This is a genomic window from Caulobacter sp. GW821-FHT10E02 (assembly GCF_059415225.1).
Window position 1 is genome coordinate 226,179 of record NZ_JBWKMV010000003.1, and the last position, 55,815, is coordinate 281,993.

Below are 55,815 nucleotides of genomic sequence, written 5' to 3' on the forward strand. Positions count from 1 at the left end.
GTCGGCGGCGCCGGGCTTGATCGCGCGCTTGCCGTCGGCGTCGACCGTGGCGAAGGCTGCCGCGTCCAGGGTGAAGTCGAGCTTGCGGGTCTCGCCCGTCTTCAGGGTCACCCGCTGGAAGCCCTTCAGCGCCCGGATCGGCGCGCCGGCCTGGCCGGGGCGCGAGACGTAGAGCTGGGCCACCTCGTCGCCGTCGCGGCCGCCGGTGTTGGTGACCTCGACCGAGACCTTCAGCGGCTGGCCGGCCTTCAGCTTGGCCGCGCTGAGCACCGGCTTGCCGTACTTGAAGCTCGTGTAGGACAGGCCGTAGCCGAACGGGTACAGCGCCTCGCCACCGAAGTAGCGGTAGGTGCGGCCGGCCATGGTGTAGTCCTTGAACGCTGGCAGCTGGTCGGCCGAGCGGTAGAAGGTCACCGGCAGGCGGCCGGCCGGGCTGAAGTCGCCGGCCAGCAGACCCGCCACCGCCTTGCCGCCTTCGCCGCCGGGATACCAGGCCTCGACGATGGCCGGCACGGCCTTGTCGGCCCAGTTCACGCTCATCGCCGAGCCGTTGACCAGCACCAGCACCACCGGCTTGCCGGTGGCCTGCAGGCCCTCCAGCAGCTTTTCCTGCGGGGCGGGCAGGTCGAGGCTGGTGCGGTCGCCGCCGGCGAAGCCCGGGGCCTTGACCGGCATCTCCTCGCCCTCGATCCGGGCCGACAGGCCGCCGACGAAGACCACGAGGTCGACGCCCTTGGCCGCGGCGATGGCGGTGTCGTGGTTGTCCGAAGGCTGGCTCCAGGTCAGGCGCTGCTCGCCGCGATCGCCGTCCTGGCGGGCCTCGATGACGATGGCGTGGGCCTTGCCGGCGGTCAGCATCACGGTCTGGGCCTGGGCCGGATCGACGCCGGTGTCCCACGCGTCGGCGACGACCTTGCCGTCGATCAACACCCGCCAGCCGCGCTCGCCGGTCACGGCGAAGCTGTGCGGGCCGCTGTCCTTGGGCGTGACGAAGCCGCTCCAGCGGATCGAGGTCTGGCGGGGGCTGCGGGTCGGGCGGCCCCAGCTGAAGCCGGCGTTGGCCTCGGTGCGGGTGGCGGTCGGGGCGCCGGCGAAGTCCAGGCCCGCATATTCCTCGACCTTCAGGCCCTTGGTGGCGCAGGCGGCGTCCTGGCAGAAGATCGCGTCCGGCGTCGGCTCGCTGGGCGGACCGATCAGGCCCGTGCCCTGGACGTAGGTGACCTTGGCGTCCGGGAAGCGCGCGCGGATCCCGGCCAGCACGGTAATCGGCTTGGACGGGGTGCCGTTGTAGTTGCCGACCAGGGCGTCGACGCTGTCGGCATTGGGCCCGATCACGGCGATCGACTTCGGCGCGGCCTTCAGCGGCAGCAGGCCGTCGTTCTTCAGCAGCACCATGGCGTTCTGGGCGGCCTTCAGCGCCAGGGCCCGGTGGGCGGGCGTGTCGTTGTCGGCGGCGGTGATCTTGCCGTAGGGCCCGGTCCCGGCCGGATCGAACAGGCCAAGCCGCATGCGGGCCTCGAACAGCCGGCGCATGGCCACATCGACCTCGGCTTCGGTGACCAGGCCCGTGCGCACCGCCTCGACGATCGCCGGCGCCTCGACGCCGTTGGCGCCGCCGAAGTCGCAGAGCAGGTCGGTGCCGGCCTTCAGGCTGACCGCGAACGCCTCGGCCGGGGTCTTCCGATAGGCGTGCGAGGTCGGCAGGTAGACGTCGGCGATGGCCGCGCAGTCCGAGACCACGTGGCCGTCGAACTTCCAGGTCCCGCGCAGGCGATCCTTCAGGAGCTCGTCGCTGGCGCAGGCCGGTTGGCCGTCGACCGCGTTGTAGGCGCACATCACCGCCTGGGCCTTGGCCTTGGTGATCAGCGCCTCGAAGGCCGGCAGATAGGTGTCTTCCAGGTCGTGGCGCGAGGGGTGGATGTCGTCGCGATGGCGGTCGGCCTCGGGACCGCTGTGCACGGCGAAGTGCTTGGCGGTGGCCAGGGTCTTGAGGTGGTTGAGGTCGGGCCCTTGCAGCCCCTCGACGAAGGCCGAGCCCAGGGTCGCGGTCAGGAACGGATCCTCGCCCCAGGTCTCCTGGCCCCGGCCCCAGCGCGGGTCGCGGAAGATGTTGATGTTGGGCGACCAGACCGTCAGGCCGCGATACTGCGCCGTCGAGCCGTCGGGCCCGACCTTCTCCAGGTACTTGGCCCGGAATTCGGTGGCGATGGTGTCGGCGACCGCTTGGATGAACGGCGCGTCCCAGGTGGCGGCCATGCCGATGGCCTGCGGGAACACCGTGGCCTCACCGGCTCGCGCCACCCCGTGCAGGCCCTCGTTCCACCAGTTGTAGGCCGGGACCGACAGGCGCGGGATGGCCGGCGCGGCGTGGCGGAGCTGGCCGGCCTTCTCCTCCAGCGTCATGCGGCCGACCAGGTCGGCGGCGCGCTGGGCGGCGGGGAGCTTGGGGTCCTGGTAGGGCAGGGATTGCGCGGAGGCGGCGGACGCCAGGGCGAGTGCGATCAGCGACGGCGCGATGGTCTTGAGCATGGTCGTCTTCTCCCCGCGCCCCGGTTTCGGTCACCGGTGTCGCGCGGCGGAAGCTAGCAGATGAGGTAGCGGTAACAAGAGTGGTGAGGCTGTTAGCGCCGCTTCAGCTTCCGCAGCGCCGCCTGCATCGCCACGGCCTGGGCGGCCGGCGGCTTGTCCGTGTCGCGCACGGCTTCGGCGATCAGCGGCGCGGTGGCGGCGTCCAGGCGGTCGAAGGCTTCATGGATCGCGGCCGGCAGGTGGCGGGGCTTGGCCTCGGGCGTCTTGGGCTGGGGGACCATGGTCGCGATCTTGCGGGCGTCCGAGGCGAGCTGGCCGCAAAGCCGAGCCTTGGCGCGGGCCTTGGCGATGACCACGGGATCGTCGCTGGTCTCGGCCAGGGTCCAGGCCGCGTCGAGGGCGGCCATCAGCTTGGCCTGGATTTCTGCGCACCAGGCGCTGGGCGTGAGGGACTGGCTCATGAGGGATGAGCATGGGGCGATGTGGAGGGGTGGGGACAGGAAACGGGTGTTTTTAGGTAAGGGGTTATCTGGGAAGGGAAATGTTGGTTTCTGGGCGGGGATGGGATGAGCGTTTGAGCGCCCCCTCCGTCACGATGCGTATCCGCATCGCGCTACCTCCCCCGCAGGCGGGGGAGGAGAGGGGGGTATCTCCTCACCCGTGAAACGGGGGAGGTGGATCGCCGCGGATACGCGGCGAGACGGAGGGGGCGCTTGGGTCGTGCCCTGTGGATAACTTTACGCCCCGAACCCCGCCGTCACGACCGCCCGCGCCACGTCGGCCAGCACCGCGTTCCGCACGTCATCATCCGCCGAGCCCTTGTCGTGGAAGGCCGCGATGAACAGCGGCTTGCGTCCCGGCGGCCAGATCACGGCGATGTCGTTGGTGGTGTCCTTGCCGTTGTTGCCGGTCTTGTCGCCGACCTTCCAGCCGCGCGGCAGGCCCGCGCGCAGGCGCTTGCCGCCGGTGCGGTTGGCCACGACCCAGGCGGTCAGCTGCTTGCGGGAGACGGGCGAGAGGGTGTCGGTGGTCAGCAGGGTCTTCCAGGTCTCGAGGATGGCCGTGGGCGTGGTGGTGTCGCGCGGGTCGTCCTCGGCGCCGGTGTTGAGTTCCGGTTCGCGGCGGTCGCAGCGGGTGGTCTGGTCGCCGAGGGCGCGGAGGAAGCGGGTCAGGGCGGCCGGGCCCTCTAGCGCATCGAGCAGCAGGTTGGCGGAGGCGTTGTCGCTCCAGGTGATCGTGGCCTCGCACAGCGCGCCGACGGTCATGCCCTGGCCGAGATGCTTCTCGACTACCGGCGAATTACCCATCAGCACGTCCGGGCCATAGGCGATCTTGCGGTCCAGGCGCTCGCGGCCCTGATCGACGCGGCGCAGGATGGCGGCGGCGAGGGGCATTTTGAACGTGCTGCACATGCGGAAGCGCTGGTCGCCGCGCCAGGCGAACCGGCGACCGTCGTGGGTGTCCAGCACCGCCACGCCCAGGCGGCCGCCGCTACGCTGCTCCAATTCGTTAATACGTGAGCTAAGGGCGGAGGACGGGGCGCTGGTGAACACGGCGGCTTGGCCGAGCACAGGCATGAGGACGGGCGCGGCCGCCAGGGCCGTTAAGAACTTGCGACGATGAAGCATTGGGTCGGTCTCCTTGCCCGCGAAACCTGCCCGGGGCTGGCGTTCACCGCAAACGACGATACCTTGGCGGAGCCCCTAGATAGATTTGGGTCTTCATGAGCCGCGCCCAACTCCCGCTCAACGCCCTGCGCGCCTTCGAGGCCTCGGCCCGGCATCTGTCGTTCACCCGGGCGGCTATCGAGCTGTGCGTGACCCAGGCCGCCGTCAGCCATCAGGTGAAGGGACTGGAGGCCCGGCTGGGCGCAGCTTTGTTCCGCCGGCTGCCGCGCGGCCTGGCCCTGACCGACGAGGGCCTCGCTTTGCTGCCCAGCGTGCGGGACTCGTTCGACAAGCTGGGCGACGTCCTGGCGCGGTTCGAGGGCGGCCGGGTGCTGGAGGTCTTGAGCGTCGGGGTCGTGGGCACCTTCGCGGTCGGCTGGCTGTTGCCGCGCCTGCCGGCCTTTCGCGAGACCCATCCGTTCGTGGATCTGCGGATCTTCACCAACAACAACCGCACCGACCTGGCGGGCGAGGGGCTGGACTGCGCGGTGCGGTTCGGCGACGGGGCCTGGCACGGCACCGAGGCCGCGCCGCTCTTCGAGGCGCCGATGAGCCCGCTGTGCTCGCCGGCGGTGGCCGAGCGTCTGGCCGGGCCCTCCGACCTGTTCGGCGAGACCCTGCTGCGCAGCTACCGCGCCGCCGACTGGCCCGACTGGTTCGCCGCCGCGGGCTTGTCGCCGCCGCCGATCCGTGGCCCGGTGTTCGACAGCTCCTGGGTGATGGTCGAGGCGGCCCTGCAGGGCGCCGGCGTGGCCCTGGCGCCGCCGATGATGTTCGAGCGGCATCTGCAGGAAGGACGGCTGATCCGGCCCTTCGAGACTCAGGTCAGCGCCGGCCGCTACTGGCTGACCTGGCTGAAATCTCGGGCCCCGACTCCGGCCTTGCGGGCCTTCCAGGCGTGGCTTTCGGGTCTCTCCGAAAACTAAATAATCTTCGGAACCAAACTCCGGACACGGCGCTTGCGCGCGGTATAGAAGTCAATGAAAAGAGCTTGAGTATCAATGGTCTAGCTTGACCTAGGAGCGCCGGAATCGCGCCCATCTTTGGTCAAGTTCTGCTGTCCGATTTGCCACTGCGAGCGTTGCAGGACGTCCCGCAACCCCATTCTACGGACGAGACCCAAACAATGATAGCAAGCACGAAGACCATGATGGTCGCCGCCGCCCTGGTGATGGGCGGCCTGTCGGTCAGCGGCTGCGCGACCAAGAAGTTCGTCAACCAGCAGGTTGGCGCCGTCAATGAGCGGGTCAGCGCTCATGACACCCAGATCGGCGAGCTGGACAAGACCTCCAAGGACGCGCTGGAACGCGCCATCGCCGCCGGCAAGCTGGCCGAGGGCAAGTTCCAGTACGCCCTGGTGCTGAGCGACGACTCCGTGAAGTTCCCGGTCAACGCCGCGAACCTCTCGCCGGAAGCCGAACAGCGCCTGTCGGAGTTCACCGAGAAGCTGAAGACCGACAACAAGAACGTGTACCTGGAAATCCAGGGCCACACCGACAACTCGGGCTCCAAGGAATACAACGACGAGCTCGGCGAGAAGCGCGCGGAAACCGTGCGCAAGTTCCTCAGCGTGCACGGCGTCGCCCTGAACCGCATGGCGACGATCTCGTACGGCCAGGACGCCCCGGTCGCCCCCAACGAAACGCGTGAGGGCCGGGCCCAGAACCGCCGCGTCGTGGTGATGGTGCTCAGCTAGTTTCGCGTTCCAGATCGGTTTTCCCGGTGCGCATCAACCCGGGAAAGCCGATCAGGGCGGACTCGCCGGCGCGGGAGTGAGCGCCGCGCCGGCGAGCTTTCCGCTATTTAAGCGGTCTTCAGGCGAGCCGCCGGCTGGCTGCGCGACAGGTTGGGATAGAGCTTGGCCTTGGCGGCCAGGGCGCCTTCCCAGTCGGCCGCGTCGGGCAGCGACGGGATCGTCACCAGCTCGCCCTGGTCGAAGCCGGCGAGCGCCGCGTCGACCATGTCATCGACGCCCATGAGCATGTTCGGGTCCAGCGAATTGACGTCCTGGCCAGAGCGCTCCCAGATCTCGGTGCGCGTGGCGCCCGGCAGCACGGCTTGCAGGCGCACGGCGGAGTCGCCGAACTGCACGCGCAGGCCTTGGGTCAGATAGGTCACGAAGGCCTTGGTCGCGCCGTAGACCGGCATGCCCAGTTCCGGCATCAGCCCGACCACCGAGGCGATGTTGACGATCGCGCCCTTGTTGCGCGGGATGAAGTTGCGCGCCGCCGCGGCGGCCAGGCGGGTCACGGCCGTGACGTTCAGCTGGATCATCTTCTCGAACGCATCGGGATCGGACGCGACGAAGTCGTTGGAGCCCGCGACACCCGCGTTGTTGACCAGCGCGGCGATGTTGGTGTCGGTCGCGAGGCGCTCTTCCAGCTTCAGCAGGGCGGCCTTGTCGGTCAGGTCGGCGAGGATGACCTCGACCTTGACGCCCGCTTCGGCGCGCAGACGGTCGGCCAGGGCGTTCAGGCGGGCTTCGTCGCGGGCGACCAGGATCAGGTCGTAGCCGCGCTTGGCCAGACGGTCGGCATAGGTGGCGCCGATGCCGGTCGAAGCGCCGGTGATCAGGGCGGCGCCCTTGTTCGAAGTGGTCATGGTGTGGTTCCTCAGTGCTCTTGCCGAGGCCCCAACGGTCCGGCGTGACCCCTAGCTATGAGGTAACTTGCAAACCGCAAGTGACTTCCCAAATTATTTGCATGGCCGCTTCGCAAACACCCGTCCTGTCCTCCGCCGCGAGCAGCTCGCGGTACAAGCAGTGCCCTGTCGGGCGAACGCTGGAGCGGGTGGGCGACCCCTGGTCGTTCCTGATCCTGCGCGACGCGTCCCAGGGCTTGAGCCGGTTCGATCAGTTCGAGAAAAGCCTGGGCGTCGCGCCCAACATCCTGACCAAGCGGCTGGCGGGGCTGGTCGAGAGCGGCCTGCTGGAGAAGCGCCGCTACAGCGAGCGGCCGCCGCGCTATGAGTATGTGCTGACCGAGCTCGGGCGCGACTTCCAGCCGGTGCTGACCGCGCTGATGGCGTTCGGCAACCGTCACTTCTTCCCCGACGGCGTGGCCAGCGCTCTTTTCGACGTCGAGACGGGGCTGCCGGCCGAGCCTGTGCTGGTCGACAAGGTCAGCGGCAAGCCGATCGACGGCCGCCACTTCGTCTATGGCGCAGGGCCGGCGGCGGAGCAGGAGGTGCTGGACCGCGTGGCGTTCGTGGCCGAGCAGCGGGAGAGGGGTTAGGCGATCAGGTCCGGGTCGTTCCGCTTCAGCCAGGCGGCCGCGTAGGAGCACAGCGGAGTGATCCGCATGCCCTCGGCGCGCGCCGTCTCGGCGACCTTGGTCATCAGCCGTCCGGCGGCCCCAGTGCCGCGCAGGGCCACGTCGGCCTCCACGTGCGGGATCACCAGCCGGTGCCCGGAGCGCTGATAGTCGGCCACGGCCAGCAGGCCGTCGACCTCCAGCTCGTAGCGGCTGAGTTCGGGGTTGTGGCGGAAGGTGTCGGTCATGGATGTTCCAACGCTTGATGCTCCCCCGCGTTGCGGGAGAGCACCCTAGATGGGACTAGACCAGCTCGATCGCCATCGCGGTGGCTTCACCGCCGCCGATGCAGAGCGACGCCAGGCCCTTGGTCTTGCCCCGCGACTGCAGGGCGTTGATCAGCGTGCACAGGATCCGCGCGCCCGACGCGCCGATCGGGTGGCCCAGCGCGCAGGCGCCGCCGTTGACGTTCAGCTTGTCGCCGTCGAAGCCCAGTTCCTGCTGGGCGATCATCGGCACCACGGCGAAGGCTTCGTTGATCTCGAAGAGATCGACGTCGTCGATCGTCCAGCCGGCCTTCTTCAGCGCCTTGCGCATGGCGGGCACCGGGGCGGTGGTGAACAGGCCCGGCTCGTGGGCGTGGGCGGCGTGGCTGACCACGCGGGCCAGGATCGGCAGGCCCAGTTCCTTGGCGACGCTCTCGCGGGTCATGACCAGGGCGGCGGCGCCGTCGCTGATCGAGGAGCTGTTGGCGGCGGTGACCGAGCCGTCGCGGCTGAAGGCCGGGCGCAGGGTCGGGATCTTGGCCGGGTCGGCCTTGCCGGGCTGCTCGTCGGTGTCGACCACCTCGGTCCCCTTGCGGGTGACGACGGTGACCGGGACGATCTCGGCCTTGAACGCGCCGCTCTCGACGGCGGCCTTGGCCTTCATCAGGCCCTTGGTGGCGTAGTCGTCCATGGCCTCGCGGGTGAACTGGTACTGGTCGGCGGTCTCCTGGGCGAAGGCGCCCATCAGCTTGCCGGTGGTGTAGGCGTCCTCCAGCCCGTCCAGGTACATCGAGTCCCACATCTGGTCGTGGCCGATGCGGGCGCCGCCGCGGTGCTTGGACATCAGGTAGGGCGCGCCGGTCATGCTCTCCATGCCGCCGGCGACCACAAGGTCGACCGAGCCGGCCTTCAGCGCGTCATGGGCCAGGATCGCGGCCTGCATGCCGCTGCCGCACATCTTGTTGACGGTGGTGGCCTCGACCGAGAGCGGCAGGCCCGCGCCCAGCGCCGCCTGGCGAGCGGGGGCTTGGCCGAGACCGGCCGGCAGCACGCAGCCCATGAAGATCTGCTCGACCTTGTCGCCCGCCACGCCGGCCCGCTCGATGGCCGCCTTGACCGCCGTCGCGCCCAGCTCGGTGGCCTTTACCCCGCCCAGAGCGCCCTGGAAGCCGCCCATCGGCGTGCGGGCGTAGGAGACGATGACGACGAGATCGGACGCGGACATGGTTTAGCTCCCTGAAGCGGTATTTTGAGGCGAGATAGGCCCTGATCACCCGCTCATACGCAAGTGGGTTGCGAGGATGTGATGGGAAAGGGGCGAGGCGCTGCGGATCGAGATCGCCGCGCCTCGCCAGTCCTGCAATAACCGAGAGAGTCAATTGCGATAAAAAACCTACTATGGTTCATATTCAAACGCAACGCTCTCTTGCTTTCCCTCGCGGAACGCCGCAACCTCGCCAAATGGGTCGCACAGCTGACTATACGAACGAACGTTGCTCGGTCGCCGCCACGCTGGAAGTCGTGGGCGATCCGTGGACCCTGCTGATCCTGCGCGACGCCTTCGCCGGGGTGAAACGCTTCGAGCAGTGGCAGGAACGGCTGGGCGTGGCCCGCAATGTCCTGGCCGCGCGCCTCAAGACCCTGGTCGCCCATGGCGTCATGGAGACCCGCCGCTATTCCGAGCGTCCGCCGCGTCACGAGTACTGGCTGACCGAGAAGGGCCTGGCCCTGTCGCCGGTGCTGCTGACCATGTCGGAGTGGGGCGACCGCTATGTCTATGGTCGCGACCAGTCGCCGGTGCTGTTCAACCACAAGGGCTGCGGCTGCGCCTTCCACCCCGTGCTGGCCTGCGAGGCCTGCGGCGAGGTCGTCCAGCGCCGCGACCTGGAACGCAGCGCGCCGCCCGAGCGCGGCCTGACCGTCGGCGAGGCCCTGGAAGCGGCCAAGATCGCGGCGGAGTAGGGCCTCTCAAACTCCGCTCATCCCCGCGAAAGCGGGGACCCAAGCTGACTCAGTTGGCTAAGGCGCGGCCCGTTCACTATCCCAAACGCCGCTTGGGTCCCCGCTTTCGCGGGGATGAGCGGTATGGGGGACGTAAAAGCTGCCCTAGGCCCGCAGGATCTTCTCCATCGCCTTGCCCTTGGCCAGCTCGTCGACCAGCTTGTCCAGGTAGCGGATCTCGCGCATCAGCGGGTCGGCGACTTCCTCGACGCGGACGCCGCAAACCACGCCCTTGATCTCGGCGCGGGCGGGGTTCATGGCCGGGGCCTCGGCGAAGAAGGTCTCGAAGTCCTTCTTCTCGGCCAGCTGGGCCGCGAACGCTTCCGGACTGAAACCGGTCAGCCAAAGGATGATCTCATCCACCTCGGCCCGGGTGCGGCCCTTCCTCTCGGCCTTGGCGACATAGGCTGGATACACGCTGGCGAAGGCCATGCCGTAGATGCGATGCCTGGTCGTCTGCGTCATCTCGATCCCTCCGCGCCACATACCGAAACCTTGGTTTTCATCCGCCTGCGGTCATTCACCATTTTTGGAAATGATTAACCGCGAACCTTAGCCATTCCTTGGTTCCTACCTGCGAGAACAGTCACATCAGATTGAAACGCCGCAAGGGGCTGGACCACACATGAAACTCTCGATCGCGCTCGCCGCCGGTATCGCTGGCAGCTTCTTCGTCGCTCAGGCCGCGTCGGCCGCTGGCGGCTTCGAAGACCAGATGGGCCGCTGCCTGCAGCAGTTCGCGAACACCCGTGACGCCGCCCAGGTCATGCTGGAATGCAACGCCGACGCCGGCAAGCTGTCGGACTGCAAGGTCGTCGACAACAGCGCCGCGGGCAAGGGCTTCGACAAGGCCGCCATGTGCATCGCCGAAAAGCTGCCGATGGGCGCCAAGACCGGTTCGGTGAAGGTCCCCTTCCGTTTCCCGGGCGGCGCGTAAGCATCGCTTCGTCAGCTTGACGACAACAAAACCCCCGCCGGTTCGCCGGCGGGGGTTTTTGCTGTTTGGGACCTAGAGCAGCGTCTGCTGGGCCGGCGGTGTCGGCTTCGGCTCGGCGGCTTCGCCCCGGCGGCGCAGCTCGGTCTCGGCGCTGAAGCGGATGTTGACGTCGCGGTCCTGGGCCAGGGCACGCAGGGTCTCGCCGGGCAGGCGGTCCCAGGGCTTGCCGCGCTCGGGACCGGTCGGCACGCGGGGCAGCAGGCCGGGCTCGGCGCTCCAGGTCAGGAGCTGCTCCAGCGAAGCCTCGTTCAGCATGTCGCGCAGATGATGGGCGGTGACATAGGCGTCGGGTAGGGCGCGGTGGGCCGGCAGGCCCAGCTCGCGGACCAGGCCTCCGGGGTTTCGCTGATAGCGCAGCATCTGGTTGGAGAAGCCCTGTAGCTGCGGCCACAGGCGCAAAGCGCACTTCCAGGTGCAGATCCACGCCGCGCCGCCGGTGAGTTTCGGCGTGCAGAAGCGCTGCTCGAACGCCGCGCGATGGGCCGCCAGGGCCTGGACGCCGCCTTCGGGGCGCAGGACGGATGGCGCTATATCCTTCCAGAACGGGGCGCCTGCGACGTCGGCGTCGATGATGTGGTGAATGGCCATGGTCTCGGGCGTGATCGGCCGGCCCGGATTCACCAAGTGCGCGCCGCGTCCCGCATCGTCGACACGCCAGCGGCCGCCCGGATCCTGGACGACGTCCTGCCAGCCGATCTCGCAGACGTCATGCGGGCCGGAGCCGGCGGTCTCGAGATCGATGACGCGGACGCGGGTCATGGAAGATCCAACGCCCGAGATGGCCGTCAGGCCTCGACGAGGTCCATTGTCCGGGTCGTGCCGGCGATGAAGCCGCCGCCCAGCACGCGCTCCGGATCGGCCGGATCGTACAGCACGCAGGCCTGGCCAGGGGCCACGCCCTCCTCGGCGCCGTCGAACACGACCGAGACTTCGCCGTCGCGGATCGACAGGCGGCCGGCGACCGGCTCGCGGGTCGAGCGGACGCGGGCCAGCACAGGCTGACCGTCCTCGGCGGCGGCTTCCAGGCTGTCCTGGCCGCCCAGCCAGCTGCCTTCTTTGAGGGTGAGGGCGGCGGTCAGCAGGGCCTCGCGCGGACCGACGATGACCTGGCGCTTGTCGGCGTCGATCTTCACCACGAACAGCGGGTCGCCGACGGCGATGTTCAGGCCCCGGCGCTGGCCGATGGTGTAGCGGGTCACGCCCTCGTGGCGGCCCAGCACGCGGCCGTCCAGGTGCACGACGTCGCCCGCTTCGGCGCCTTGCGGGCGGATGCGGTCGATCACCGTGGTGTATTTGCCCTCGGGGACGAAGCAGATGTCCTGGCTGTCGGGCTTGTCTGCGATGGCCAGGCCCAGACCAAAGGCGACGGCGCGCACGGTCGGCTTGTCCATGCCGCCCAGCGGGAAGCGCAGGAAGTCCAGCTGGTCGCGCGTGGTGGCGAACAGGAAATAGCTCTGGTCCTTGGCCGGATCGGCCGCGCGGCGCAGCTGCGGACGATTGCCGCCGCCGGCGAAGGCGCGCTGCACATAGTGCCCGGTCGCCATGGCCTCGGCGCCCAGATCGCGGGCCACGTCCAGCAGGTCGCGGAACTTCACGGTTTGATTGCAGCGCACGCAGGGGATCGGCGTCTCGCCGCGCAGATAGGCGTCGGCGAAGTCCTCGATGACCTGCTCGCGGAAGCGGCTTTCGTAGTCCAGCACGTAGTGCGGGATGCCGATGCGCTCGGCGGCCATGCGGGCGTCCAGGATGTCCTGGCCGGCGCAGCAGGCGCCCTTCTTGGTGATCGCCGCGCCGTGGTCGTAGAGCTGCAGGGTCACGCCGACGACGTCATAGCCGGCCTTGGCCAGCAGGGCGGCGGTGACGGTGGAATCCACGCCCCCGGACATGGCCGCGACGATCCGCGTGCCCTCCGGCAGACCGACGGCCGCGCGCACCTGTTCGACCGCGCGCGCGATTAGGGCGTCGGCGTCGTTCTGGGCGGTCGGGATCAGCAGGTCGGCGTTCATCAGCCGCCATATAGCGGTTAGGGCGCGCTTTTGCGAGGTTGGGGGAGGCGACGCTCTGTCGCTCCCCCTACTTCAGCACGTTCAGCAGCGACGAGGCCTGCAGGCTGGTGAACACCTGGGCCGAGGCCTGGACGGCCAGCTTGGCGGCTTCCAGGCGGGTCACGGCGTCGGCCATGTCGACGTCGGTGATGTCGCCGACCATGCCGGTCAGGGTGTCGGCCTGGTTCGACAGGTCCTTGCTGGCGCTCTCGAAGCGCTTCTGGGTGACGCCGTTCTTGCCCTGCAGGTCGACCACGCCCTTCTGGGCCGTATCGAACACGTTCAGCAGACCGGTCAGGAACTGGGTCTGGGTGTCGTCCAACTTGCCGGTGAAGTCGCCGTTGGCGTCGACATAGGCCTGGACCTGCTTGAAGGCGTCGAACACGTCGGTGCCGATCGCGTCGCCCAGCACGCCGGTCTTGGCGTTGGTCTGCTCGTCGATGCGGTTGGTGGTGATGTACTGGTCGTTGTGGAACAGGTCGGACGTGGCCGGCGCGGCGGTCAGGTCGGCCATGGTGGTCGCCGAGGTCGTGGCCGTCTCGGTCTGGGCGCCGGAGAAGACGTAGAGCCCGTTCGACTTGGTGTTCAGCCCCTGGATCACGTCGCTGAAATTGGCCCGCAGCTGCTGCATCAGGGTGCTGGCGTTGCCGGCGGCCAGGGCGTTGGCGATGGCCTCGCGGGCGCTCTGGGTGGCGTCGGAGACGCGGCCCAGGCCCGTATCCTGCATCTCCAGCCGGTTGCTGACCTGCTTGGACTGGTCCAGCAGGCCGTTGATCTTGGTCTGGGTCCCGCGCATGGCGGTCAGGACCTCGGCGTTCTTGGCGTAGCCCTTCAGATCGGTGGCGACCTTCTGGCTGGAGACCTGGGCGCCCACGTCGTTCTGGCGGATCTGGGCCGCCATCAGGTTGGACGTCATGATGTTGTAGTTCTGAACGGTCGAGACGCGGGTCATGGCTTACCCCAGGATTCCGGTGAGCACATCGAACATGTCCTTGGTCGCCTGGATCAGGCGGGCCGAGGCGTTGAAGGCTTGCTGGTAGGTGGTCAGGTTGATCAGCTCTTCGTCGAGGTTCACGCCTTCTTCGGACTGGCGCTGGCTGTCGACTTCGCTGGACACCGCGTCGGCGGCGTCCTTGCGGCTGGCGGCGGTGGAGGACTTGCGGGCGATCGCGCCGCTGAAGTCGGAAGCGTAGCGCGACACCGTCATGGTCATGGCCGAGGCGTCGCCAGCGGCCGAGAAGCCCGTGGTGGTGTCGCCCGACTTGGCCAGGGCCAGGGCCCCGCGGCCGTCGCCGATGGCCAGGGCGGGGTTGCCGCCGACGCCCTGGGTCAGGTCCAGCTGGGCGAAGGGCAGCAGCTTGGGATTCTCGTTCATCGCCTGATTGACGAAGAACTTCTCGCCGCGCGTGCTGCGCTCGGCCGGGCCCAGGCCGAACAGCTGGCTGACCGACGGACCGCCGACGCCGCGCTGGGTGGTGTCGGCCTGGATCGACATCGACACCGGCGTCGTGCCGTTCGACGTGAAGCTGATCTGGCCCTTGGGGTTCAGCGAGAACTGGCCGTAGAGGCCCACGCCCGAGGCGCGCGAGTTCAGCGCGTCCAGCATGTCCTGCATCGTGCCGCCCGGGGGCGGGTCGACGACGATGTCGCGGATGCGGCCGCCTTCGACGTCTGTCAGGCGAATGGTCATCGAGCCCGAGGTGAAGCCGTGCGGGTCGGCCGCCGTCAGGCCCGTCTCGTACGGCGAATAGCCGTTGGTGCGGACGATGTCGTTGAGGCCGAAATAGTGGCTGAAGCCCTTGCCGGCCTTGAGCGACGGGTTGGTCGCGTCGTCCTGGACGGCCACGCCCAGGCCGCCGCTGCCGTTCAGGGTCAGGGCCCCGCCCGAGAAGCCGGCCGTGCCCATGCCGCCCATGGCGGCGTTCAGCTGGGCCGTGAAGTTGGTCGGGTCGAAGGTCGGGCCGCCGCCGCCGTCGACGCTCATCGTGCCGGCGTCGAAGTCGATGTCGATCCGGCGCTGGATGACGCCGCTGCTGTCGGTCAGGGCGATCGTGGTCTTGCCCGAGAAGCCGGTCATGGCCGCCTGCTCGTCCAGGCCGGTGTTGCGGCCGGTCATGGTGGTCGGAGCCGGCACCGAAGAGGCGGCGTTGGCGGCGCGGTTGATCTCTTCCGCCGCGCGCGAGGTGAACTCGCCCAGCTGGTCGGACAGATTGACCAGCTCGACGTTGCGCACGTCCAGCAGGCCCTTGATCTCGCCGCTGGAGATGTTCATCGGCGTGGGCTGGACCGAGCCGTTGGCCAGCTGGACGGTCAGGTAGCCGGTGGCCGTGGCCGAGGTCTGGTAGGTCAGCTTGGCCGCGCCGTCGCCGGCCAGCGGCAGGCCCTCGGTCGAACGCACATAGACCCCGCCCAGCTGACGGGGCGTGATCTGCACGTTCATCATCTTGCTGAGTTCGTCGACCAGGCTGCTCTGGACGTTCTCGGCGCCGGTGGCGTCGGCCCCGGCGACCTTGGCGCGGGTGATGTCGGTGTTCAGGCCGTCGATCTGGCTGAGCAGGTCGTTGACGCGGTCGACATCGGCCGAGATGCGGGTGTCGGCGTCCTTGCCCAGCTTGGACAGCGACGAGGTGATCCGGCTGGACTCGCTCAGGAAGTCGTCGATGCGTGTCAGCGACTGGGTGCGCAGCAGGGACGAGGACGGATCGTCCTGCGCCGACGAGAAGGCGGCGTAGATGTCGTCCAGGGTCGAGAAGAAGCTGTTGTCGCCGCTGGGATCGCCGAACAGCTGCTGGGCGCGGTTCAGGGTGTCGGCCACCACCGAGGTGCGGCCGCTGTCCGAGGCGGCGTTCAGGCTGGCCGACTGCAGGAAGCGGTCGGTCGCGCGCTTGATGGCGTCGATGCTGACGCCGACGCCCATGCCGTTGGACAGCAGGTTCGACTGGGCGATCGTCTTGCGGACGTAGCCCGTGGTGTTGACGTTGGCGATGTTGTCCGAGGTGACGCGCAGACCCGTCTGCGCGGCCATCATGCCGGACGTCGCCGTGTTCATGATCGCATTCAGCGACATGCGGCAGCTCCTTTAAGCTCGGCAAACCGCGCAACGCACAGCGCGTCGTTGCCCGGCGAAACTTGCCGGGTCACGGAGGGAGTGGAGCTCCCGAAATTTGCCAAGCTATTGAATCTCATTGCGAAAGTTTCCGGTGGTCGGAAGTTCGACGAGATGTGATGCGCAAGGACGGCGCCAACTGGCCCCGCGACGGGGCGACGCGGCAACTCCCGTCCTTCAAGACCGGAAGGACTCGGCAAAAAGCGCCGCACGGGGAGCGATTTTTCTTCGTAAACAAGCCATTAAGATGAAATAAAACAAAGGCTTGTGATGGTTTTGGCGAGTTGGCCCGACCGTTGCTCAGAGGAGGTCGACCAAGGCGTGTTCGTCACGGACCGCCAGCAACCGAGCAACGACTGCGAATGACCGCGATCGCCGCACCCACCGCCGCTCTGCCCCCCGCGCCGACCCCGGCCGTGAGCGCCAAGGCGTCGGACAACGGCTTCGACGCCCTGCTGGCCATCGCCGGCAAGAGCGACGAAGCCCCCGCGCCCCGCGCCCCGTCGCGTACGGAGTCGAAGAGCGACGCTCGCGACGACGCCAGGAACGAAGCCCGTGACGCCCGTGACGCTCGTGATACGAAGGCCGCCGACAAGCCGGCCAAGACCGACAGCAAGTCCGACGCCAAGCGCGCCGATCGCGCCGACAAGGCTGATGACGCCCACGAAGCCAAGACCGACAAGGCGGACGCCGCCGACGCCAAGGCCGACGCCAAGGCTTCGGACAAGGCCGACGCGAGCAAGGACGCCAAGAGCGACGCCGCCGACGGCAAGGCCTCGGACAAGGACGCCGACCAGAAGGACGCGGCCAATAAGGATGGGGCGGTCGACGCCGCCGACGCCGCGGCTCAAGCCGCCGCCACCCTGATCGCCGCCATGACCGCGCCGGTCCCGACTCCGGTCCAGGCCGAAGCGGCTACCGACGCCCAGCAGGCCGTGGACGCGACGGCGACCGTCGCCGACCAGGCCACTGACTTCGCCGCCGCCGTGCAGGCCGCCCAGATCCCGCCGGTCGCGGCCCAGCCGGCCGCCGCCCAGACCGCTCAGCCGGCTCAGGCCCAACAACAGCCGGTCGCCGCCCAGGCCCAGACGGCCGCGCCGGTCGCCGCCGCGCCGGAAGGCCAGGCCGTCGACGCTGCCGCCCTCGAGGCCCTGGCCGCCCTGGCCAGCGCCGACGCCGCGCCGGTCTCGACCGACGATCTGACCGCGCCGAAGACCGCCGACGCCAAGACCGCCGAAGCGCCGAAGGCCGCCATCGCTCAACCGACCGCCCCGCAAGCGCCGGTGGCTCAAGCCCCTGTCGCCCCGCTCGCCGCTCCGGTGGTGGACGCGCCGGTCGTCGAGGCTCCGGTCGTCGCCGAAGTCGTCGCCGCTGACGCCGCCGACGTGGCCACGGACGCCGCCGCGACCGAAGCCGCCGCGCCGGAAGCCGCCCAGACCTCGGCCAAGCCGACCGAAACCCAGAAGCCCGGCCTGACGCCGCTGTCGGCCCAGGCCAAGGCCGCCGACGCCGTGGCCGTCGAGACCGCCCAGGCCGTGACCGCCGTCGCCGCGGGCTCCGCTGGCAAGGGTGAGACGACCACCGACTCCAAGGGTTCGGACAAGGCCGCCACGACGATCGCCGCGGTCGACGCCCCGGCCGCCGCCGCCGTCGCCACGGTCGACACCAACGCCATGGCCGTCCAGGCTCCGGCGGCTCAGGCCCCGGCCGCCAGCGCCGCCGCCGCCGCGGCTGCTCCGGCGGGCGCGCGTGGGGCGCCCGAGACCGTCGCGGCCCTGTCGGCCGAGATCATCAAGAAGGCCGGCGACAAGGCCACCCGCTTCGACGTCACCCTGACCCCGGACAACCTGGGCAAGGTCGATGTGCGCATCGAGATCGGCCGCGACGGCGCGATGACCGCCTCGATGAAGTTCGACACGGTCCACGCCGCCCAGGAGCTGCGCGGCAAGGCCAGCGAACTGCGCCAGGCTCTGGCCGACGCCGGTTTCACCGTCTCGGACAACGGCCTGTCGTTCGACGTCTCCAGCCAGAACAGCGGCCAGAATTCCAACCCCTTCCTCGCCTTCCAGGACTTCGGCGACCAGGGACAGCGCGCCTTCTCGGGCCGCGCGTTCCAGTCGGCCCTGAACGGCGAGGAAGACATCCTGATCACCCCCGAACTGCTGCCCGGTCTGAAGACGACCGCGGACAGCGGTCTCGACATCCGCATCTAGGAAGGACCGAGCCATGGCTGCCGCCGTCTCGTCTCAGAACACCTCTTCGGTCCTCGACAAGATCAACAACTCGCGCACGTCGCTCGCCAACAACGAGCAGACGTTCCTGAAGCTGCTGACGGTCCAGCTGAAGAACCAGGATCCGCTGTCGCCCACCGACACGACCCAGATGACCAGCCAGATCACCCAGATGACGGGCGTCGAGCAGCAGCTGGTCACCAATGACCTGCTGGCCGCCCTGGTCGGCATGAACACCGGCACGGGCCTGTCCGAAGGCGTCAACATGATCGGCAAGCAGGTCACCGCGACCACCGACAACTCGACCCTGAAGGACGGCAAGGCGACCTTCTCGTGGACCCAGCCGGGCGCCTCGACCTCGCTGACCGTCGAAGTGAAGAACGCCGCGGGCAAGGTGATCCGCACGCTGCACCCCGACGACCAGAAGAGCGGCGACCACACCATCACCTGGGACGGCAAGGACGACAGCGGCGCCCAGATGGAGAACGGCGGCGTCTACACCATCGCCGTCACCGCCAAGGGCGCCGACGGCAAGGAACTCAAGGCGACGAACGTCAAGGGCCGCACCGAGGGCGTGGTCACGGCGGTCGACAACTCCACCGGCCAGCCGCAGGTCATCATCGACGGCAAGCCGGTCCCCATCGACAACGTCATCGGCGTCACCGCCGTGGCCGCGAACTCCGACGACAAAACGGACGACAAGACGGACGACAAAGCCGCCTAGGTCCGACCACCACCCTTCGAACGGGCGTCAGAATGACGCCGACGCGGTCCCCGGAAGACGGTCTTCCCCCGGACCCAAACGCAAACAGCGCTGAACCCTTCGAACCCCATTCAGAAGTAGGAATTCAGTCATGAGCATCAACAGCGCCATGCTCGCCGGCGTCTCCGGCCTGATCGCCAATTCGTCGGCCCTGGCCGCGATCTCGGACAACATCGCCAACGTCAACACGGTCGGTTACAAGCGCTCCAGCGCCAACTTCTCGACCCTGGTCACGTCCGGCTCGAAGAACCAGGCCTACAGCGCCGGCGGCGTGAAGGCTCAGACGCACCAATATGTCAGCCAGCAAGGCCTGACGCAGTCGACGACCTCGAACCTCGACCTGTCGATCTCGGGCTCGGGCTTCTTCGTCACCACGGAAAAGCCGGAAAACCTGACGGCGACCGACACCCGCTCGTTCACCCGCGCCGGTTCGTTCCAGCTGGACAACCTGGGCTACCTGCGCAACGACGCCGGCCTGTATCTGCAAGGCTGGCTGGCCGACCCGGTCAGCGGCATGATCACGCCCGATCCGTCGGACCTGATGCAGCTGTCGTCGATCAACGTCGGCAGCGTCGGCGGCACCGCCGAGAAGACGACCCGCGTCGGCGTCAACGCCAACCTGCGCTCGGAGCAGCCGGTCGCGGCCGCCGTGTCGTTCAAGGTCGGCACCGCCGGCTCGCCGTCGAAGACCAACGTCCAGGACGACAACCTGGTCAACCACAACTTCGACGTCGTCTACAGCTCGACGGGCGTGGCCAATCCGGTCGGCGGCAACAACGAATACCTGGTCGACATCAAGGAAAACGGCGTGATCGTCGCCACCGGCAAGGTCGGCTACGACTCGACCGGCGCGCTGGTCAGCTCGTCGATCGACTACAAGGGCGCCACCACCCCGGCCGGCAACACCACCGACACGGCGATCAACGCCGCCGGCGACAAGGTCAACCTGGTCGACCTGGGCATCGCCACCGACGCCGAGGCCAAGATGGGCAAGCTGTACGACCCGGCCTCCTGGTCGATGTCGGACTACGCCCTGGACAACACCAAGGGCGTGAAGCCGGACTTCGAGATCCAGGTCCCGCTGTCGGACTCCAAGGGCGGCCAGCGCACCGTCACCCTGTCGCTGCTGAAGGGCCCCGGCCCGAACCAGTGGTACGCCGAACTGCGCGCCAAGCCGGGCGACCTGGCCAACAACGCCAACGGCCTGATCAGCTCGGGCATCATCGAATTCACCACCGACGGCAAGCTGAAGGACACGGGCAACCTGTTCGGCGGCACCAGCCCGACCTCGATCTCGGTCCAGGCCTCGGGCACGCCGCTGGTGGTCCAGCCGGCCCCGCCGGCCGCGCAACTGCCGCAGCCGCCGATCTGGGCCGACGGCCTGGGCATCGACACCCAGGACGTCCAGATCGACCTGGCCAACGCCGCCGGCGGTCTGACCCAGTACAACAGCCAGTCGGTCGTCCAGTCGGTGAACACCAACGGTACGGCCTTCGGTAACCTGACCAACATCGAAGTGGATGACGACGGCTACGTCTCGGCCATCTTCGACAACGGCGTCACCCGCAGGATCGCCCAGGTCGCCGTCGCCACCTTCTCGAACCCGAACGGTCTGAAGGGCGTCAACGGCAACGCTTACCGCGTCACCAACGAAAGCGGCACGTACAGCCTGAAGGCTCCGGGCCAGGGTGGAGCCGGCGCGCTGGCCCCCTCGACCTTGGAAGCTTCGACGGTCGATCTGTCGACTGAGTTTACGGGCCTGATCACCACGCAACGCGCCTACTCGGCGTCGTCGAAGATCATCACCACTGCCGATCAGATGCTTGAAGAGCTTCTGAATATTAAGCGCTGATCATAGGGATTAACGCTCTTTAATTCTTGTGTTTCACATCGAGACACTACGGACTGCTAAAGGAGCCACTCTGTTCAGGTCTCTTTTACTATTGGGATTAAGCCGCTGTTATTAGGCGGCGCCTATAGTGAGGCCTCAACAGTGATGGTTGTGGGAAAGGCGTAAAGCCATGTTGCAACAGCAGCGCACGAACAGCCGGGGTGAAAAGTACGTTATCGGTCCGACCGGTGCGCCTCTTACCCTGTCGGATCTTCCGCCGCCGGAAACCCAACGTTGGGTGATCCGTCGTAAAGCCGAAGTCGTGGCCGCCGTCCGCGGGGGCCTGCTCTCGCTCGACGAGGCTTGCGATCGCTACAAGCTGACGAACGATGAGTTCCTCAGCTGGCAGCAATCGATCGACCGGCACGGTCTGGCGGGTCTGCGGACCACGCGGATCCAGCAGTACCGTTAAGAGTGGCGAGGGGTGCGTTAATGTGACCACCCCCTACCGCTCCTGAAAACCCCGCGGGCCTTGCGCCACAAGGGTTCGAAGACGTTCAGCGGCCGCTCCCGAAAGGGGGCGGCCGCGACGTTTTGGCGCCACGGGAAGGGCCTCCACGGGCCAAATATAAACGCCTCGTTTACCTTGTACCGGGTAAATCTTGCCTACCGACGGGCGGTTCTCGTTCGCTTGTCGGTCCCTCCTTCGCGGAGGGCTGTGGGATCAAGGGTGAGGCTTCGTGGAAAGCTTTCTGGGTTCAATCAAGCAGTTTGGCGTCGGCCGTCTGGCCGCGATGCTGGGCGTTGGCGCCGGCGTCGTCGCGGTCCTGGTGGCCCTCGTCATGTTCATGGGCAAGGAGCCCAATGAGCTGCTGTATTCCAACCTGGACCTGAAGGAAGCCTCCAGCGTCACCCAGGCGCTGGACCAGGCCGGCATCAAGTACGAGACCAAGGGCGACGGCTCGACGATCATGGTGGCGCGCGACAAGGTCGCCAGCGCCCGTCTGATGGTCGCCGGCAAGGGCCTCGTGAGCTCGGGCTCGATCGGCTACGAAATCTTCGACGGCAACAACGCGCTGGGTCAGACCGACTTCGTCCAGCAACTGAACCGTCAACGCGCCCTGCAGGGCGAGCTGGAACGCACCATCAAGGCCATGCAGGGCGTCAACAGCGTCCGCGTCCACCTGGTGCTGCCCAAGCGCCAGCTGTTCGAGGAAGACGCCGAGCAACCGTCGGCCGCCGTGACCATCGGCGTCGGCGCCCGCGAGCCCGCGTCGGAAATGGTCCGCGCCATCCAGAACCTGGTCTCGTCGTCGGTCCCGAACATGAAGGCCGAGAAGGTCGCGGTCATCGACCAGCACGGCAAGACCCTGTCGGCCCCGTCGGACGACAGCCTGGCCGGCAAGGAAGCCGAGGATCGCCGCACCGAGGCCGAGGCCCGCATCGCCAAGACCGTCAAGGACATGATCGAAGGCGTGCTCGGCCCGGGCAAGGCCCGCGTCAACGTCACCGCCGACCTCGACCTGAACCGCGTCACGACTCAAGAAGAGAAGTTCGACCCGGACGGCCAGGTCGTCCGCTCGGAAAGCACCAACGAAGCCGGCAGCCAGGAAAACAAGAACGACGACACCTCGGGCGTCACCGCCACCTCGAACGTTCCCGGCCAGGGCGGCGCCAATGGCTTCCAGCCGGTGGGCTCGCGCTCGAACCAGAACGAGAGCGTCACCAACTACGAGATCTCCAAGTCGGTCACCACGACCGTCCGCGAGCCGGGCACGATCCGCAAGGTCGCCGTGGCCGTGGCCATCGACGGCATCACCGCCCCTCCGGGCAAGGACGGCAAGCCGGGCGCCTATACCCCGCGCACCGCCCAGGAGATCGCCCAGATCGAGGAACTGGTGAAGACCGCCGTGGGCTTCGACGCCCAGCGCGGCGACCAGGTCAAGGTGACCAACATCAAGTTCCCGCAGCCCGAGGACCAGGGCCTGGAGAAGCAAGGCCTGCTGGCCGGCTTCGACAAGAACGACATCATGCGCTTCGCGGAACTGGGCATCCTGGGCGTCGTGGCCCTGCTGGTCCTGCTGTTCGCGGTCCGCCCGTTCATCAAGAACCTGTCGACCCCCGCGCCGGGCCAGATGGTCCTGGCCGGTCCGGGCGGCGGTCAGCCGGTCACCCGCCTGGTCACCCTGTCGGACGGCACCCAGCAGCAGGTCGTCATCGACCAGTCGGGTGAGCCGATCGCCATCGCCGGCCCGGCCTCGGACATCGACTCGCGTATCGACATCGCCAAGATCGAGGGCCAGGTTAAGGCCTCGTCGATCAAGCGGGTGTCCGAGTTCGTCGAAAAGCATCCGGAAGAATCGGTCGCGATCCTCCGTAACTGGCTGCACGAGTCGACCTGATGGCCATGAAAGTCGCCGTCACCGATATCAAGAACCTCTCGGGGCCGGAAAAGGCCGCGATCGTTCTGCTCGCGCTCGGTGAAGACCACACGAAAATCTGGGAAGCCCTGGACGACGAGGAGATCAAAGAGGTCTCCCAGGCCATGGCCGGCCTCGGCACGGTCTCGGCCAGCGTCGTCGAAGAACTGCTGGTCGAGTTCGTCTCGGGCATGAGCTCGACCGGCGCGATCATGGGTTCGTACGAACAGACCCAGCGCCTGCTGGCCTCGTTCATGCCCCAGGAGAAGGTCGACGCCCTGATGGAAGAGATCCGCGGTCCGGCGGGTCGAACCATGTGGGACAAGCTGGGCAACGTGAACGAAGCCGTTCTCGCCAACTACCTGAAGAACGAATACCCGCAGACCGTCGCGGTGGTGCTGTCCAAGGTTAAGTCCGACCACGCCGCCCGCGTGCTGGCCTGCCTGCCGGAAGACTTCGCCCTGGAATGCGTCACCCGCATGCTGCGGATGGAGCCGGTGCAGCGCGAGATCCTCGACAAGATCGAGATGACCCTGCGCACCGAATTCATGTCGAACCTGGCGCGCACGTCCAAGCGCGACAGCCACGAGATGATGGCCGAAATCTTCAACAACTTCGACCGCCAGACCGAAGCCCGCTTCATCGCGGCCCTGGAAGAGCGCAACCGCGAGGCCGCCGAGCGGATCCGCGCGCTGATGTTCGTCTTCGAGGACCTTTCGAAGCTGGACCCGGGCGGCATCCAGACCCTGCTGCGCGGCACGCCGAAGGAACAGCTGGCCCTGGCCCTGAAGGGCGCCTCGGACAAGCTGCGCGACATGTTCTTCTCGAACATGTCGGAGCGCGCCGCCAAGATCATGCGCGAGGACATGGAGAGCATGGGCCCCGTGCGCCTGAAGGACGTCGACGCCGCCCAGGTGGGCATGGTGCAGGTCGCCAAGGACCTGGCCGCCAAGGGCGAGATCATGCTGGCCGGCAGCGGCGGCGACGACGAGCTGATCTACTGAGGTGGATGGCATGAACGACACCCCTCACCGCAGATTTGGCTTCGACACGGTCTTCGACGACCGTGGCGGCGTCGCCTACACCCCGCCGAAGGTGAAGAAGAGCTTCACCATCGAGGAGGTCGAGGCGGCCAAGGCCCAGGCCTACCAGGACGGCGAGCGCTCGGCCGTGGCCCGCGCCGAGCAGGAAGCCGCCCACGCCCTGAACGACGTGGCCCACGCCATCCGCGAGGCCTTCGGTTCGCTGAACGAGGTGGCCCATGCGCACCGCGAAGGCTCGGCCATGCTGGCCCTGGCCTGCGCCCGCAAGATCGCCGACGCGGCCCTGACCCACTTCCCTGAGGCCCCGATCGCGGCGGCCCTCGAGGGCCTGGCCCGCGAGGTCGAGGCCCAGCCGCGCATCTTCGTCCGGGTCTCGCCGGAGCTTGAAGAGCGCACCCAGCAGGCGCTGGAGAACGTCGCGACCCAGATCGGCTACCAGGGCCAGATCGTCGCGCGCGCCGACGGCGCCATGGCCCCCGCGGCCTTTACTTTCGACTGGGGCGACGGCCGCGCGGCCTTCGATCCAGACGGCGCCGCACAACGCGTCGCCGAAGCGCTGGAGGCGGCCATCGCCGCCGAAGGCCTCCACGCTGAACCCATGTTCTCCTGAAAAGGCTGACCTAAGATGGCCGAAGATAATCTCCCGCTCGACGAATTCGGAGGCAGCATGCTGGCCTCCGAAATGCCGGTCGAGCTCAGCGACAAGACGGCGTCGGATCTCGCGCCCGTCTTCGACGTGCCGGTCAACATCTCGGCCGTGCTGGGCCGCGCCCACATGTCCGTGGCGCAGCTGCTGCAACTGAACCAAGGCTCGATCCTGGAGCTGGACCGCAAGGTCGGCGAGGCGATCGACATCTATGTCAACAACCGCCTGGTCGCCCGGGGCGAGGTCGTCGTCGTCGACGAACGCCTGGGCGTGACCATGACGGAAATCATCAAGGACGGCGACCAGGGCTAAGGCCCTGGTCGAAGGAGTGTAGAAAATGCGTCTTCTGGTCGTCGGAAAACTGAACGGGCAGCTCTCGGTCGCCGTGAAAATGGCGATGAACGCGGGCGCGAAGGTCTCGCACGTCGAAACGACGGAGCAGGCGACCAACGCGCTGCGGGCAGGGCAGGGCGCCGACCTCCTGATGGTCGACTACTCGCTCGACATCGCCAGCTTCATCGCGGCCAACGAGGCCGAGCGGATGCGGGTGCCGGTGGTGGCGTGCGGCGTCGACGCCGACCCGATCCGCGCGGCCGCCGCCATCAAGGCCGGCGCCAAGGAATTTATCCCGCTGCCGCCGGACGCCGAGCTGATCGCCGCCGTCCTGGCCGCCGTCACCGACGACGAAAAGCCGATGGTCGTCCGCGACCCGGCCATGGAGTCGGTGCTGAAGCTGGCCGACCAGGTCGCCCCGTCCGAAGCCTCGATCCTGATCACCGGCGAAAGCGGTTCGGGTAAGGAGGTCATGGCCCGCTACGTCCACGGCAAGTCGCGCCGGGCCAAGGCGCCGTTCATCTCGGTCAACTGCGCGGCCATCCCCGAGAACCTGCTGGAAAGCGAGCTGTTCGGCCACGAGAAGGGCGCCTTCACCGGCGCCATGGCCCGCCGCATCGGCAAGTTCGAGGAAGCCGACGGCGGCACCCTGCTGCTGGACGAAATCAGCGAAATGGACGTGCGCCTGCAGGCCAAGCTGCTGCGCGCCATCCAGGAGCGCGAGATCGACCGCGTCGGCGGCTCCAAGCCGGTGAAGGTCAATATCCGCATCCTGGCCACGTCGAACCGCGACCTGGCCCAGTCGGTAAAGGACGGCGTCTTCCGCGAAGACCTGCTCTACCGCCTGAACGTCGTGAACCTGCGCCTGCCGCCGCTGCGCGAGCGCCCGGGCGACGTGCTCAGCCTGTGCGAGTTCTTCGTGAAGAAGTACTCGGCCGCCAACGCCGTGCCGGAAAAGCCGATCTCGGCCGAGGCCAAGCGCCGCCTGATCGCCCACCGCTGGCCGGGCAACGTCCGCGAGCTGGAGAACGCCATGCACCGCGCGGTGCTGCTGTCGACCGGTCCGGAGATCGAGGAGTTCGCCATCCGCCTGCCGGACGGCCAGCAACTGGCGCCCGCCCCGGACGTCGCGGTCGCCCGCGGCGCCTCGATGGCCGCCGACGCCGTCTCGCGCACCTTCGTCGGCTCGACCGTCGCCGAGGTCGAACAGAAGCTGATCATCGACACGCTGGAGCATTGCTTGGGCAACCGTACGCACGCCGCCAACATCCTCGGCATCTCGATCCGCACGCTGCGCAACAAGCTGAAGGAATATGGCGACGCCGGCGTCCCCGTTCCGCCGCCGCAAGGTGGCGTGGGCGCCGCCGCCTAGGTGCGACTCCATGGCTCGGCGCCGCGACCATCCGTCCGGCGCCGAACATGGCTAATTTTGGTTAAGGAGATGGCGGCGGACCGCAAATCGCTCCAAGCGCTGGTCTAGCTTATCCATCAACGGTTCAAGGTTCAGCATGGCCGACGCCGCCGCCCCGACCGCCGCTCGATCCGTCCCCAGCGCCCGTTCGCTGCTGGATGGTTTCCTGCGCGGCGAAATGGGCCTGGCCCTGGGCGTCGTGGGCATCATCGTCCTGCTGATCCTGCCGGTTCCGCCGGTCCTGCTGGACCTGCTGCTGGCCATTTCGCTGACCGGCTCGGTGCTGATCCTGATGACGGCGGTGCTGATCAAGCGGCCGCTGGAATTCACCTCGTTCCCGACCGTCCTGCTGGTCGCGACCCTGTATCGCCTGGGCCTGAACGTCGCCTCGACCCGCCTGATCCTCGGCCACGGCCAGGAAGGCACCGGCGGGGCCGGCGCGGTCATCGAGGCCTTCGGTCACCTGATGATGCAGGGCAACTTCGTCATCGGGGTGATCATCTTCATCATCCTGGTGGTGGTGAACTTCATGGTCGTCACCAAGGGTTCGGGCCGGATCGCCGAAGTCGCCGCCCGCTTCACCCTGGACTCCATGCCCGGCAAGCAGATGGCCATCGACGCCGACCTGTCGACCGGCCTGATCGACCAGGAGCAGGCCAAGCTGCGCCGCAAGGAGCTGGAACAGGAAAGCACGTTCTTCGGGGCCATGGACGGCGCCAGCAAGTTCGTGAAGGGCGACGCGATCGCCGGTCTGATCATCACCGGCATCAACATCGTCGGCGGCATCATCATCGGTGTCGTGCAGCACAAGATCCCGATCGGCGACGCCGCCGCGTCCTACACCATCATGACCATCGGCGACGGCCTGGTCAGCCAGATCCCGGCCCTGATCATCTCGATCGCCGCCGGTATGGTGGTGTCGAAGGCCGGCGTCGAAGGCTCGGCCGACAAGGCCCTGATGACCCAGCTGGGCATGAACCCGGCGGGCCTGGGCATGGTCTCGGCCTCGGCCGGCATCATCGCCCTGATCCCGGGCATGCCGATCATCCCGTTCGCGGCCCTGTCGCTGGGCGCCGGGGCCCTGGCCTACAAGCGCATCCAGGACGCCAAGAAGCCCAAGCCGATCGATCCATCCCTGCTCGAACAGGCCTCTGGGCCGACCGAAGCCGAGGAAGAGCCGATCAGCGCCTCGCTGGCCATCGACGACGTCAAGATCGAGCTGGGCTACGGCCTGCTGACCCTGATCAACGACCTGGACGGCCGCAAGCTGACCGACCAGATCCGCGCCCTGCGCAAGACCCTGGCCGGCGAGTTCGGCTTCGTCATGCCGCCCGTGCGGATCCTCGACAACATGCGCTTGGCCAACCAGGGCTACGCCATCCGCATCAAGGAAATGGAAGCCGGGGCCGGCGAAGTGCGCCTGGGCAACCTGATGGCCATGGACCCGCGCGGCGGCCAGGTCGAGTTGCCCGGCGAGCACGTGCGTGAGCCCGCCTTCGGCCTGCCGGCCACCTGGATCGCCGACGACCTGCGCGAGGAAGCCACCTTCCGAGGCTATACGGTCGTCGATCCGGCCACGGTGCTGACCACGCACCTGACCGAGATCCTCAAGGAGAACATGGCCGACCTGCTCTCCTACTCCGAGGTCCAGAAGCTCCTGAAGGAGCTGCCGGAAGCGCAGCAGAAACTGGTCGCCGACCTGATCCCGGGCACCGCCACGGCCACCACGGTCCAGCGCGTGCTGCAGTCGCTGCTGCGCGAGCGGGTCTCGATCCGCGACCTGCCGCAGATCCTGGAAGGCATCGGCGAGGCCGCCCCGCACACCAGCTCGGTCACCCAGCTGGTCGAACAGGTCCGCGCCCGCCTGGCCCGTCAGCTGTGCTGGGCCAACCGCGGCGACGACGGCGCCCTGCCGATCATCACCCTGTCGGCCGACTGGGAGCAGGCCTTCGCCGAAGCCCTGATCGGCCCCGGCGACGACAAGCAGCTGGCCCTGCCGCCCTCGCGCCTGCAGGACTTCATCCGCGGCGTCCGCGACGCCTTCGAACGCGCCGCCCTGGCCGGCGAGGCCGCCGTGCTGCTGACCAGCCCGGGCGTGCGCCCCTATGTCCGCTCGATCATCGAGCGCTTCCGCGGTCAGACCGTGGTGATGAGCCAGAACGAGATCCACCCCCGCGCCCGTCTGAAGACGGTGGGGATGGTCTAAAGGTCGCACCGGCTGCGGCAGTCTTAAAATCGTAATCGATTTGTCGCATGGAGAGGGCGCAGGTGCTCTTTCCCATGGTGCTGTTTTGCATCCCAAGATCACGACCCTCGTCGCGCTCGGCGCGGCGGGCGCCTGCCTGCTTGCTTCCCCCGTCTTCGCCCAAGAGACATTAAGCCCCGACGATGTCGCCGCCCTGCGCGCCGAGATCGCGACCCTGCGCGCGCAGCTGCAGCGGATGGAGGGGCGGCTGAACACCGTCTCCGCGCCGCCGCCGCCGACCGCTCCGGCGTCCGCCAAGCCCGCGACCAGCGAGATCACCTGGAAGGGCTCGCCGGTGATCTCGGCCAGCGGCGGGCGCAGCTTCAAGGCCAAGGGCCGCATCCAGACCGACATCGGTCAGATCGACGCGCCGCGCGCTCTGGGCGACCGGGGCCTGGGCTACGCCGCCGAGGTGCGCCGCATCCGCCTGGGCGGTGAGGGGAGCCTGGGCGCGGGCATCGGCTACAAGCTGGAGCTGGAGCTCTCCGACAACGTCGTCGATCTGGTCGACACCTTCGTCACCTACAAGACCGGACCGTGGCTGCTGGCCCTGGGCAACCAGAACCAGTTCCAGTCGCTGGACGAGCTGACCGGCGACACCTCCGGCTCGTTCATGGAGCGGGCCGCCTTCACCGACGCCTTCGCCTTCGAGCGGCGTCTGGGCGTCTCGGCCCAGTACGAGAAGGGCGCGTGGGTGCTGCAGGCGGGCCTGTTCGCCGACGACGTCACCGCCCTGTCCAACGCCAGCGACGGCCCTGCCGGCGGCGACGAGAACAACAGCTACGGTCTCGACGGCCGGGTGGTCTATGCGCCGAAGGTCGGCAAGACCCAGCTGCACTTCGGCGGCTCGGCCCACTGGCGGAACTTGAAGCGCGTGGGCGACACCGCGACGCGCTATCGCCAGCGGCCCTATCTGCACACGACCAACAGCCGCCTGATCGGCACGGCCGCCTTGCCCGTGCGGGAAGAGACCCACTACGGCGTCGAAGCCGCCTTCGTGCGCGGCCGCTGGCACGGCGTGGCCGAGACCCACTGGCTGGAGAGCACGCTGAAGACGGGACCAGGCGCGCGGTTCTTCGGCGGCTATGCGGAGGTCGGCTATTTCCTCACCGACGACACGCGCGGCTACAAGAGCGGCATCTTCGACCGCGCCAAGCCCAAGACGCCCTTGGGCGCGGGCGGCGTCGGGGCGCTGCAGCTGAACATCCGCTACGACTATCTCGACCTCAACGACCGAGGTGTGGTCGGCGGCCAGCAGGACGCCTGGCTGGCGGCGCTGATCTGGCAGCCGGTCGAGTACCTGCGGTTCAACGTCAACGGCGGGGTGTTGGCGTATCGGGACGCCACGCCGCTGCCGAATGGAGATCGGGACTATACGGCGCGGGTCGCCGGGGCGCGGATGGAGCTGGACTTCTAGAGAAACCCGCTCCTCCCAATTCTTGTCATCCCGGAAGCCTCGCAGAGGCTGTCCGGGACCCAGGGGCCAAGCGCAGTGCGGTCCCCCCTGGGTCCCGGCTCTCCGCTTCGCTGCGGCCGGGATGACAAGTTTTGTTGGGTTAGGCCGTCACGGGCCTACCCGCCGGCCGGTACTCCTCTGCATCCGACGTGAACTCCGCATGGCCATATCGCGCGAGCTGCTTCTTCAGCTTTCCCACCAGCCTCCGATCAGCCAGGTCGCTCACCCCCGGCACGTTCCGCGCCAGGCGGTAGGCCATCAGTTGGCTGGTCACCAGCAGGGCCACCAGGCCGAACATCATGAAGTCCCTCGGGCCGATCTCGACGCCCATCTTCCTGGCCGCCGCCACGTCGCCGTTCAGGAAGTTGCGCAGGAAGAACACCTTGGAGAACCGGCGCTCGACCTTGTCGAACAGCTTGTTCTCCGGGCTCTCGTCGGGCGGCAGGTAGGCGTCCAGCGTGGCCCGGACCAGCTCGCCGCAAGTGGCGTCGTCGAAGCCGGCGCGTAGCGTGCCCGAGCGGGCGTTCATGGTGTCCACGACCCCCTGCGGGGTGTCGGCCAGCAGGTCCTCGGGCAGGCCCAGCAGGAAGCAGCGGTAGCGGGCCAGCTCGACCCGGGCGCGCTCGTCGGCGGTGAAGGTCTTCCGGCCCTGGGCGACGATCTTGTAGCTCATCAGGAAGATCGGGATCAGGCCGGCGGGCATCTGGTCGACCTGCGGGATCGGGATCCCATAGACGCCGACGTCCCAGTTGTCCGAGCGCTTGAGAGCGTTGAACCGCACCATCGAGTGCATCAGCCGCACCATGGCCGCGGCCTTGAACCCGGCCCCATGCCGCTCCAGCGAGCCGGGCAGCAGGGTGGTGGTGAAGAAGGTCGCCGTCTCGTTGACCCGTCGGGCGGCGGTGTCGTTCGACAGGGTCCCGGTCAGGGCCATCGGCAGGGCGGCGTACTTGTTCATGAAGGTGGCGATGAACGCGCCCCGGATGGCGAATGGGCCCAGATTGGCGGCGGCGTTGCGATCCAGCCGTTGGCCCTCGCGCACCAGGTCCATGTCGACCCAGGCGGGCGTGGCCTCCATGTCGGCGATGAAGGCGGCCAGCTCCGGCGGCGCGTCGGCCACGGCGGTGATCCCGTCGTCGCAGGCCTTGGTCAGCATCTGGATCAGCGGCCGGAAGCCGTATTTCGGCATCAACGCCGCATAGGCGTCGGCCACCACGTCGCCCAGCATGGTGTAGGCCTTGATCAGCGCGACCTTGTCCCGATCGAGATTGCGCAGGCGCGGGGCGACGCTGACCTTCGGGTCGTCGGTGAAGCGCTCGGGCGTGCTGTCGAAATCGACGTCGCCATAGAGCGCGGGCAGGGCGGTCTTCTGCGACGCGACCTTGGCCCGGACCTTTTCGGGGGCGGCGTTCATGGGAACTCCTGGCGTAGCGGAACCGAGACGGATCCTACTGTTGGGTTCTAGGTTAGGCCCTCACGATCCCGGCGCTACTCGCCTTGCCCGCATCTTGAGAGGCTCAGCCGCAAGTGACTGAAAAGACGAGGCGAACGCCGCGCCAGCCGCGCTCCGAAGCGACCGTGGACGCGATTCTGGAGGCGGCCTTTCAACTTCTCGAGGCCGATGGCGTCGAGGCCCTGACCACCAACCACATCGCCGAGCGAGCCGGGGTCAGCGTCGGCACGCTCTATCAGTACTTCGCCGGCAAGCAGGCGATCCTGGCCGCTCTGGCCCAGCGCCGGGCCGCCGCCGCCCGCGACCGCATCGCCGAAATCGTCATGGCCGGGCCGGAGATCGGCGCGGTGCGCCTGATCGTCCGCACCCTGGCGACGGCCTTCGAAGGCGCGCCCGCCACCCGCCGCGCCCTGCTGGACGCCCTGACCCAGCAAGGCGAGGACGACGTGGTGATGCGCCATCACCTGATCTTCTTCGACACCATCGCCGGCAAGACGGCTTTCGGCTTTCCCCTGTCGCCCGAGGCCGGCTTCGTCCTCACCCACGCGGTCATCGGCCTGCTGCGCGCAGCGACCATCGAGACCGATCTGGCGCTCGACCCGGAGCGGCTGGAGGACGAGCTGGTGCGGCTGATGGAGGCCTATATCGGCGCCCTCCTGATGGCGCACGACGCGCGCCGGTAGAGCGCCACGTCGACTCTCCGACGGAACCGTGTCCGCAAGGTCACGTTGTTTTCGGCAAGGGAGGGGCCCTTCGACGGAGAGTGAACATGACCAACAAGATCGCCCTGCTCGCCGCCGCCGCGACCCTGACGTTCGCCGGCGCCGCTTTTGCCCAGAGCACCACGACCACCACTACCCCGGCCGCGCCGACCACCGGCGCCATGCCGCCGGCCGCTTCGACCGCCGCGCCGACTCAGTCGACGACGACGACCACGCCGACCCAAAGCACGACGACGACCATGACGCCGTCGGCTTCGACCACGACCCAGACCACCACCCCGCCTTCGGCCAATCCGGCTGACGCGGCGGGCACGCCGACCTCGGCCAGCGTGGCCAGCTTCAAGGTCGGTTCGGCCGTGAAGGACGCCGCCGGCGTCTCGGTCGGCCAGATCACCGGCACCAGCACCGGCGCGGACGGTTCGACCAACGTCATCGTCACCAATGGCGGCGTGAAGTTCGCCCTGCCGGGCAACAGCCTGAGCGCGGGCGCGGACGGCAGCGTCTCGACCACGGCCACCAAGGCTCAGATCGACGCCACGGTCGCCGGCGCCAAGCCGCAGTAACCGCTCGGCTTCCAAGGCTGATGACACTGCGAGCCCGCCCGGCATTGCCGAGCGGGCTCGTCACTGATAGCGATGCCTTCACAAAGGGGCGTTTTCCGCCGATTTGGGGTTCCGTATGCCTCCGGCCAAAAAGACCAAGTCCAACTCGCTGCTGTGGGATTTGCTGACGTTCGACCGCCTGGTCACCGGGCCGGTGATTCACTTCATCTACTGGGCTGGCCTGGGCGTCGTGGCCCTGTTCGGCTTTTCGGTCGCCGGCGCCGCCGTCGGCCTGGCCCTGAAGGAGCCGGGCATCAGCTCGCTGCTGCTGGCCTTCCCGGTGCTGATCGCGGGCCTGCTGGTCGCCGGCGCCCTGGTGCTGCTGTGGCGCGCCTTCTGCGAGTTCTACGTCGCCATCTTCCGGATCAGCGAGGACCTGCGGGCCCTGCGCCAGACCAGCGACGCCGACCACGCCGCCATCCGCGCTCGCCAGCAGGCCGCGCAGCCGCCGCGTCCGCCGCAGGCCTAAGCGCTTCTAGCTCGCCACCGTCTTCAGACGATCGCGCAGCGCGCCCATCGTCTCCAGCGGCATGTCCAGCGCGCAGAACAGTTTCTCAGGGATAAGGGCGGCCTGCTCGCGCAGCGCCCGGCCCTTGTCCGTCAGCCCCACGATGACCCGCCGCTCGTCTTCCGGATCGCGGTGACGGGCCACGAGGCCGCCGGCCTCCAGCCGCTTGAGCAGCGGGGTCAGGGTGCTGGAATCGAGATCCAGGGCGTCGCCCAGAGCCCCGACCGTCCGGGGACTGGCCTCCCACAGCACCAGCATGGCCAGATACTGCGGATAGGTCAGCCCCAGGGCGTCCAGCATGGGCCGGTAGAGCCGCGTCATCCGGTTGGCCGCGCCGTAGAGGGCGAAGCACAGCTGGTTGTCGAGACGCAGGGCCTCGATCGGTGAGTCGGGTGACGCGGGCTTCTTCTGGCTCATGATGGTTCGGGTTTAGGCCGCCTTCACGGTGATGGCCACGTCGACATTGCCGCGCGTGGCGTTCGAATAGGGGCAGACTTGGTGGGCGGTCGCAACCAGCGCCTCGGCGTCGGCTTGGCTGAGGCCCTGGGTTTCGACTTCCAGCGCGACTTCCAGGCGGAAGCCGACTTCCTGCGTGGCGAGGCCGACCTGGCCGGTCACGGTCGAGCCGGTGAGGGCGATCTTCTGCGTGCGGGCGACGTGGGCCATGGCGCTTTGGAAGCACGCGGCGTAGCCGGCGGCGAACAGCTGCTCGGGGTTCGTGCCGGTCTCCTTGCCGCCCAGGGCCTTGGGCATCGACAGCTGGACGTCCAGCAGGCCGTCTTCGCTACGAGCGTGGCCGTCACGGCCGCCAACGACGGTGGCGCGGGTGGTGTAGAGCGTGGTCATGGGTGCCTCCTTGGCTTGGAATGATGTGAGCGATTTAATCGTGCACAATTTAATTGCAAGAGGTTTGTGCGAAAAAAGATCGCGCGCGACTTAATGCGATCCTCCCCCGCGATGCGGGGGAGGTGGCCCGGAGGGCCGGAGGGGGCTAGCTGGATCGAGGCCGCGTTGGCCCCCTCAGTCGCTCCGCGACAGCTCCCCCGTGTCACGGGGGAGCATCTTTAAGCCGCCCAGGCTGCGGCGAACCGCTTCAGCAGCGACCGCGCCGGGCTCTCGCCACTCGCTTCAGCCGCCTCCAGGCGCAGGAACAGATCCCCCGCCTTGTGGTTCGCCCGGGCCGGCAGACCCTGACCCGGCAACCGCACCAGCCCGCGCGCGGCCGCCTTGGTCGAGATCCAAGCGGGCCGAGGCCCCAGCGGGGTGTCGGCGTCGACGCGCCCACCTTCGGACAGCACGCGCGGATCGACCTTGCCGGTCAGCCAGATGTCGTCGCCGCGCACCAGGGCGCCGTCCTGGGCCCGCAGGCGGACCTCGAAGGTCACGCCCTCGACCCGGACCTTGTCGCCGTCGCGCAGGCCGGCGGGCAGCTTCAGCCGCAGGCGGCGGCCGTCGATGGCTAGTTCCTCGGCGCCGCCGTTCACGGCCGTGGCGATGTCGATCTCAAGGAACACGCGGTCGGCGATCGGCACGGCCTGCGCCACCGCCGGCGGGAAATTGTGCTGCACGACCGGCGTGTCCTGCAGCAGGCGATAGGCGGCCAGCACGTCACGGAACAGGGCCGCGTCGCCGGTCGGACGGTCGGGGTGGGCCCGCTTGGCCGCCTCGCGATAGGCGGTGCGCAGCTCGCGCTCGTCCGCGTTCGGACCGACGCCGAGCAGGGCGCGGGCAGCCGAAAGCGTCAGGGCGAGCGTACGGGTCGTCATGGTCCGACCCTGGCGCCGGATGGTCAACGACGGGTTAAGTTAAGACTTTAGGGGATCGCCCCGAGTGGCCCCGCGCCCCTGACCAGCCTATATCCCATACCTATGAGCGCCGACCCGACCCTGATCCCCGCCTCGCCCAGCGAGGACGACTATGTCCGCCAGGTGACCGAGGCGGTCCCGCCGACCCTGCTGTCGGAAGAGGACCCGTTCGCCCTGTTCGCCGAGTGGCTGGAAGAGGCAGGCAAGAAGGAGCCCAACGACCCCAACGCCATGACCGTCTCGACCGTCGACGCCGACGGCATGCCGGACTCGCGGATGGTGCTGCTGAAGGACTTCGACGCGCGCGGCTTCGTCTTCTACACCAACACCCACAGCGCCAAGGGCGTGGAGCTGAACGGCCACCCCAAGGCGGCCCTGCTGTTCCACTGGAAGTCCCTGCGCCGCCAGGTGCGGATCCGGGGCACGGTAGAGCCGACCACCGAGGCCGAGGCCGACGCCTATTTCGCCAGCCGCGCCCGCGCCAGCCAGATCGGCGCCTGGGCCAGCGACCAGTCGCGGCCGCTGCCCGACCGCCTGGCCCTGGAGAAGCGGGTCGCCGAGATGGGCCTGAAGTTCGGTCTGGGCAAGGTGCCGCGCCCGCCGCACTGGTCCGGCTACCGCATCGTCCCGGTCACCCTCGAATTCTGGCGCGACCGCCCGTTCCGCCTGCACGAGCGGCTGGTGTTCGACCGCGTCGAAGCCGGCTGGACCACGAAAAGGCTGTTTCCCTAGACTAAAGTCTATGGGTTGAGCGCTCGCGGGACGAACATCCTTGAAGTGCGATTAACCGCCGCGACCTAGGATTTCCGGCGAAATCCGAAGGTTCCTCGATGCGGCTGGGCCCGATCTTCACATTCCTGGCGGCGGCGTTCGTGCTGCTGTTCGCCGCGACCGGCGCGTCGGCGGCCTCGTGCGGCGCGTCGGCGACATCCTCGGGGACGCTCCCCGACCAGTCGCCCAACGCCGTGTTCGGCGACGTGGTCCCCTATGCCAGCATTCCCGGCGGCTTCGGCTGCCCGACGGGCAGCCCGGTCCTGACCGTGTTGGGCTCCAACTTCATCAGGGCGACGATCAGCAATACGACCTACAAGCTGACCCACACCAACTTGACCAACACCGTCGACTTCAAGCTGGCCGCGACCTCGTCCGGCGCGCCGCAGCTGTCGGGAACGACGGCCTACTACGTCAACGGGGCGACGGATGTGCTGGGCCTGGCGGGCACCGCGCCGACCAGTCTTCCGATCTACGTCAAGCCCCGCCTGATCACGCCCACGGTCGCGCCCCTGCCCGGTGTCTACACCGGGACGTTCAGGGTGAAGTGGGAGTGGAGCATCTGCACGGGCATCAGCATTGGCGTCTGCATCATCGGCAAGACCGAGACGGGGAACGTCAACACCGACGTCACCGTCACCCTGACGATCGGCGGCGTGGCGCCGACCATCTCGACCGTCGCCACCACCACCTGGGACGACCAGAACGGGACCTCGAACCCCAAGTCCATCCCCGGCGCCAAGCGCCGCATGACCGTGACGGTCGGCAATCCCGACATCGCCGCTCAGGACAGCAACGCCGTGGCCGTCGTGGTCGCCACCCCGCCCAACACCACGGTCGCCCTGGATGGTGACGGCACGACAAGCGCCTTCGCCGCCTTCACCGAAGGCAGCCCCGCTTCGGGCCTGGCGTTCAGCTACGTCTCGGGGACCAGCACGTCCGACGACGTCGAGTTCTCGTCCGACAACGGCACGACCTGGACCTTCGCCCCGACGGCGGCGACCCAGACCTCGGTCACCCACGTCCGCCTCAAGACCCGCGGGGCCATGGCCACGAAATCGAACTTCACCGTCAAGCTGGCCTACAAGGTGAAGTGAGGGGGCTCCGGTCTGACTTCAGGTCTCCGTCTTCTCGGATTCGGCGCGCATCGCCTCGTCCGCCTGTTTCAGGGCTCGGGCCAAGGGCGCGCCGAGCAGCGCTGTGACGAAGCCGAGGGCGAGCTGAAGCGGCGCATCATACCGGCCCACCGACGGAAGGAGGCGGGCGAGACCGTCGGCCAGCCCGTAGCTGATCAGCAGTAGGGCCAGAAGGATCAGCGGCGCATCAGCGTGCATCAGCATGTGGATCTTGGGCCAGCGCAGGGTCAGTTGGCGAGAGGTGCTGAACGCAATCATCAGAATGCCGATGCCGCCCGCGACCCCGGCCAATCGCATACCGGCGAAGGCGTTGGTTCGCGGCGATCCGGTCCAGGTCGAGACGGCTGTCGCCGCTCCACTTTTGACTCCATTGATCACCGAAGCGAATGAGTGCGGTGCGTCACCGGACCAGACTTGCAGATATATGTCCTGAGGAATTGTGCTCGATCCCGAGCCGCCGAGCTTGTTCAAGAGAACTTCGAAAAAGATCTCATAAAGCCGCTCCTTCTCGAGTGGTCCGGTTCCTGTTCCGATGGATGGGAGGATGACGGCGTCGTACGGTTTTCCCGATGGATCGACGACTGAGAGCGCTTCGCCAATGCCCTTTCGAACGGCGTCCTCGACACATCGGTGATAGCTTTCCTCGTTCGAGCCGAGATAGGTCCCAAAGCAGGACGGGGCGCCCAGGTCGCCTGGCTTCCAACTCACGATCGCGACATTCGCGACCCGCGTGACGCCCGAAGCCGTGGCATACGGGCCGGTGCAGGGGTGATCCGCGACGTCTCCGTCGCTCAGGGGTTGGCCCGAAAAGCGCCCCAAGCCGCAGCCGACTCCGATGGGGCCGCTGATCCCGCCGGAAATACTCTGGGTCTCATCCACCGAGTTGACCAGCAAGATGGAGCGCCCCGCCTGGGCCTGGAAATTAGTGATGCGGTCTGGATCGAAGGCCGCTTCCTTGATCCAGATCCGGACCTTCTTGCCCGAGATGGCCGCCAGCCAGCCCTGATGGGCGGGCTTGAACCAGGCGACCTGCGCTTCGAAGCCCGGCTTGACCCTCCAATCTGGCGTCGTCAATCCGTGGCGAAGCAGCACATTCGCGGAATGCGGCGCGTTTCGTTGTTGGGAAGGTCCAGCGCGATCGTAGGTATCGTTGACGGCGACAACGATCCCGACCGTGAAAATCCAGCCCAAGATCAGCGCGACGAGCACGTCGAGCATACGACCTTTAAGGATCGCCCCCATCTTCCGCCCCCTATCCAGATATTGGATTTCTCACCCCGTACCGCGCCAGAAACGTCTCCACCGCGTCCTCGGCTAGCGCCTTGACCGGCCGACGCGACAGCACCTCGTCGCCGGCGGCCAGGCCCAGGACCAGGGTGACGTGGTCGAGCATGCCCATCAGCTGGCCGGCGGCCCAGGAGGCTTTCTCGACCTTGAGTTCGCCGGCCTTGGCCAGGTCGTTGATCACCGAGATCGCCGCCCCGCCCAGTTCGTCGCGGGCGCTCTGCAGGAAATATTCGGCGACATCCTCGAAGCGGCGGCGTTCGGCCGTGACCATGCGGAACATGGCCCGGGTGTCGGAGCGCGAGAGGAAGGTGGCGTAAGCGATGGCCAGGGCGGTCAGGCGGGCGCGGGCGTCGCCCTTGACGCGGACGGCCTCGCGAACCGGGGCGCCGACGCTGCTGACCGTCTCCAGCACGATCGCCTTGAACAGGTCGGCCTTGCTGGGGAAATAGGCGTACAGCGTCGCGGTCGAGACGCCGGCCGCGCGGGCGACGACCTCCATGCCGGTGTCGGCGTAGCCTTCCTTCAAGAACAGCGACCTGGCCGAGGCGAGGATCTCCTCGCGCTTGTGCCCGGATCGTTTCAGTCCCGCGCCGACCAGCATATGACACTCGCAATCAATGACTACGATACAATCTAACCGCGAAATTTAGAGTCCGGCAAGGCCTACGCGAGAGGACGTGGACGCACGTTTCGGTTATGCAGCCCGGACGCCGTTTTCGAGGCGCGGAAAGATGGGACGCTAAGCGTGATCAAGGACGCGGAAGCCGCGCGCGAGCAGGAAGTGGCCGCCTGGTTTGAAGAACGGTCGGAAAACACGATCGAGACCTCGTGCGCCCGTGTGTTCCTGCTCGGCGACTCGGCCTTCAAGGTGAAGCGCCCGGTCGACTTCGGTTTCCTGGACTATTCGACGCTGGAGCTGCGCCGCTGGGCGCTGGAGCGCGAGCTCTCCTTCAACCGCGCCGCCGCGCCGGACATCTATCGCGAGGTTCGCCAGCTGAACCGCACCGCCGACGGCGGCCTGGAGATCGACGGCGATGGCGAGATCGTCGAGTACCTGCTGGAGATGCGCCGCTTCGACCAGAACGGCGTGCTGGCCACTCAGCCGTGGGCGATCGACGACGCGCTGGAGGATTCGCTGGGCCGCACCGTGGCGCGCTTCCACGCCGGCTCGTCCCTGCGTCCGCAAGGCGGCGGCGTCTCGGCCCTGGGCTACACGATCCGTTCGAACGCCAACCTGCTGCGGGGCCTGTCGGCGCGGCTGGGCAAGCAGGCGGTCGAGCGCCTGGTGCATGAGACTGATATCGCGCTGGAGCGCCTAGGCCCGCTGCTGGACGGCCGCGCCAAGGACGGCTTCGCCCGTCACTGCCATGGCGACCTGCACCTGGGGAACATCCTGATCGAGAACGGTCAGCCGATCCTGTTCGACTGCATCGAGTTCAACGACACCCTGTCGGACATCGACGTGCAGTACGACCTGGCCTTCCTGCTGATGGACCTGGACTTCCGCCGTCGTCGCGACGCCGCCGGCCGGGTGCTGAACGCCTATCTGGACGAGGCCGCCCGCACGTTCGGAGAGGGGCTGTGGACCGGCCTGGCGGCCCTGCCGCTGATGCTGTCCGTCCGCGCCGCCGTGCGCACCCACGTCTGGGCCTATACCGGCGATGACGAGGCCGCGCGGGCCTATCTCAACACCGCCCTGGAGCACCTGGCCCCCAAGCCGGTCAGCCTGGTGGCGGCCGGCGGCCTGTCGGGCTCGGGCAAGTCGACCTTCTCGCGGGTCTGCGCGCCCGGCCTGGGCTCGGCCCCCGGCGCGGTGGTCCTGCGCACCGATGAGATCCGCAAGCGCCTGTGGGGCGCGGCGTCGCTGGAGCGCCTGCCGCGCGAGGCCTATACGCCGGAGATGAGCGCCAAGGTCTATGACCAGCTGTTCCATGACGCCGAGCTCTGCCTGAAGGCTCGCCGTTCGGTGGTGCTGGACGCGGTGTTCCTGAAACCCGACGAGCGCGCCCGCGCCGAGGCCCTGGCCAAGAGCTGCGACGTCGGCTTCCTGGGCGTGTGGCTGGAAGCGCCGCCCGAAGTGCTGCGCGAGCGCGTGGCGGCCCGCGTCAACGACGCCTCGGACGCCGACGTGGCGGTGCTGGAGAACCAGCTGTCGCGGGATACGGGCGAGATCACCTGGCGCAAGGTCGATACGGTCAACGCCTTCGAGGACGAAGCCCGGGCGCTGGCGGAGACGATGGGCTAGGCCGCCCGCAGTCCCTCGTTCGGGGGCTCGGGGTTCACCGCCCGGATGATCGCCGTGATCAGGTCCATCGGCTTGACCGGCTTGCCTAGGTGGTCGTCGAAGCCCATGCCGAGGAAGCGTTCGCGGTCGCCGGCCATGGCCGATGCGGTCAGGGCGATGACGGGCAGGCCCGGGTCGCCGGCCTTGCCCTCGCGGATAGCTTCCAGGGCGGTGATGCCGTCCATCACCGGCATGTTGATGTCCATCAGCACGCAGTCGTAGCGGCCCGAGGCCATCGCCTTGAGGGCTTCCTCGCCGTTCTCGACGACGGTCAGGGCCACGCCGGTCGGCTCCAGCATGGTGCGCACGACCAGCTGGTTGACCGCGTTGTCCTCGGCCATCAGCACGCGGATCTGGTCGAGGTTCTCGTCGTCCTGCTCTTCAGGCTCCGCCGCCGCCTCGGGGGCCACGGTCTCCTCGGCGCGGATGCTGAGCACGAAACAGGCGCCGACCTGGGCCGGGCGCAGTTCCAGGTCGCCGCCCAGCTGACGAGCCAGGGCGCGCGAGATGGTCAGGCCTAGCCCCGCGCCGCCGTGGCTGCGCGAGATGGTCTCGTCGGCCTGGGTGAAGCTGTCGAACACCCGGTCGGCGGCGGCGGCCGGCACGCCGGGGCCGGTGTCGCTGACCGCGAAACGCAGCAGCCAGGCGTCGCCGGCGCGCTCGGCCCCGACATTGACGCGGACATGGCCGGCGGTGGTGAACTTGACGGCGTTGGACACCAGGTTGGTCAGGATCTGGCGGATGCGCAGCGGGTCGGCGCTGATCCAGGCCGGGACCTCGGCGCCGAAGTCGGCGAACAGCGACAGGTTCTTGAACACCGCCGCGTCGCGCCAGGCGTCGACCACGTCGGCGACGATGACGCGCGGGTCGACCGCCTCGGGGGCCAGCTCGACGCGGCCGGCCTCGATGCGCGACATGTCCAGCACGTCGTTGAGCAGCTGCATCAGGCTGTCGCCCGACTTCAGCATCAGGGCGACCTGCTCGCGCTGGGCGGGGTTGAGGTCCGAGCGCTCCAGGGCGTGGGCCATGCCCAGCAGGCCGTTCATCGGCGTGCGCAGCTCGTGGCTGGTGACGGCGATGAAGGTCGACTTGGCGCGGGCGGCTTCCAGGGCGCGCTCGCGCTCGTCGCGCAGGCCCCGGGTCAGCTCGTCCATGCGCTGGGCGGCGGCGCGGTTGCGCAGGGCGACATTGACGGTGACGGCGATCAGCAGCACCAGCGACCAGCGCATGCACTGGGTGGCCATGTCGTCGCCGGGCATGAGGAAGAACGGGAAGATGACCAGGCTGGCCGCCGGCAGCAGGCCGCTGATCACCAGCAGGGCCAGGGGCTGGTGGCGATATTGCTGGGCGAAGACCAGCTGGCCGCACCAGATGGCGACGGCGGCGATCTTCAGCTTGTCGGAGCCGTGCAGCCACAGCAGCGTCGCCAGCGCGGCCCAGCTGCCATTCACGGGGATCGAGGCCAGGATGAACGCGGCGCGGTCGCCGCGCGAGGCGGGACGGCCCTTGCCGAAATTGCGGGTGGCCAGCGTGGCCAGGCCCTCGGCGACCACGAAACCGGCCAGCCAGGCGAAGGCGGTGAGGGGGCCAAGACCCAGGCCGACGATCCCGGCCGCCAGACAGCCGGAGATGAGACGCGAGACGCCGAGCCGCCGGATATCGGCGCCCACCTCGTCCAGTCGCTCATCCGCCAGGGTGTCGGCCAGCCAGCCCAAGCCATCGTCTCCTATCGACGAACCCTGTTCGCCCAGAGCGGAACTATCTTCCGATCGCAACCAAGAGTCTCTGAATCGGCCCTGCGACCGATTGGCGCGGTGTCGTCGGGTACCCGACCAAGATCGCCGTTCTGTGAAGGTGGTCTTTTCCCTTGTGGGGGCGCGCCGCGTTGCGTGTTGCGCCGCACACCGATAGCCTCGGGTGAACAACGATAAGCGGTCGGGAGAGTAAGGTTCAGATGCAGGGTTTGATGCAGCACGGGGCCCTGACCCTGGACAAGATCATCGACCACGCCGCCCAGTGGCACGGCGGGCGCGAGGTGGTCAGCCGGTCGGTCGAGGGGCCGATCGTGCGCACGACCTATCGCGAGATCCGCGACCGGGCCAAGCGCGTCTCCAACGCCCTGCTGGCCCTGGGCGTCAAGCCGGGCGACCGTGTCGGCACCCTGGCCTGGAACACCGGCCGCCACATGGAAGCCTGGTACGGCATCATGGGCATCGGGGCGGTCTGCCACACCCTGAACCCGCGCCTGTTCCCCGAGCAGATCGCCTGGATCGCCGACCACGCCGGCGACCGGCTGATCTTCACCGACCTGACCTTCCTGCCGATCATCGCCGCCATCCTGCCGCGCCTGCCGCATGTCGAGCACGTGGTGGTGTTCACCGATCGCGGCCACATGCCGGCAGACTTCCCGCTGGCCGGCGAGGCCCCGCACTTCAAGGGCCTGATCGCCTATGAGGACCTGATGGAGCAGCACGGCGCCGAGTGCGCCTGGGGCGGCTTCGACGAGGGCACGGCGGCGGGTCTCTGCTACACTTCGGGCACGACGGGCGACCCCAAGGGGGTGATGTACTCGCACCGCTCGAACTTCCTGCACACCTTCATCACCATGCAGCCCGACGTGATGGGCGTGTCGCAGCGCGACGTGATCCTGCCGGTGGTGCCGATGTTCCACGCCAACGCCTGGGGCGTGGCGTTCAGCGGTCCCGGCGCGGGCGCCAAGATCGTCATGCCGGGCGCCAAGATGGACGGGGCCTCGATCTTCGAGCTGCTGGACACCGAGGGTGTCACGTTCTCGGCCGCCGTGCCCACCGTCTGGCAGATGCTGCTGCAGCACCTGGAGGCCACGGGCGCCAAGCTGCCGGTGCTGAAGAAGGTGGTGATCGGCGGAGCGGCCTGCCCCGAGACCATCATCCGCGCCTTCCAGGAGAAGTATGACGTCGAGGTGGTCCACGCCTGGGGCATGACCGAAACCTCGCCGGTCGGGACGCTCTCCGTCATGACGGATGAGCTGGAGAAGCTGCCCTACGACCAGCAGATGCCGTACCGCCTGAAGCAGGGCCGTCCGCCGCTGGGCGTGGAGCTGTGCCTGACCGATGACGACGGCAAGCTCCTGCCGCACGACGGCCACGCCTTCGGCCATCTGAAGATCCGCGGCCCGATCATCGCCGCCGAATATTTCCGGGGCGCCGGCGGCAACATCCTCGACCAGGACGGCTTCTTCGACACGGGCGACATCGCCACGATCGACGAGCATGGCTTCATGCAGATCACCGACCGCGCCAAGGACGTCGTCAAGTCCGGCGGCGAGTGGATCAGCACGATCGAGATCGAGAACATCGCGGTTGGCCACCCCAAGGTGGCCCTGGCGGCGGTGGTCGGCCAGCCGCACCCCAAGTGGGACGAGCGGCCGGTGCTGCTGATCAAGCTGAAGCCGGGCGAGGAGGCGACCAAGCAGGAGATCATCGACTACCTGCAAGGCAAGATCGCCAAGTGGTGGATGCCCGACGACGTGATCTTCGTCGACGACATCCCGCTGGGCGCGACCGGCAAGATCGACAAGAAGGTGATCCGCAAGCGCCTGGCCGACGAGGACTACAAACTGCCCGAGACGCCGCTGCAGCCGTCGCCGCCTCCGCCGCCCGCACCGGAGCCTGAACCGGCCCCGACCCCGACCGTGGCGGCCGCCGACGGCGCCCACGCGGCGGTGCTCTACGCGCCCGAGCCGGTCGAGGAGGTCGAGGCCGAGACCGTCCTGCACGCGCCGGAGCCCGAGCCCGAGGTGGTCGCCGACCCGACGCCGGAGCCGGAGATCCAGCAGATCTCCGCCACCGACGCGATCATCGCCGAGGCCACGGCCATCGCCGCCGCCGCGCCGGTCGAGAAGCCCGCCGAGCCCGAGCCTGAACCCAAGGCCGAGGCCGAAGTCGCCCCGCCCGAGCTCAAGCCGCCTGAACCGACGCCCGTAAAGGCCGAGCCCGAGCAGCCTCTGCGCCTGCGCGAACCGGACGCCAAGCCCGTCCTGGCCGACGCTGGCGAGGTCCTGCCGTTCGCCATGCCGATCACGCCGGGCAAGCGCGGCAAGTCCAAGAAGGCAGCTGCGGCCAAGACCGAGGCGGCCAAGGCGTCGGGCAAGCCGCCCCGTTGGGCGTCGCTCTATCTGGATTTCGGGCTGCTGATCGCCCTGGCCCCCGCCATCCTGGCCGCTGGCGGCGCGCTGGGCGTCAAGCTGGGCATGATCCCGCTGCCGCTGGGCTACACGTCCATGACCCTGGACTGGGCGCCGCGCCTGGCCTTCATCAGCGTCGCCACGGGCTTGATCGGCCTGATCATCGCGCTCAGCGCCGGCTTCGCCAAGCTGTGGAAGGGCGCGGTGCTGGCCCTGGTGATCACGGCGGCGACCTTCGGGGTGATGTTCGCGGCCAAGGCGCTGGGCGGCCAGTCGCCGCCGATCCACGACGTGGCCACCGACTGGAAGACGCCGCTGGGCTTCTCGGACGCGGCCATGGCCGCGCGCGGCGGTTCGGCCGAGATCGTCGTCGACGATCCCAGTCTGCCGGTCGGCTCGGCTGCCTATGCCGGCCGTCGTCTGGCCGAGATCAACGCCGAGACCTGTGCGGCGGCCCGTCCGCTGGTCAGCGAGCGCGCGCCCGGCGACGTCTACGAGTCGATCAAGGCCGCCGTCCTGGCTTCGGGCATGACCCTGGTCACCGACGATCCGATGGACGGCCGGCTGGAGGCGACCGGCCGCAGCTTCTGGTACGGCCTGACCGACGACCTGGTCGTGCGGGTGCGTCCGGACGCCAAGGGCTCGCGCCTCGACATGCGCTCGATCGGCCGCGACGCCGGCCCCGACCAGGGCCGCAACTGCGCCCGCATCGGCGCACTGGCGACGGCGGTCCAGGCCGGCCAATAGGCATGGAGCACGACGCGGCGACGCTTCGGTTCTACGCCGACGAAGCGACGACCTACGCCGCCACCGGGCGGGGGAGGGCCAGTCAACATCTGGGCGGGTTCCTCGCCCGTCTCGCGCTGGGCGCTCGCATCCTTGAGCTCGGCTGCGGCGACGGCCGGGACAGCGAGGCCATGCTGGCGCGTGGTTTCGACGTCGACCCCACCGATGGCGTCGAGGCGATGGCCCTGGAAGCCCAAAAGCGGCTCGGCCGTCCGGTGCGCGCCATGCGGTTCGACGAGCTGGACGCCGTCGAGGCCTATGACGCCGTCTGGGCCCACGCGACCCTGCTGCATGCGCCCAGGGCGGCGCTGCCCGACGTGCTGTCCCGCGTGTTCCGCGCCCTGAAGCCGGGCGGACTGCACTTCGCCAACTTCAAGACCGGCGACGCCGAGGGCCGCGACACGTTCGGTCGATACTACAACTATCCTTCCGTCGCCGAGATCGAGGCCGCCTATCGGGGCTCGGCCGACTGGGCGCTTCTCTCGGTCGAGGAATACGAGGGCGGCGACTACGGCGGCGGCCGGCGACCCTGGGTCGCCATCACGGCGCGCAGGCCATGATCGAGGCGCTCCGCCGCCTGTTCGCGCCGCGTGGGACGTCGAGCGCTTGGCGCTCGCACCCCGTCACGCCGGAGAGCCTGGTCACCCAGCCCGTGGGTGTCGATCGGCAGATCGGCGGGGTGGGTGAGATCGGCATGGGCGGGCCGATCTACTGGACCATGCTGCTGGCCAACGGGGCGATGCTGGACAGCGTCTGCGGCGGCGTGAGCGATGTCGGCAGCCTGCGCGTGGCCCCGACCCTGACGCGACAGGGCGAGATGCTGCAGGTCTATGATCCCGACGCCCAGGTCATCCATACCCTGGATCCAGCGCCGGCGACGTTGGACGAGGCCAGGCTGCGCGAGGCATGTCGCCGGGCGGTACGCTCCGTGACGCTGCGCCATGTGCGGGGCTTGCGCCTCGAGGACGCCGTGGAGCCGCCGGAACGCCTGACGCGCGTGCTGCCCAGCGGCCGAACGCTGGAGGCGCGGCTGCTGCTGCCGGACGACCTGCGGGGCACGGTCGAGGTCGAGGGCCTGCTGCGTGACCCGCCCTACGGCCTGTGGCTGGACGGGGCGGCGACGGGCTTGCACGTCGCGGACCTGGACGAGGCCGTCGAGGCGGCGGACGGCCGGATCGTCCTGCGCGGGCGACGGCTGGACGCCAACGCCCGGACCATCGACGGGCTGTGGCATGTCTGGCGGGACGGGCGCTGGAGCGCCTTGCTCGGACACGCCTACGAACCCCTGGTCGGCGGTGGGAGCCGGACGCCGTACTTCCTGTCTGATCCCCAGTTCGACGACGATCAGGTGAGCTTCGCCCTGCGGACCTTCGGCTGGGGTCCCGAGGGCGAGCTGCACAGCCAGCCCGCGCCGGCGGTGGTTGAGCTGGCTGCCAGTTGGCGCGGTTCGCCGCTGATCTTGAGGACCAAGGCGAACAGGGTCGCGTTGCGCGTTCCCTGACGCGTCAGGCCAGTCGGTATTCCGCGTCCAAGCCCGGCTCGCCCGGCGTCGTGACCCGGCCCTCGCGCACCAGCTGGACCATGTGGGCGAAGACCGAGTGGGCCGCGGCCGGATGCAGGCGCGGATCGACGGCGGCGTAGAGGCTGGGGACCATGGCCTTGATGGTCGTGAAGCCCGCGCCCAGGGCCTCGACGATCTGGGCTTCGCGGGCCCGGCGGTGGGCGACATAGGCGTCGATGAACGGCCCGACGTCGCGGACCGGCGCGCCGTGGGTGGGCCACAGGACGTCGAAGTTCCGCGCCCGCACCTTGGCCAGGCTGGCGAAGTAGTCGCCCATGTCGCCGTCGGGCGGGGTGATCACCGTGGTCGACCAGCCCATGATGTGGTCGCCGGCGAAGAGGGCGTTCTCTTCCTTCAGCGCGAAGCAGACGTGGTTGGAGGTGTGGCCGGGCGTGGTCACCGCCTCCAGCGTCCAGCCGGGGCCGGAGAGCACGTCGCCGTCGCTCAGGGTCACGTCGGGGCGGAAGCGGTCGTCGCCGCCTTCCTCCAGGGCCGGGGTGTCGCTGGCGTAGGGAGTCGGGGCAGGCAGGCCGTAGACCTTGGCCCCGAAGGCTTGCGCCAGCGGGTGGGCGAGGGGGGAGTGGTCGAGGTGGTGGTGCGTGACCAGCACGTGGGTCACGCGCTCGCCGGCCAGGGCGGCCTTGAGCGCGTCGAAGTGCTCGGCCAGGTCCGGACCGGGATCGATCACCGCCACCTCGCCCCGGCCGACGATGTAGACGCCCGTGCCGGTATAGGTGAACGGCCCCGGGTTGCGGGCGATCACCCGCCGGATCAGCGGCGAGACCTGGTCGCAGCGGCCGTATTCGAATTCCAGCTCGCGGACGAAGGGGATCATCGAAGGACTCCACAAGCGCGTTGGGCGAAAGTGTGAAGCGGTTTCGCCCTAAAAACGCGCGCTATCTCAAGACTCAGGATCTGCCTATCGGCAGATCCTGGCGGCGCCGGTCTTGCGCTTGAGGCCTTCAGTAACCCTGGGGAGACCGGCCATGACGGCGGACGCGGCGATTTTTGTCTCAAAACGGCTCCAGCGCGCGGCCTTCGCCATCCTGTGTATCATCATGGCGCAGTTCGTTCTGGCCAGCTGCCATCCCGAACCGACGCCGATGGCGGCCCGTGAGTCGGCCGCGTTCTAGATCTTACTAGGCGGGCAGTACGCCGGAGAGGTCGTAGCCCGCTTCACGGCCTTGGTTGACCAGGGTCTCGCGATCCTCGCCCGCCAGCGCCTGGCCGATCGACCAGGTGACGATCGAGCGGGTACCCGAGCGGCAGAAGGCCAGCACCGGACCGTTCGCGGCCTCGGTCGCCGCACGGACGGCGTCGACCTGCTCCTGCGTGGGGCCGCCGCGCACCGGCACGTGCAGATAGTCCAGCCCCGCCGCGCGCGCCGCCGCCTCGATCGTGGCGCTGGACGGCTGGCTGGGATCCTCGCCGTCGGGGCGATTATTGATCACCAGGACGAATCCCTCGGCCGCGGCCCGGGCCATGTCGGCCTCGGTCACCTGCGGGCTGACCGTAAGGGAGTCTGTGACGCGTCGGAAATCACTCATCGGTTCTTTGGAGCTCGCATAACGGCGCAATCCGCCGCGCGGGTATTCTCACGAGGGGAGGGCGCCTAGGCAATGGTCAGTGGCGTCGGTCAACGTGCGCACACGGACGGCAATCGTGAAGAAAATGTGTCGCCATAGAGGCGTTGATTAAAAGGATTTGTGTCGAACTTCGTTATTCCGGGCATGATTTTGTGTCTGTCAATTCCGGGCCGTAATTTTTTGGCGCGTTTCCCTTCGAAATGATAACGACGTGAACGGCGTTCTTCGAGGTCGAAATAGCCTCGTTAAAACAAAAGCCTGACGAAGTTTTTGCGCGGTGGTCCGAGGCTTCAGTATTGAGACTGAGCAATGGTCTCTGGAAAAGCGGCGACCCTGTGGCGATTTTGCGACAGCTTCGAGCGATGTGAATTACAAATTTGCAATGACAATTGACCCTCAGCGGCGCGGCCCCCTAACGTCCGTGCAACCGGAGAAATGTTTCCGGGACACCAGTGATCTCGTGGCGCCGTTTGGCGGTTTTTCCGCTCCAGGTCGGACAAAGTTTCTAGAGGGGTTTGTCCGTACTTGCCGCCCGCGCCACGCTCAGAGGGGATTTGAAGAGCATGGAATTCAACAAGGGTAGCGCACGCGCGCGCCTCACGAAGGGCGTGAGCCGCGTCGCGCTCGGCATTGCGCTGAGCGCCTGCGTCGCCGGGGTCGCCATGGCCCAATCGCAGACCGGCGCCCTGCGCGTCGCCGTCACCGGCCCGAACGGCGCCCCGCTCGCGGGCGCCACGGTCGTCATCAAGTCGCCGGACTCGCTGTCGCCCAAGACGGCCACGACCGACGCTGACGGCCGCGTCCGCGTCGGCGGTCTCGACCCGTCGACCAACTACACCGTGACCGTCTCGGCCGGTGGCTTCAGCAACTTCAGCGCCGACCACGTCGCCGTCGTCTCGGGTAAGGACCTGTCGGTCGGTTACGCCCTGGCCGCCGAAGGCAACACGATCGAAGAAGTCGTCATCACCGGCCGTTCGCTGGCCGCCGTCGACGTCACCTCGGCCACCGTCGGCACCACCCTGACCCTGCAAACGGTGGAATCGCTCCCCACCGGCCGTAGCTATCAGAGCTACCTGCAGCTGGTTCCGGGCGTGAAGCCCTCGACCGGCGGCAACCCGTCGTCGCGCTCGGGCGTGAACTACTCGGACGTCGGCGGCGCCATCGGCGCTTCGTCGGACAACCTGTACTACCTCGACGGCGTCGACGTGACCGACCCGGTCACCGGCACGTTCGGCGGCAACTTCAACTCGGAAATCATCCAAGAACAGCAAGTGATCGTCGGCGGCGTGCCGGCTGAATACGCTGGCGGTTCGGGCCTGGTGTCGCGCGTCGTCACCAAGTCGGGTTCGAACGAGTGGCACGGCTCGCTGAACTACTACCTGCAGAACAAGGACCTGGTCGGCAAGGACAAGCACAGCACCTCGGGCGGCTTCAAGACCTACGACACGGCCTTCACCCTCGGTGGCCCGATCATCAAGGACAAGCTGTGGGTCTTCGGTTCGTACCAGAAGAAGAAGCGCACCGACGAAGTGCTTGACGTCGCGACCGGCGCTGACCTGCGCAAAGTGACGCGTGACGAAAAGTACGCCTTCTTCAAGGCCACTTGGCAGATCACCGACAACGACCGTCTGACGGGTACGTTCTTCAACGATCCGACCAAGATCAGCGGCCAGCGCGACGCCACGATCATCAACCGCCGCGACTACGCCCGTAAGCAAGGCGGCGAGAACTACAAGATCGACTACACCCACACGTGGAACGACCTGCGCGTGAACGCCTATGGCTTCAAGCACAAGTCGGAACTGACCGACGTCGCGGTCGACAACACCATCCGCGACAACGTCACCTTCGCGACGACCGCCAACTCGACCCTTCTGCAGCGTTCGCTGGGCGGTCGTGGCATCAACTCCGAAGAGCACCGTGACCGCAAGGAATACGGCCTGAACTTCGAGTACTTCCTCGACACCAAGCTGGGCACGCACACCTTCAAGGGTGGCTACGTCAACACCGACAACACCTACTTCCAGACCGACTCGGTCCCGGGTGGCGTGACCTACAACTCGCTGGCTCCGGCCTATATCGGCACCACCTACGCCCAGTACATCGGCTCGGGCTGGACCGCTCGCGCGATCACCTCGACGGACACCAACGGCTTCGTCCTGCCGGCCCTGAACGCCAACGCCAACGCCCGCGCCCTGCTGGACACCAACGGCAACGGCGTGATCTCGTCGGCCGAACTGAACGCCCTGAAGTTCAACGACACCGCCGGCAACCCGTACGGCAACGTGAACGTCTACCGCACGGTCCGCGCGGCCGACGGCCCGTACACCGTGTCGAGCAAGGGTGAGACCCTGTACTTCCAGGACACCTGGACGATCGACCAACTGACGATCAACGCCGGCGTGCGTGGCGAGCAGTGGAAACACTTCGCCTCGGACGGCAGCCAGATCGCCAAGTTCAAGTGGGCGATCGCTCCGCGCCTGAGCACGACCTATGACGTGTTCGGCAACGGCCGCACCAAGGTCTTCGCCTACGCCGGCCGTTACTACGACCCGATCCGCAACGACATGAGCGACTTCGCTGGTGCGCTGACCGGTCCGGTGAACAACGAGCAGATCCGCGTCGGCAACGAGTGGATCACCTTCCGTACCCGTGGCCCGGGCGACGCCCAGTTCTCGCCGGCCACCAAGACGCCGTACACCGACGAATACATGATCGGCGCCTCGACCACGATCGGTTCGAGCATCGGCGTGTCCGCCACCTGGTCCCGCCGGATCAGCAAGGACATCATGGAAGACTACGATCTGACGCTGTACTCGGATCCGACCTGCACGCAGGCGACCTGCGGCGCCAACGGCGCTGCCTATCCGGGCTCGCCGTTCTACCTGCCGTACTCGTACTTCGGCTTCAGCTCGGCTCCGACCACGAACTACGTGATCGGCACCCTGGCTGGCGGCAAGCGTGAGTACACGGGCTACGAGTTCGTGGTCACCAAGTACAAGACCACCAACTGGTTCGGCCAAGTGTCGTACACCCACAACAAGGCGTACGGTAACTCGAACTCGGACGGCAACGCCGACTTCCAAGGCGACTGGGTTGCGCTCGATCCGCGCGCGCCGAACATCTGGGGCCGTCAGGCCGGCAACATCAAGCACCAGATCAAGGCTTACGGTTCGTACGACTTCCCGTTCGGTCTGCAGGCTTCGAGCGTGTTCAACTGGAACAGCGGCTCGTACTACACGCCGGCCGACGTCATCTCGAGCCGTTACCTCCCGCCGATGGGTGGCGCGACCACCGTTGGTGGCGTGACCGACACGTACGTCCTGCCGGGCTTCGTGGGTTCGGGTAAGAACCCGTCCTACTACACCCTGGATGCGCGTCTGAAGTACGTCCAGAAGCTCCCGGTCGGTGAGGCCGAGTTCTTCCTCGACGTCTTCAACGTCCTGGACAAGCAGTCGCCGACGGGTGTCGTCGCCAACCGCGCTGGCAGCGGCCAGTACAAGTTCGGCGAAGCCAACTCGTGGAACACGTCGCGTCGCGCCTATGTGGGCGTCCGCTACTCGTTCTAATCGACCGCTTAGGCTATCGATGGGAAACGCCGGTGCGAAAGCACCGGCGTTTTCTTTTGGGCGGTGTCCGCCATGAGCCGCCGGCCGTGAGGTCGGCGGCTTTGGTGTGTCTGGGGAGAGGGCCGGGCTCTAGGGCGCTCAAAACACCGCTCATCCCCTCGAAGGCGGGGACCCAAGCTGACGTTCAGGTCGATGGCGCGGCCGAGCCATGCTCCGCTGCCTCGGCTTGGGTCCCCGCCTTCGCGGGGATGAGCGGGTGAGGGCAGGGCGGAAATGACGGAGCTAGGCGCAAACAAAAAGCCCCGACGCTGACCGCGCCGGGGCTTCATGCTTCTACCGGGTGGGAAGGCCTACCGCACCGGCGTGTCCGCCAGCACCGAGGCCCCGCCCGGCGCGGCGCGCAGGCGGGCCTTGGCCATCTCGTCCAGGATCGCCTGGGAGCGCGGATCGCCCAGCACCCAGGCGGCGGCGGCCAGGGTCTTGGCCGAGGTCTCGGAGACGCCCAGGAAGCGCTCGAAGGCCTCGAACGGCGAGGTCCCGCCGTCCATGCGCTTGAGGCGCACGTCGCCCTTCAGCTTGGCCAGCGACTTGGCCTTGTCGACGGCGTCGTAGAAGCCGCCCAGTTCGTCCACCAGGCCCAGCTGCTTGGCCTGCTCGCCGGTCCAGACCCGGCCCTTGGCGATCTCACGCACGCGCGCGGGCGGCAGGTGACGGCCCTCGGCGACGCGGCTGATGAAGCCGGCGTAGATGCGGTCCATCCAGCCGGCGAACTTGGCGCGCTGGTCGGGGGTGAAGCCCTGGCCCTGGCCGAAGGCTTCCGAATAGTCGCCGCCGACATGCAGCGGCTTGGTGTCGACGCCGAAGCGGGCCAGGGCGTCGCCGATGGCGAACTTGCCGCCATAGACGCCGATCGAGCCGGTCAGGGTCGAGGGCTGGGCGACGATCGAATTGGCCTGGCTGGAGATCCAGTAGCCGCCTGAGGCCGCGTAGGTCCCCATGCTGACCACCACCGGCTTGCCGGCCGCCTGGGCCGCCTTCACCGAGGCCAGGATCTGCTCCGAGGCCGTGTCCGAACCGCCGGGCGAGGAGACGCGGAAGACGATCGCCTTGACGTCCTTGTCGTCGGCCGCGGTCTTGAAGGCCTGGGCCACGTTGTCCGAATAGACATTGCTGTCGCCGCTGAACGGCGAGCCGCCGCCGTCGGCGCCGGTGACGATGGCGCCCTCGGCCCCGATCACGGCGATGGCCGGGCCGGTCTTGACGGTCGGCGGCTTGGAGCGGGACGCATAGTCGCCGAAGTCGACCAGCTTGGCCCCCTTGCCGGCCTTGTCGAGGGCGAAGGCCTGGATGTCGCCGACCTGGCCGACCTTGTCGATCAGGCCCTTCTGCTGGGCTTCCTGGGCGCTGTACGGGCCCGCCTCGAGGGTCTTGGTCAGCTGGGCCACGTCGCGCTTGCGATCGACCGCCGCGCTGGTCAGGGCCGTGCGGTAGACCGAGCCCATCCACGACAGCGTCGATTCCCGGTGAGCCGGGGTGTAGTCGCTGTAGAGATAGGGGTTCACCGCGTTCTTGTATTCGTAGCGCTGCTCGTACTCGGCCTTGACGCCGTACTTGTCGAAGAAGCGCTTGAAGAACATCGACTCCGACGAGATGCCGACCGCCTGCAGGCTCGAATCCGGCTGCATCCAGAACTCGCTGGAGGCCGCGCCCAGCATGTAGGTCGAGGTGACCATGCCGGAGGGATAGAGGCCCTGGCTGTGGGCGTAGATCGGCTTCTGGCCGGTCTCGCGGAAGTGCTTGAAGGCCAGGCGCAGCTCGTCGGCCGAGGCCGGGGTCATGCCGCCTTCGGGCAGGCGCACCAGCACCGCCTTGACCTTGTCGTCCTTCTCGGCGCGCCGCAGCGTCTCGATGATCGACATCACCGAATCCCCGCTGCTGCCGAACGCGGCGAAGGGGTTCTTCGGGGCCTGATCCGACAGGCCGCCGCGCAGGTCCAGTTGCAGAACTGTGTGGGCGGGGACGGGCGCGGGCCGGGCCGCGCCGGCGGCCATCACGATGAGCAGGAAGGGCACCCCGACCACGAACAGCAGAAGGCCGACGAAGACGCCGGCGACGGTCAGGAAGAACTGCTTCATCGGAAGTCCTGTGAGCGAGACAGGCGGCAAGTTAACCACTGTTCGGGTTGCGACCAAATGAACAGCGCGCAACGCGGAACAGTTCCGGCGAATCGCAAGTCAGGCGCCGCTTTCGCGACGCCTAAACTTATGAATTTTGGGCTATTTTCCCGCCTCTGGTTGGCGGGGAGGAAATGGTCGGAGTGGCAGGATTTGAACCTGCGACCCCTGCGTCCCGAACGCAGTGCTCTACCAGACTGAGCCACACTCCGACTTGGAGGCCGGCCTTATAGGGGGCGGTTTCAGAGGGCGCAAGCGCCTTTTTTGAGGTTCGTGTGACGGCCCGAAAAAAGTTCTGAAATGGGATGTTGCATCCATCCGAGTCGTGAGCTATTTCCACCGCCTCGCCGAGCCCCGAGGGGTTTCGCCGTTCCTGCTGGGGAATGGTGTAATGGTAACACTGCGGTTTTTGGTACCGTCATTCTAGGTTCGAGTCCTAGTTCCCCAGCCAACACTTTCAACGACTTAGTGAAAGTTCAACCCGCCCTTGGGGCCGGTTTTTTGCAATCCGTTTACAGACGGGTCCTTCGCCCTGTTCGCTTTCATGCTTCGCACGATGGCGAGGCCGATCTCCTGGCCGCTCACGTAGCGCCGGCGAATCTCCGCCACCTGGGCCTCCTTCCACCCGAGAATCGTCGCGATGTCGGCGTCGTCGAGGCCAGCGCGGATGAAGTTCGTCGCCGCGGTTCACCTTCAGGATCTGCGGCCCGCCACGCCACGCGTACCAGCATGGCGCTAACGTCGATCTTGGAAGCGGGCAAGCGCAGCCTCGGCGTCATCTTCGGGGGAGGTGGTCAGGGGGAGGCGAGGGCTGGCCGGCGCCGGGCCGGAGCGAGCGTCGAGCCAAGCGTCGATCGCGAAGCGGTCGTAGCGGCCGGTCGGCATGCAGCCGATCCCCTGCCGCGTTACCTCAGCAACGGGGATGTCGCCGAGATAGTCGGCGACCTGATCCTCGGTCAACAGGCGGGGCTGAATGTCAACGGCGGCCAGGCGGGCGGTCACGCGGTCCTCCGGTGCGGCCTCGCTCGTCTCGGTTGTGAGAATCTCCGCGACACCTCAGGCGCGCTATGGCAGGCTTTCCTCCAACATCATCCGAGGGGGAAGGCGCGTGTCTCACGATAAGGCTTTGCTCAAGGCGGCGGGGGCAGCGGCTCCAGTCAACTTT

General features: G+C 67.9%; 50 protein-coding genes, 2 tRNA genes and 1 pseudogene (2 of these 53 running past the window's edge). 29 read left to right on the forward strand and 24 right to left on the reverse strand.

Going from position 1 to position 55,815, the window contains the following annotated elements:
- The 3 genes from AC07NI_RS16290 to bla all read right to left on the reverse strand — a co-directional run.
- Positions 1-2,529 carry the 5' portion of a glycoside hydrolase family 3 C-terminal domain-containing protein gene (locus tag AC07NI_RS16290; protein WP_494620962.1) on the reverse strand. 87 nt of this gene lie to the left of the window's left edge, so 2,529 of the gene's 2,616 nt are visible here — the first part of the coding sequence; the start codon lies at positions 2,527-2,529; its stop codon lies beyond the left edge, outside the window.
- A 92-nt stretch (positions 2,530-2,621) separates the two neighbouring features.
- Positions 2,622-2,990, reverse strand: a complete 369-nt coding sequence (locus AC07NI_RS16295) for a hypothetical protein (protein ID WP_494620964.1) — start codon at positions 2,988-2,990, stop codon at positions 2,622-2,624.
- Between the two features lie 276 nt (positions 2,991-3,266).
- Positions 3,267-4,157: a class A beta-lactamase gene (gene bla / locus AC07NI_RS16300; protein ID WP_494620966.1), complete on the reverse strand. Its 891-nt coding sequence runs from the start codon at positions 4,155-4,157 to the stop codon at positions 3,267-3,269.
- Between the two features lie 95 nt (positions 4,158-4,252).
- Here bla and AC07NI_RS16305 point away from each other — a divergent pair, with 95 nt between their 5' ends.
- Complete coding sequence (locus AC07NI_RS16305; protein ID WP_494620968.1) at positions 4,253-5,122, forward strand: LysR family transcriptional regulator; 870 nt, start codon at positions 4,253-4,255, stop codon at positions 5,120-5,122.
- Positions 5,123-5,322: 200 nt separating this feature from the next.
- Positions 5,323-5,892 carry an OmpA family protein gene (locus AC07NI_RS16310; RefSeq protein WP_494620970.1) on the forward strand — a complete coding sequence of 190 codons (570 nt, stop codon included), beginning with the start codon at positions 5,323-5,325 and terminating at the stop codon, positions 5,890-5,892.
- A 107-nt stretch (positions 5,893-5,999) separates the two neighbouring features.
- Here the strand turns inward: AC07NI_RS16310 and AC07NI_RS16315 are convergent, their stop codons facing one another.
- Entirely contained in the window at positions 6,000-6,797 is a 798-nt protein-coding gene (locus AC07NI_RS16315; protein WP_494620972.1) for an SDR family NAD(P)-dependent oxidoreductase, read from the reverse strand.
- Between the two features lie 101 nt (positions 6,798-6,898).
- Here AC07NI_RS16315 and AC07NI_RS16320 point away from each other — a divergent pair, with 101 nt between their 5' ends.
- Complete coding sequence (locus tag AC07NI_RS16320) at positions 6,899-7,429, forward strand: winged helix-turn-helix transcriptional regulator (protein WP_494620974.1); 531 nt, start codon at positions 6,899-6,901, stop codon at positions 7,427-7,429.
- On the opposite strand, the gene AC07NI_RS16325 is transcribed toward AC07NI_RS16320, so the two are convergent.
- Both AC07NI_RS16325 and AC07NI_RS16330 read right to left on the reverse strand, forming a co-directional pair.
- Positions 7,426-7,695, reverse strand: a complete 270-nt coding sequence (locus AC07NI_RS16325; RefSeq protein ID WP_494620976.1) for a GNAT family N-acetyltransferase — start codon at positions 7,693-7,695, stop codon at positions 7,426-7,428. The two genes, AC07NI_RS16320 and AC07NI_RS16325, sit on opposite strands and share 4 nt — an antisense overlap.
- Before the next feature lie 55 nt (positions 7,696-7,750).
- A complete protein-coding gene (locus tag AC07NI_RS16330; protein WP_494620978.1) occupies positions 7,751-8,938 on the reverse strand; it encodes a thiolase family protein in 1,188 nt (395 codons plus the stop codon).
- A 236-nt stretch (positions 8,939-9,174) separates the two neighbouring features.
- Here AC07NI_RS16330 and AC07NI_RS16335 point away from each other — a divergent pair, with 236 nt between their 5' ends.
- Positions 9,175-9,675, forward strand: coding sequence for a winged helix-turn-helix transcriptional regulator (locus AC07NI_RS16335; protein ID WP_125156037.1), 501 nt, complete (start codon positions 9,175-9,177; stop codon positions 9,673-9,675).
- A gap of 144 nt (positions 9,676-9,819) precedes the next feature.
- On the opposite strand, the gene AC07NI_RS16340 is transcribed toward AC07NI_RS16335, so the two are convergent.
- Positions 9,820-10,179, reverse strand: a complete 360-nt coding sequence (locus tag AC07NI_RS16340) for a DUF2200 domain-containing protein (RefSeq protein ID WP_494620980.1) — start codon at positions 10,177-10,179, stop codon at positions 9,820-9,822.
- Positions 10,180-10,339: 160 nt separating this feature from the next.
- On the opposite strand from AC07NI_RS16340, the gene AC07NI_RS16345 reads away from it, so the two are divergent.
- Complete coding sequence (locus AC07NI_RS16345; RefSeq protein WP_494620982.1) at positions 10,340-10,651, forward strand: hypothetical protein; 312 nt, start codon at positions 10,340-10,342, stop codon at positions 10,649-10,651.
- A gap of 72 nt (positions 10,652-10,723) precedes the next feature.
- On the opposite strand, the gene AC07NI_RS16350 is transcribed toward AC07NI_RS16345, so the two are convergent.
- The 4 genes from AC07NI_RS16350 to flgK form a co-directional block, all read right to left on the reverse strand.
- Complete coding sequence (locus AC07NI_RS16350; RefSeq protein WP_494620984.1) at positions 10,724-11,470, reverse strand: DNA polymerase III subunit epsilon; 747 nt, start codon at positions 11,468-11,470, stop codon at positions 10,724-10,726.
- 26 nt (positions 11,471-11,496) lie between these two features.
- Entirely contained in the window at positions 11,497-12,717 is a 1,221-nt protein-coding gene (mnmA, locus tag AC07NI_RS16355) for a tRNA 2-thiouridine(34) synthase MnmA (protein WP_494620986.1), read from the reverse strand.
- Positions 12,718-12,784: 67 nt separating this feature from the next.
- Positions 12,785-13,708 (reverse strand): flagellin, encoded by a 924-nt coding sequence (locus AC07NI_RS16360; RefSeq protein ID WP_494620988.1) that lies wholly within the window; start codon positions 13,706-13,708, stop codon positions 12,785-12,787.
- Positions 13,709-13,711: 3 nt separating this feature from the next.
- The gene (flgK, locus tag AC07NI_RS16365) at positions 13,712-15,823 is read right to left on the reverse strand and encodes a flagellar hook-associated protein FlgK (protein ID WP_494620990.1); all 2,112 of its coding nucleotides are present in this window, start codon (positions 15,821-15,823) and stop codon (positions 13,712-13,714) included.
- 401 nt (positions 15,824-16,224) lie between these two features.
- On the opposite strand from flgK, the gene AC07NI_RS16370 reads away from it, so the two are divergent.
- From AC07NI_RS16370 to AC07NI_RS16420, 11 genes are all read left to right on the forward strand, one after another.
- Entirely contained in the window at positions 16,225-18,075 is a 1,851-nt protein-coding gene (locus AC07NI_RS16370) for a flagellar hook-length control protein FliK (protein ID WP_494620992.1), read from the forward strand.
- A gap of 13 nt (positions 18,076-18,088) precedes the next feature.
- The gene (locus AC07NI_RS16375; protein ID WP_494620994.1) at positions 18,089-18,817 is read left to right on the forward strand and encodes a flagellar hook assembly protein FlgD; all 729 of its coding nucleotides are present in this window, start codon (positions 18,089-18,091) and stop codon (positions 18,815-18,817) included.
- A gap of 130 nt (positions 18,818-18,947) precedes the next feature.
- Positions 18,948-20,708, forward strand: coding sequence for a flagellar hook protein FlgE (gene flgE, locus AC07NI_RS16380; RefSeq protein ID WP_494620996.1), 1,761 nt, complete (start codon positions 18,948-18,950; stop codon positions 20,706-20,708).
- 169 nt (positions 20,709-20,877) lie between these two features.
- Positions 20,878-21,159, forward strand: coding sequence for a CtrA inhibitor SciP (gene sciP / locus AC07NI_RS16385; protein ID WP_099580735.1), 282 nt, complete (start codon positions 20,878-20,880; stop codon positions 21,157-21,159).
- Positions 21,160-21,427: 268 nt separating this feature from the next.
- Positions 21,428-23,089, forward strand: coding sequence for a flagellar basal-body MS-ring/collar protein FliF (fliF, locus tag AC07NI_RS16390; protein ID WP_494620998.1), 1,662 nt, complete (start codon positions 21,428-21,430; stop codon positions 23,087-23,089).
- Entirely contained in the window at positions 23,089-24,111 is a 1,023-nt protein-coding gene (gene fliG, locus AC07NI_RS16395; protein WP_494621000.1) for a flagellar motor switch protein FliG, read from the forward strand. Before fliF ends, fliG begins: the two co-directional genes overlap by 1 nt.
- Before the next feature lie 10 nt (positions 24,112-24,121).
- The gene (locus AC07NI_RS16400) at positions 24,122-24,760 is read left to right on the forward strand and encodes a FliH/SctL family protein (protein ID WP_494621002.1); all 639 of its coding nucleotides are present in this window, start codon (positions 24,122-24,124) and stop codon (positions 24,758-24,760) included.
- Positions 24,761-24,775: 15 nt separating this feature from the next.
- Entirely contained in the window at positions 24,776-25,108 is a 333-nt protein-coding gene (gene fliN, locus AC07NI_RS16405) for a flagellar motor switch protein FliN (protein WP_223393359.1), read from the forward strand.
- 25 nt (positions 25,109-25,133) lie between these two features.
- Positions 25,134-26,501 carry a sigma-54-dependent transcriptional regulator FlbD gene (gene flbD / locus AC07NI_RS16410; RefSeq protein WP_494621004.1) on the forward strand — a complete coding sequence of 456 codons (1,368 nt, stop codon included), beginning with the start codon at positions 25,134-25,136 and terminating at the stop codon, positions 26,499-26,501.
- A 136-nt stretch (positions 26,502-26,637) separates the two neighbouring features.
- Positions 26,638-28,746, forward strand: coding sequence for a flagellar biosynthesis protein FlhA (gene flhA / locus AC07NI_RS16415; RefSeq protein ID WP_494621006.1), 2,109 nt, complete (start codon positions 26,638-26,640; stop codon positions 28,744-28,746).
- Positions 28,747-28,786: 40 nt separating this feature from the next.
- On the forward strand, positions 28,787-30,202 hold the full coding sequence (locus AC07NI_RS16420; protein ID WP_494621008.1) for an OprO/OprP family phosphate-selective porin: 1,416 nt from the start codon (positions 28,787-28,789) through the stop codon (positions 30,200-30,202).
- A 24-nt stretch (positions 30,203-30,226) separates the two neighbouring features.
- Here AC07NI_RS16420 and AC07NI_RS16425 read toward each other — a convergent pair.
- Positions 30,227-30,329: pseudogene (locus AC07NI_RS16425) on the reverse strand (hypothetical protein); the annotation flags it as partial.
- Positions 30,330-30,341: 12 nt separating this feature from the next.
- Positions 30,342-31,655, reverse strand: coding sequence for an oxygenase MpaB family protein (locus tag AC07NI_RS16430; RefSeq protein WP_494621010.1), 1,314 nt, complete (start codon positions 31,653-31,655; stop codon positions 30,342-30,344).
- Positions 31,656-31,768: 113 nt separating this feature from the next.
- Here AC07NI_RS16430 and AC07NI_RS16435 point away from each other — a divergent pair, with 113 nt between their 5' ends.
- The 3 genes from AC07NI_RS16435 to AC07NI_RS16445 all read left to right on the forward strand — a co-directional run bounded on the left by AC07NI_RS16435 (position 31,769) and on the right by AC07NI_RS16445 (position 33,487).
- The gene (locus tag AC07NI_RS16435; RefSeq protein ID WP_494621012.1) at positions 31,769-32,377 is read left to right on the forward strand and encodes a TetR/AcrR family transcriptional regulator; all 609 of its coding nucleotides are present in this window, start codon (positions 31,769-31,771) and stop codon (positions 32,375-32,377) included.
- Between the two features lie 86 nt (positions 32,378-32,463).
- Complete coding sequence (locus tag AC07NI_RS16440; RefSeq protein ID WP_494621014.1) at positions 32,464-32,979, forward strand: hypothetical protein; 516 nt, start codon at positions 32,464-32,466, stop codon at positions 32,977-32,979.
- 103 nt (positions 32,980-33,082) lie between these two features.
- The gene (locus AC07NI_RS16445) at positions 33,083-33,487 is read left to right on the forward strand and encodes a DUF4282 domain-containing protein (protein WP_494621016.1); all 405 of its coding nucleotides are present in this window, start codon (positions 33,083-33,085) and stop codon (positions 33,485-33,487) included.
- Between the two features lie 6 nt (positions 33,488-33,493).
- Here the strand turns inward: AC07NI_RS16445 and AC07NI_RS16450 are convergent, their stop codons facing one another.
- The 3 genes from AC07NI_RS16450 to AC07NI_RS16460 form a co-directional block, all read right to left on the reverse strand.
- Complete coding sequence (locus tag AC07NI_RS16450) at positions 33,494-33,943, reverse strand: MarR family winged helix-turn-helix transcriptional regulator (RefSeq protein ID WP_494621018.1); 450 nt, start codon at positions 33,941-33,943, stop codon at positions 33,494-33,496.
- A 12-nt stretch (positions 33,944-33,955) separates the two neighbouring features.
- Positions 33,956-34,372: an organic hydroperoxide resistance protein gene (locus AC07NI_RS16455; RefSeq protein ID WP_354069796.1), complete on the reverse strand. Its 417-nt coding sequence runs from the start codon at positions 34,370-34,372 to the stop codon at positions 33,956-33,958.
- A gap of 218 nt (positions 34,373-34,590) precedes the next feature.
- Positions 34,591-35,292, reverse strand: coding sequence for a DnaJ domain-containing protein (locus AC07NI_RS16460; protein ID WP_494621020.1), 702 nt, complete (start codon positions 35,290-35,292; stop codon positions 34,591-34,593).
- A 102-nt stretch (positions 35,293-35,394) separates the two neighbouring features.
- On the opposite strand from AC07NI_RS16460, the gene pdxH reads away from it, so the two are divergent.
- Together pdxH and AC07NI_RS16470 are read left to right on the forward strand one after the other, a co-directional pair.
- Entirely contained in the window at positions 35,395-36,063 is a 669-nt protein-coding gene (gene pdxH, locus AC07NI_RS16465) for a pyridoxamine 5'-phosphate oxidase (RefSeq protein ID WP_494621022.1), read from the forward strand.
- Positions 36,064-36,161: 98 nt separating this feature from the next.
- A complete protein-coding gene (locus tag AC07NI_RS16470; protein WP_494621024.1) occupies positions 36,162-37,199 on the forward strand; it encodes a hypothetical protein in 1,038 nt (345 codons plus the stop codon).
- An 18-nt stretch (positions 37,200-37,217) separates the two neighbouring features.
- Here the strand turns inward: AC07NI_RS16470 and AC07NI_RS16475 are convergent, their stop codons facing one another.
- Both AC07NI_RS16475 and AC07NI_RS16480 read right to left on the reverse strand, forming a co-directional pair.
- Complete coding sequence (locus AC07NI_RS16475; RefSeq protein WP_494621026.1) at positions 37,218-38,456, reverse strand: hypothetical protein; 1,239 nt, start codon at positions 38,454-38,456, stop codon at positions 37,218-37,220.
- A gap of 34 nt (positions 38,457-38,490) precedes the next feature.
- Positions 38,491-39,126, reverse strand: coding sequence for a TetR/AcrR family transcriptional regulator (locus AC07NI_RS16480; protein WP_494621028.1), 636 nt, complete (start codon positions 39,124-39,126; stop codon positions 38,491-38,493).
- Between the two features lie 144 nt (positions 39,127-39,270).
- Here AC07NI_RS16480 and AC07NI_RS16485 point away from each other — a divergent pair, with 144 nt between their 5' ends.
- A complete protein-coding gene (locus tag AC07NI_RS16485; protein ID WP_494621030.1) occupies positions 39,271-40,770 on the forward strand; it encodes a bifunctional aminoglycoside phosphotransferase/ATP-binding protein in 1,500 nt (499 codons plus the stop codon).
- Here the strand turns inward: AC07NI_RS16485 and AC07NI_RS16490 are convergent.
- Entirely contained in the window at positions 40,767-42,524 is a 1,758-nt protein-coding gene (locus AC07NI_RS16490; protein ID WP_494621032.1) for a response regulator, read from the reverse strand. The two genes, AC07NI_RS16485 and AC07NI_RS16490, sit on opposite strands and share 4 nt — an antisense overlap.
- Before the next feature lie 239 nt (positions 42,525-42,763).
- On the opposite strand from AC07NI_RS16490, the gene AC07NI_RS16495 reads away from it, so the two are divergent.
- The 3 genes from AC07NI_RS16495 to AC07NI_RS16505 are packed head-to-tail and all read left to right on the forward strand — an operon-like array spanning position 42,764 to position 47,261.
- Positions 42,764-45,721, forward strand: a complete 2,958-nt coding sequence (locus tag AC07NI_RS16495) for a long-chain-fatty-acid--CoA ligase (RefSeq protein ID WP_494621034.1) — start codon at positions 42,764-42,766, stop codon at positions 45,719-45,721.
- A 2-nt stretch (positions 45,722-45,723) separates the two neighbouring features.
- Complete coding sequence (locus tag AC07NI_RS16500) at positions 45,724-46,320, forward strand: class I SAM-dependent methyltransferase (protein ID WP_494621036.1); 597 nt, start codon at positions 45,724-45,726, stop codon at positions 46,318-46,320.
- Positions 46,317-47,261 (forward strand): hypothetical protein, encoded by a 945-nt coding sequence (locus AC07NI_RS16505; RefSeq protein ID WP_494621038.1) that lies wholly within the window; start codon positions 46,317-46,319, stop codon positions 47,259-47,261. Before AC07NI_RS16500 ends, AC07NI_RS16505 begins: the two co-directional genes overlap by 4 nt.
- Positions 47,262-47,265: 4 nt before the next feature.
- Here the strand turns inward: AC07NI_RS16505 and AC07NI_RS16510 are convergent, their stop codons facing one another.
- On the reverse strand, positions 47,266-48,156 hold the full coding sequence (locus tag AC07NI_RS16510; protein ID WP_494621040.1) for an MBL fold metallo-hydrolase: 891 nt from the start codon (positions 48,154-48,156) through the stop codon (positions 47,266-47,268).
- Between the two features lie 151 nt (positions 48,157-48,307).
- Here AC07NI_RS16510 and AC07NI_RS16515 point away from each other — a divergent pair, with 151 nt between their 5' ends.
- Complete coding sequence (locus tag AC07NI_RS16515; RefSeq protein WP_492101583.1) at positions 48,308-48,454, forward strand: hypothetical protein; 147 nt, start codon at positions 48,308-48,310, stop codon at positions 48,452-48,454.
- 6 nt (positions 48,455-48,460) lie between these two features.
- Here AC07NI_RS16515 and AC07NI_RS16520 read toward each other — a convergent pair whose 3' ends face one another.
- Positions 48,461-48,868 (reverse strand): TIGR01244 family sulfur transferase, encoded by a 408-nt coding sequence (locus AC07NI_RS16520; RefSeq protein ID WP_494621042.1) that lies wholly within the window; start codon positions 48,866-48,868, stop codon positions 48,461-48,463.
- Positions 48,869-49,515: 647 nt separating this feature from the next.
- On the opposite strand from AC07NI_RS16520, the gene AC07NI_RS16525 reads away from it, so the two are divergent.
- Entirely contained in the window at positions 49,516-52,476 is a 2,961-nt protein-coding gene (locus AC07NI_RS16525; RefSeq protein WP_494621045.1) for a TonB-dependent receptor, read from the forward strand.
- Positions 52,477-52,826: 350 nt separating this feature from the next.
- Here AC07NI_RS16525 and sppA read toward each other — a convergent pair whose 3' ends face one another.
- Positions 52,827-54,611, reverse strand: coding sequence for a signal peptide peptidase SppA (sppA, locus tag AC07NI_RS16530; protein WP_494621047.1), 1,785 nt, complete (start codon positions 54,609-54,611; stop codon positions 52,827-52,829).
- Between the two features lie 174 nt (positions 54,612-54,785).
- Positions 54,786-54,862: transfer RNA gene (locus AC07NI_RS16535), tRNA-Pro, on the reverse strand.
- 165 nt (positions 54,863-55,027) lie between these two features.
- On the opposite strand from AC07NI_RS16535, the gene AC07NI_RS16540 reads away from it, so the two are divergent.
- Positions 55,028-55,101, forward strand: a tRNA-Gln gene (locus tag AC07NI_RS16540).
- Positions 55,102-55,385: 284 nt separating this feature from the next.
- On the opposite strand, the gene AC07NI_RS16545 is transcribed toward AC07NI_RS16540, so the two are convergent.
- Positions 55,386-55,652: a hypothetical protein gene (locus AC07NI_RS16545; protein WP_494621049.1), complete on the reverse strand. Its 267-nt coding sequence runs from the start codon at positions 55,650-55,652 to the stop codon at positions 55,386-55,388.
- 106 nt (positions 55,653-55,758) lie between these two features.
- Between AC07NI_RS16545 and AC07NI_RS16550 the strand changes: the two genes are divergently transcribed.
- Positions 55,759-55,815: the beginning of an avidin/streptavidin family protein gene (locus AC07NI_RS16550; RefSeq protein WP_494621052.1), read on the forward strand. Its footprint extends 330 nt past the window's final position; 57 of the gene's 387 nt are visible here — the first part of the coding sequence; it begins with the start codon at positions 55,759-55,761; its stop codon lies beyond the right edge, outside the window.

What these genes read in the sequence shown, in the direction of transcription:
- sciP (WP_099580735.1), top strand. Translation starts at nt 20,878, where the DNA reads ATGTTGCAACAGCAGCGCACGAACAGCCGGGGTGAAAAGTACGTTATC.
- AC07NI_RS16295 (WP_494620964.1), bottom strand. Translation starts at nt 2,990, where the DNA reads ATGAGCCAGTCCCTCACGCCCAGCGCCTGGTGCGCAGAAATCCAGGCC.
- AC07NI_RS16520 (WP_494621042.1), bottom strand. Translation starts at nt 48,868, where the DNA reads ATGAGTGATTTCCGACGCGTCACAGACTCCCTTACGGTCAGCCCGCAG.
- AC07NI_RS16360 (WP_494620988.1), bottom strand. Translation starts at nt 13,708, where the DNA reads ATGACCCGCGTCTCGACCGTTCAGAACTACAACATCATGACGTCCAAC.
- fliN (WP_223393359.1), top strand. Translation starts at nt 24,776, where the DNA reads ATGGCCGAAGATAATCTCCCGCTCGACGAATTCGGAGGCAGCATGCTG.
- AC07NI_RS16325 (WP_494620976.1), bottom strand. Translation starts at nt 7,695, where the DNA reads ATGACCGACACCTTCCGCCACAACCCCGAACTCAGCCGCTACGAGCTG.
- AC07NI_RS16450 (WP_494621018.1), bottom strand. Translation starts at nt 33,943, where the DNA reads ATGAGCCAGAAGAAGCCCGCGTCACCCGACTCACCGATCGAGGCCCTG.
- AC07NI_RS16370 (WP_494620992.1), top strand. Translation starts at nt 16,225, where the DNA reads ATGACCGCGATCGCCGCACCCACCGCCGCTCTGCCCCCCGCGCCGACC.
- bla (WP_494620966.1), bottom strand. Translation starts at nt 4,157, where the DNA reads ATGCTTCATCGTCGCAAGTTCTTAACGGCCCTGGCGGCCGCGCCCGTC.
- AC07NI_RS16480 (WP_494621028.1), bottom strand. Translation starts at nt 39,126, where the DNA reads ATGCTGGTCGGCGCGGGACTGAAACGATCCGGGCACAAGCGCGAGGAG.
- AC07NI_RS16310 (WP_494620970.1), top strand. Translation starts at nt 5,323, where the DNA reads ATGATAGCAAGCACGAAGACCATGATGGTCGCCGCCGCCCTGGTGATG.
- AC07NI_RS16515 (WP_492101583.1), top strand. Translation starts at nt 48,308, where the DNA reads ATGACGGCGGACGCGGCGATTTTTGTCTCAAAACGGCTCCAGCGCGCG.
- AC07NI_RS16315 (WP_494620972.1), bottom strand. Translation starts at nt 6,797, where the DNA reads ATGACCACTTCGAACAAGGGCGCCGCCCTGATCACCGGCGCTTCGACC.
- AC07NI_RS16320 (WP_494620974.1), top strand. Translation starts at nt 6,899, where the DNA reads ATGGCCGCTTCGCAAACACCCGTCCTGTCCTCCGCCGCGAGCAGCTCG.
- AC07NI_RS16495 (WP_494621034.1), top strand. Translation starts at nt 42,764, where the DNA reads ATGCAGGGTTTGATGCAGCACGGGGCCCTGACCCTGGACAAGATCATC.
- AC07NI_RS16470 (WP_494621024.1), top strand. Translation starts at nt 36,162, where the DNA reads ATGCGGCTGGGCCCGATCTTCACATTCCTGGCGGCGGCGTTCGTGCTG.
- sppA (WP_494621047.1), bottom strand. Translation starts at nt 54,611, where the DNA reads ATGAAGCAGTTCTTCCTGACCGTCGCCGGCGTCTTCGTCGGCCTTCTG.
- AC07NI_RS16375 (WP_494620994.1), top strand. Translation starts at nt 18,089, where the DNA reads ATGGCTGCCGCCGTCTCGTCTCAGAACACCTCTTCGGTCCTCGACAAG.
- AC07NI_RS16440 (WP_494621014.1), top strand. Translation starts at nt 32,464, where the DNA reads ATGACCAACAAGATCGCCCTGCTCGCCGCCGCCGCGACCCTGACGTTC.
- flbD (WP_494621004.1), top strand. Translation starts at nt 25,134, where the DNA reads ATGCGTCTTCTGGTCGTCGGAAAACTGAACGGGCAGCTCTCGGTCGCC.
- mnmA (WP_494620986.1), bottom strand. Translation starts at nt 12,717, where the DNA reads ATGAACGCCGACCTGCTGATCCCGACCGCCCAGAACGACGCCGACGCC.
- flgE (WP_494620996.1), top strand. Translation starts at nt 18,948, where the DNA reads ATGAGCATCAACAGCGCCATGCTCGCCGGCGTCTCCGGCCTGATCGCC.
- AC07NI_RS16400 (WP_494621002.1), top strand. Translation starts at nt 24,122, where the DNA reads ATGAACGACACCCCTCACCGCAGATTTGGCTTCGACACGGTCTTCGAC.
- AC07NI_RS16455 (WP_354069796.1), bottom strand. Translation starts at nt 34,372, where the DNA reads ATGACCACGCTCTACACCACCCGCGCCACCGTCGTTGGCGGCCGTGAC.
- AC07NI_RS16350 (WP_494620984.1), bottom strand. Translation starts at nt 11,470, where the DNA reads ATGACCCGCGTCCGCGTCATCGATCTCGAGACCGCCGGCTCCGGCCCG.
- AC07NI_RS16505 (WP_494621038.1), top strand. Translation starts at nt 46,317, where the DNA reads ATGATCGAGGCGCTCCGCCGCCTGTTCGCGCCGCGTGGGACGTCGAGC.
- pdxH (WP_494621022.1), top strand. Translation starts at nt 35,395, where the DNA reads ATGAGCGCCGACCCGACCCTGATCCCCGCCTCGCCCAGCGAGGACGAC.
- AC07NI_RS16430 (WP_494621010.1), bottom strand. Translation starts at nt 31,655, where the DNA reads ATGAACGCCGCCCCCGAAAAGGTCCGGGCCAAGGTCGCGTCGCAGAAG.
- AC07NI_RS16510 (WP_494621040.1), bottom strand. Translation starts at nt 48,156, where the DNA reads ATGATCCCCTTCGTCCGCGAGCTGGAATTCGAATACGGCCGCTGCGAC.
- AC07NI_RS16335 (WP_125156037.1), top strand. Translation starts at nt 9,175, where the DNA reads ATGGGTCGCACAGCTGACTATACGAACGAACGTTGCTCGGTCGCCGCC.
- AC07NI_RS16340 (WP_494620980.1), bottom strand. Translation starts at nt 10,179, where the DNA reads ATGACGCAGACGACCAGGCATCGCATCTACGGCATGGCCTTCGCCAGC.
- flhA (WP_494621006.1), top strand. Translation starts at nt 26,638, where the DNA reads ATGGCCGACGCCGCCGCCCCGACCGCCGCTCGATCCGTCCCCAGCGCC.
- AC07NI_RS16500 (WP_494621036.1), top strand. Translation starts at nt 45,724, where the DNA reads ATGGAGCACGACGCGGCGACGCTTCGGTTCTACGCCGACGAAGCGACG.
- AC07NI_RS16330 (WP_494620978.1), bottom strand. Translation starts at nt 8,938, where the DNA reads ATGTCCGCGTCCGATCTCGTCGTCATCGTCTCCTACGCCCGCACGCCG.
- AC07NI_RS16460 (WP_494621020.1), bottom strand. Translation starts at nt 35,292, where the DNA reads ATGACGACCCGTACGCTCGCCCTGACGCTTTCGGCTGCCCGCGCCCTG.
- flgK (WP_494620990.1), bottom strand. Translation starts at nt 15,823, where the DNA reads ATGTCGCTGAATGCGATCATGAACACGGCGACGTCCGGCATGATGGCC.
- AC07NI_RS16305 (WP_494620968.1), top strand. Translation starts at nt 4,253, where the DNA reads ATGAGCCGCGCCCAACTCCCGCTCAACGCCCTGCGCGCCTTCGAGGCC.
- AC07NI_RS16475 (WP_494621026.1), bottom strand. Translation starts at nt 38,456, where the DNA reads ATGCTCGACGTGCTCGTCGCGCTGATCTTGGGCTGGATTTTCACGGTC.
- AC07NI_RS16345 (WP_494620982.1), top strand. Translation starts at nt 10,340, where the DNA reads ATGAAACTCTCGATCGCGCTCGCCGCCGGTATCGCTGGCAGCTTCTTC.
- fliG (WP_494621000.1), top strand. Translation starts at nt 23,089, where the DNA reads ATGGCCATGAAAGTCGCCGTCACCGATATCAAGAACCTCTCGGGGCCG.